Source organism: Pseudoalteromonas sp. SG43-4, from assembly GCF_014164325.1.
GTDB classification, from domain to species: Bacteria; Pseudomonadota; Gammaproteobacteria; order Enterobacterales; family Alteromonadaceae; genus Pseudoalteromonas; species Pseudoalteromonas distincta.
The window spans coordinates 166989-217253 of record NZ_JACJFB010000007.1 but is presented as its reverse complement, the minus strand read 5'-3'; the positions used below and the strand labels follow the sequence as shown (position 1 = coordinate 217253).

General features: G+C 39.7%; 44 protein-coding genes and 11 tRNA genes. 38 read left to right on the top strand and 17 right to left on the bottom strand.

Annotated features, from left to right (window positions below; translation table 11 throughout):
- Positions 1–338: 338 nt before the first annotated feature.
- Complete coding sequence (fldB, locus tag H5160_RS09505; protein WP_024605911.1) at positions 339–860, bottom strand: flavodoxin FldB; 522 nt, start codon at positions 858–860, stop codon at positions 339–341.
- Between the two features lie 94 nt (positions 861–954).
- Here fldB and xerD point away from each other — a divergent pair, with 94 nt between their 5' ends.
- The 15 genes from xerD (at position 955) to H5160_RS09430 (ending at position 15201) form a co-directional block, all read left to right on the top strand.
- A complete protein-coding gene (gene xerD, locus H5160_RS09500; RefSeq protein ID WP_002961416.1) occupies positions 955–1881 on the top strand; it encodes a site-specific tyrosine recombinase XerD in 927 nt (308 codons plus the stop codon).
- Between the two features lie 63 nt (positions 1882–1944).
- Complete coding sequence (dsbC, locus tag H5160_RS09495) at positions 1945–2673, top strand: bifunctional protein-disulfide isomerase/oxidoreductase DsbC (RefSeq protein ID WP_002961417.1); 729 nt, start codon at positions 1945–1947, stop codon at positions 2671–2673.
- Between the two features lie 78 nt (positions 2674–2751).
- Positions 2752–4473, top strand: a complete 1722-nt coding sequence (gene recJ, locus H5160_RS09490; RefSeq protein ID WP_182695430.1) for a single-stranded-DNA-specific exonuclease RecJ — start codon at positions 2752–2754, stop codon at positions 4471–4473.
- Between the two features lie 144 nt (positions 4474–4617).
- A protein-coding gene (gene prfB / locus H5160_RS09485) for a peptide chain release factor 2 (RefSeq protein ID WP_100218355.1) occupies positions 4618–5716 on the top strand; the annotation gives its coding sequence in 2 pieces (ribosomal slippage) (positions 4618–4692 and positions 4694–5716; 1098 coding nt in all).
- A gap of 26 nt (positions 5717–5742) precedes the next feature.
- Positions 5743–7278 (top strand): lysine--tRNA ligase, encoded by a 1536-nt coding sequence (lysS, locus tag H5160_RS09480; protein WP_002961420.1) that lies wholly within the window; start codon positions 5743–5745, stop codon positions 7276–7278.
- 321 nt (positions 7279–7599) lie between these two features.
- Positions 7600–7782 carry a hypothetical protein gene (locus H5160_RS09475; protein WP_010553261.1) on the top strand — a complete coding sequence of 61 codons (183 nt, stop codon included), beginning with the start codon at positions 7600–7602 and terminating at the stop codon, positions 7780–7782.
- Positions 7783–7910: 128 nt separating this feature from the next.
- Positions 7911–8003 (top strand) — tRNA-Ser (locus H5160_RS09470).
- Positions 8004–8041: 38 nt separating this feature from the next.
- Positions 8042–8118: transfer RNA gene (locus H5160_RS09465), tRNA-Arg, on the top strand.
- A gap of 45 nt (positions 8119–8163) precedes the next feature.
- Positions 8164–8240, top strand: a tRNA-Arg gene (locus H5160_RS09460).
- Between the two features lie 78 nt (positions 8241–8318).
- Positions 8319–8395 (top strand) — tRNA-Arg (locus H5160_RS09455).
- Between the two features lie 115 nt (positions 8396–8510).
- Positions 8511–8587 (top strand) — tRNA-Arg (locus tag H5160_RS09450).
- A 222-nt stretch (positions 8588–8809) separates the two neighbouring features.
- Positions 8810–9985 carry an exo-beta-N-acetylmuramidase NamZ domain-containing protein gene (locus tag H5160_RS09445; RefSeq protein WP_182737302.1) on the top strand — a complete coding sequence of 392 codons (1176 nt, stop codon included), beginning with the start codon at positions 8810–8812 and terminating at the stop codon, positions 9983–9985.
- 9 nt (positions 9986–9994) lie between these two features.
- The gene (gene pbp4b / locus H5160_RS09440) at positions 9995–11653 is read left to right on the top strand and encodes a penicillin binding protein PBP4B (protein ID WP_182737300.1); all 1659 of its coding nucleotides are present in this window, start codon (positions 9995–9997) and stop codon (positions 11651–11653) included.
- A gap of 191 nt (positions 11654–11844) precedes the next feature.
- Positions 11845–13221, top strand: coding sequence for a Na+/H+ antiporter NhaC family protein (locus H5160_RS09435; protein ID WP_182737298.1), 1377 nt, complete (start codon positions 11845–11847; stop codon positions 13219–13221).
- Positions 13222–13458: 237 nt separating this feature from the next.
- Positions 13459–15201 carry a potassium/proton antiporter gene (locus tag H5160_RS09430; RefSeq protein ID WP_138489632.1) on the top strand — a complete coding sequence of 581 codons (1743 nt, stop codon included), beginning with the start codon at positions 13459–13461 and terminating at the stop codon, positions 15199–15201.
- Between the two features lie 282 nt (positions 15202–15483).
- Here H5160_RS09430 and H5160_RS09425 read toward each other — a convergent pair whose 3' ends face one another.
- From H5160_RS09425 to H5160_RS09415, 3 genes are read right to left on the bottom strand one after another with little or no spacing between them, the layout of a single operon-like run.
- Positions 15484–16116, bottom strand: coding sequence for a hypothetical protein (locus H5160_RS09425; RefSeq protein WP_182732944.1), 633 nt, complete (start codon positions 16114–16116; stop codon positions 15484–15486).
- The gene (locus tag H5160_RS09420) at positions 16103–16681 is read right to left on the bottom strand and encodes a sigma-70 family RNA polymerase sigma factor (protein WP_259416977.1); all 579 of its coding nucleotides are present in this window, start codon (positions 16679–16681) and stop codon (positions 16103–16105) included. Before H5160_RS09420 ends, H5160_RS09425 begins: the two co-directional genes overlap by 14 nt.
- Positions 16682–16695: 14 nt before the next feature.
- The gene (locus H5160_RS09415) at positions 16696–17331 is read right to left on the bottom strand and encodes an energy transducer TonB (RefSeq protein WP_182732945.1); all 636 of its coding nucleotides are present in this window, start codon (positions 17329–17331) and stop codon (positions 16696–16698) included.
- A gap of 156 nt (positions 17332–17487) precedes the next feature.
- Between H5160_RS09415 and H5160_RS09410 the strand changes: the two genes are divergently transcribed.
- From H5160_RS09410 to csrA, 8 genes are all read left to right on the top strand, one after another.
- The gene (locus H5160_RS09410; RefSeq protein ID WP_002961927.1) at positions 17488–17994 is read left to right on the top strand and encodes a DUF3087 domain-containing protein; all 507 of its coding nucleotides are present in this window, start codon (positions 17488–17490) and stop codon (positions 17992–17994) included.
- A 34-nt stretch (positions 17995–18028) separates the two neighbouring features.
- Positions 18029–18478, top strand: a complete 450-nt coding sequence (locus H5160_RS09405; RefSeq protein WP_182715618.1) for a low molecular weight protein-tyrosine-phosphatase — start codon at positions 18029–18031, stop codon at positions 18476–18478.
- Positions 18479–18804: 326 nt separating this feature from the next.
- The gene (gene ribA / locus H5160_RS09400) at positions 18805–19428 is read left to right on the top strand and encodes a GTP cyclohydrolase II (RefSeq protein WP_182737297.1); all 624 of its coding nucleotides are present in this window, start codon (positions 18805–18807) and stop codon (positions 19426–19428) included.
- A gap of 81 nt (positions 19429–19509) precedes the next feature.
- Positions 19510–20298 carry a BPSS1780 family membrane protein gene (locus tag H5160_RS09395; RefSeq protein WP_024595741.1) on the top strand — a complete coding sequence of 263 codons (789 nt, stop codon included), beginning with the start codon at positions 19510–19512 and terminating at the stop codon, positions 20296–20298.
- Positions 20298–20750 (top strand): regulatory protein RecX, encoded by a 453-nt coding sequence (locus tag H5160_RS09390; RefSeq protein WP_002961933.1) that lies wholly within the window; start codon positions 20298–20300, stop codon positions 20748–20750. Before H5160_RS09395 ends, H5160_RS09390 begins: the two co-directional genes overlap by 1 nt.
- 19 nt (positions 20751–20769) lie before the next feature.
- A complete protein-coding gene (alaS, locus tag H5160_RS09385) occupies positions 20770–23370 on the top strand; it encodes an alanine--tRNA ligase (protein WP_182711828.1) in 2601 nt (866 codons plus the stop codon).
- A 6-nt stretch (positions 23371–23376) separates the two neighbouring features.
- Entirely contained in the window at positions 23377–24594 is a 1218-nt protein-coding gene (locus H5160_RS09380; protein ID WP_024597680.1) for an aspartate kinase, read from the top strand.
- A 91-nt stretch (positions 24595–24685) separates the two neighbouring features.
- Entirely contained in the window at positions 24686–24877 is a 192-nt protein-coding gene (gene csrA / locus H5160_RS09375) for a carbon storage regulator CsrA (protein ID WP_004587515.1), read from the top strand.
- 50 nt (positions 24878–24927) lie between these two features.
- On the opposite strand, the gene H5160_RS09370 is transcribed toward csrA, so the two are convergent.
- From H5160_RS09370 to H5160_RS09360, 3 genes are all read right to left on the bottom strand, one after another.
- Positions 24928–25395: a YcxB family protein gene (locus H5160_RS09370; protein ID WP_165744115.1), complete on the bottom strand. Its 468-nt coding sequence runs from the start codon at positions 25393–25395 to the stop codon at positions 24928–24930.
- Between the two features lie 133 nt (positions 25396–25528).
- On the bottom strand, positions 25529–25720 hold the full coding sequence (locus H5160_RS09365; protein ID WP_182737295.1) for a hypothetical protein: 192 nt from the start codon (positions 25718–25720) through the stop codon (positions 25529–25531).
- Positions 25721–25778: 58 nt separating this feature from the next.
- Positions 25779–25952, bottom strand: a complete 174-nt coding sequence (locus tag H5160_RS09360) for a DUF1328 domain-containing protein (protein ID WP_002961939.1) — start codon at positions 25950–25952, stop codon at positions 25779–25781.
- Between the two features lie 519 nt (positions 25953–26471).
- Here H5160_RS09360 and H5160_RS09355 point away from each other — a divergent pair.
- From H5160_RS09355 to H5160_RS09335, 5 genes are all read left to right on the top strand, one after another.
- Positions 26472–26717: an OadG family protein gene (locus tag H5160_RS09355; protein ID WP_002961940.1), complete on the top strand. Its 246-nt coding sequence runs from the start codon at positions 26472–26474 to the stop codon at positions 26715–26717.
- Positions 26718–26728: 11 nt separating this feature from the next.
- Positions 26729–28510 (top strand): sodium-extruding oxaloacetate decarboxylase subunit alpha, encoded by a 1782-nt coding sequence (oadA, locus tag H5160_RS09350; protein ID WP_138489620.1) that lies wholly within the window; start codon positions 26729–26731, stop codon positions 28508–28510.
- A gap of 13 nt (positions 28511–28523) precedes the next feature.
- On the top strand, positions 28524–29654 hold the full coding sequence (locus H5160_RS09345) for a sodium ion-translocating decarboxylase subunit beta (RefSeq protein WP_002961942.1): 1131 nt from the start codon (positions 28524–28526) through the stop codon (positions 29652–29654).
- Between the two features lie 143 nt (positions 29655–29797).
- A complete protein-coding gene (locus tag H5160_RS09340; RefSeq protein WP_182682380.1) occupies positions 29798–30769 on the top strand; it encodes an aldo/keto reductase family oxidoreductase in 972 nt (323 codons plus the stop codon).
- Positions 30770–30782: 13 nt separating this feature from the next.
- Positions 30783–30959 (top strand): hypothetical protein, encoded by a 177-nt coding sequence (locus H5160_RS09335; RefSeq protein WP_182737294.1) that lies wholly within the window; start codon positions 30783–30785, stop codon positions 30957–30959.
- 90 nt (positions 30960–31049) lie between these two features.
- On the opposite strand, the gene H5160_RS09330 is transcribed toward H5160_RS09335, so the two are convergent.
- On the bottom strand, positions 31050–32363 hold the full coding sequence (locus H5160_RS09330; protein ID WP_024597684.1) for a peptidoglycan DD-metalloendopeptidase family protein: 1314 nt from the start codon (positions 32361–32363) through the stop codon (positions 31050–31052).
- Positions 32364–32686: 323 nt separating this feature from the next.
- On the opposite strand from H5160_RS09330, the gene tyrS reads away from it, so the two are divergent.
- Entirely contained in the window at positions 32687–33886 is a 1200-nt protein-coding gene (tyrS, locus tag H5160_RS09325; protein WP_007585427.1) for a tyrosine--tRNA ligase, read from the top strand.
- 64 nt (positions 33887–33950) lie between these two features.
- Here the strand turns inward: tyrS and H5160_RS09320 are convergent, their stop codons facing one another.
- From H5160_RS09320 to folE2, 4 genes are all read right to left on the bottom strand, one after another.
- A complete protein-coding gene (locus H5160_RS09320; protein ID WP_182673998.1) occupies positions 33951–34895 on the bottom strand; it encodes a regulatory signaling modulator protein AmpE in 945 nt (314 codons plus the stop codon).
- The gene (gene mtnN, locus H5160_RS09315) at positions 34896–35603 is read right to left on the bottom strand and encodes a 5'-methylthioadenosine/S-adenosylhomocysteine nucleosidase (RefSeq protein WP_024597687.1); all 708 of its coding nucleotides are present in this window, start codon (positions 35601–35603) and stop codon (positions 34896–34898) included.
- A gap of 122 nt (positions 35604–35725) precedes the next feature.
- Positions 35726–36322, bottom strand: a complete 597-nt coding sequence (locus tag H5160_RS09310; RefSeq protein WP_002962552.1) for a DUF2726 domain-containing protein — start codon at positions 36320–36322, stop codon at positions 35726–35728.
- Between the two features lie 115 nt (positions 36323–36437).
- The gene (gene folE2 / locus H5160_RS09305) at positions 36438–37358 is read right to left on the bottom strand and encodes a GTP cyclohydrolase FolE2 (protein ID WP_024597688.1); all 921 of its coding nucleotides are present in this window, start codon (positions 37356–37358) and stop codon (positions 36438–36440) included.
- A 231-nt stretch (positions 37359–37589) separates the two neighbouring features.
- On the opposite strand from folE2, the gene arcB reads away from it, so the two are divergent.
- The gene (arcB, locus tag H5160_RS09300) at positions 37590–39908 is read left to right on the top strand and encodes an aerobic respiration two-component sensor histidine kinase ArcB (RefSeq protein ID WP_039486381.1); all 2319 of its coding nucleotides are present in this window, start codon (positions 37590–37592) and stop codon (positions 39906–39908) included.
- A 16-nt stretch (positions 39909–39924) separates the two neighbouring features.
- Here arcB and arcA read toward each other — a convergent pair whose 3' ends face one another.
- From arcA to trmB, 4 genes are all read right to left on the bottom strand, one after another.
- Positions 39925–40641, bottom strand: a complete 717-nt coding sequence (arcA, locus tag H5160_RS09295) for a two-component system response regulator ArcA (RefSeq protein WP_002962549.1) — start codon at positions 40639–40641, stop codon at positions 39925–39927.
- Between the two features lie 499 nt (positions 40642–41140).
- Positions 41141–42745: a sensor histidine kinase gene (locus H5160_RS09290; protein WP_182737292.1), complete on the bottom strand. Its 1605-nt coding sequence runs from the start codon at positions 42743–42745 to the stop codon at positions 41141–41143.
- A 151-nt stretch (positions 42746–42896) separates the two neighbouring features.
- Positions 42897–43922 (bottom strand): 16S rRNA (guanine(1207)-N(2))-methyltransferase RsmC, encoded by a 1026-nt coding sequence (rsmC, locus tag H5160_RS09285; protein ID WP_024605357.1) that lies wholly within the window; start codon positions 43920–43922, stop codon positions 42897–42899.
- A gap of 62 nt (positions 43923–43984) precedes the next feature.
- Positions 43985–44710, bottom strand: coding sequence for a tRNA (guanosine(46)-N7)-methyltransferase TrmB (gene trmB, locus H5160_RS09280; RefSeq protein WP_007582957.1), 726 nt, complete (start codon positions 44708–44710; stop codon positions 43985–43987).
- Positions 44711–44871: 161 nt separating this feature from the next.
- On the opposite strand from trmB, the gene mutY reads away from it, so the two are divergent.
- A complete protein-coding gene (gene mutY / locus H5160_RS09275; RefSeq protein WP_182711833.1) occupies positions 44872–45933 on the top strand; it encodes an A/G-specific adenine glycosylase in 1062 nt (353 codons plus the stop codon).
- Between the two features lie 35 nt (positions 45934–45968).
- Positions 45969–46241 carry an oxidative damage protection protein gene (locus tag H5160_RS09270; protein WP_002962543.1) on the top strand — a complete coding sequence of 91 codons (273 nt, stop codon included), beginning with the start codon at positions 45969–45971 and terminating at the stop codon, positions 46239–46241.
- A 46-nt stretch (positions 46242–46287) separates the two neighbouring features.
- On the opposite strand, the gene H5160_RS09265 is transcribed toward H5160_RS09270, so the two are convergent.
- Positions 46288–49065, bottom strand: a complete 2778-nt coding sequence (locus tag H5160_RS09265) for a hybrid sensor histidine kinase/response regulator (protein WP_182737290.1) — start codon at positions 49063–49065, stop codon at positions 46288–46290.
- 331 nt (positions 49066–49396) lie between these two features.
- On the opposite strand from H5160_RS09265, the gene H5160_RS09260 reads away from it, so the two are divergent.
- The 6 genes from H5160_RS09260 (at position 49397) to H5160_RS09235 (ending at position 50265) form a co-directional block, all read left to right on the top strand.
- Positions 49397–49472: transfer RNA gene (locus H5160_RS09260), tRNA-Phe, on the top strand.
- Between the two features lie 71 nt (positions 49473–49543).
- Positions 49544–49619 (top strand) — tRNA-Thr (locus H5160_RS09255).
- Between the two features lie 51 nt (positions 49620–49670).
- A tRNA-Phe gene (locus H5160_RS09250) sits at positions 49671–49746 on the top strand.
- Between the two features lie 57 nt (positions 49747–49803).
- Positions 49804–49879 (top strand) — tRNA-Thr (locus tag H5160_RS09245).
- A 132-nt stretch (positions 49880–50011) separates the two neighbouring features.
- Positions 50012–50087, top strand: a tRNA-Phe gene (locus H5160_RS09240).
- A gap of 102 nt (positions 50088–50189) precedes the next feature.
- Positions 50190–50265 (top strand) — tRNA-Thr (locus H5160_RS09235).

Here is a 50265-nt window from a genome sequence, read left to right as displayed (position 1 = left end):
GTTCAAACTAGGGGCTATTTAATCGCGGCGCGAGATTTGTAACCTAGTGGGCTAAGTAAAAACCGAGCAAAGCTTCCGCGTCCTGCTCACGCCCCTTACCTACATCCATGTAGGCAACAAAGAGTTGATCGCCCCTAGGAAGAACCCTTTGGGCAGCGCCTGTTTGGCATTAATGCTACGTTATCGCCCATTTATGGGGAATAACCACACTGCATAGGCTCTGCCTTGCCTAAATACCAAACAGACTGCTGCAAATTTAACCTTAAAAGATCAACAGACCCTAGTTAAAAAGCCCGCAACTAAACTAGTTGCGGGCTTTTTACTTATTAGCTAATTAATTAAAGCGTTTCGCTATATTCAGTCATTACCTGTTCAACCCATGTTGCAATACGCTCATCGCTTAGCTCGTATTGGCTGTCTTCGTCGAGCGCAAGACCAACAAACTGTTTACCATCAGGGGTTAATGCTTTTGAGGCTTCAAACTCGTAGCTACTGTCATTTGGCCAAAAACCAAGTTGAGTAAATGTTTGCGTATTTATTTCATCGTGTAGCATGCCTAGCGCATCTTGAAACCATTGCCCGTAACCTTGCTGATCGCCCATGCCAAATAAAGCAATGGTTTTACCGTTTAGGTTTACGTCGGCTATGTCGTCCCACTTTGACTCCCAGTCTTCTTGTATTTCACCAAAATCCCATGTTGAAATACCAAAGATGATAAAGTCGTACTGCTCTGCATTTTTTAGTGGCTCGTCTTTAATATTGTGCAGGGTAACTATATCGGCACCAATAATGTCGCGAATCTTTTCTGCTGCCATTTCGGTGTAGCACGTAGTAGAACCAAAAAATAAACCAATTTGCATCGTATTTATCACTGTGTAATTGCCTGATATGATAGGCTCAAGTTTACCGTAAGGTATTTTTAATTGATACCTTAGCAAAGCATGAGAGCATAATGTGACAACGCTATCTGACGATTCTTTTGAAAATAACAGCAGTATGAGCAGTAATAGCGACTACCTAGAAACCTTTTTAGATAGCCTGTACTTAGAACAAGGCGTAAGCGAAAATACATTAAGCGCTTATCGCAGTGATTTAGATAAGTTTTGCCTATTTTTAAAAGGCGAAAATTTAATGACGGTAACGGGGCTAGACATAGAAAGCTACTTAGCGCATCGAGTTGATTTAGGTTTAAAACCACGCAGTACAGCACGTAGCATTAGTGCGCTAAAGCGTTTTTATCAGTACTTTGTGCGCGAAAAAATAATTAGTGATTCGCCCATGCTAAACATAGCTCAACCAAAAGCCGGACAGTCGTTACCTAAAACACTCTCAGAAGCTGAAGTTGAGGCATTGTTAAATGCGCCCAACACAGAAGAAGCGATGGGGCTGCGCGACAAAGCCATGCTAGAACTACTTTATGCAACGGGTTTGCGTGTAAGCGAGCTTGTTGGGCTTCGTATGGAGCAAATTAATTTGCGCCAAGCAGTGGTGTTTGTAAAAGGTAAAGGTAATAAAGAGCGCTTAGTGCCACTGGGTGAAGAAGCCATGTATTGGCTGGAGCAGTTTTTAAAGGGTGGGCGTGCACAAATGATAAAACACGCCACCGATTTTGTGTTCCCATCTAAGCGCGGAGTAGGCATGACGCGACAAACCTTTTGGCATAGAATTAAACACTATGCTATTTTGGCATCAGTTGAGTCTCCATTATCGCCCCATACCATGCGCCATGCTTTTGCTACGCACTTATTAAATCATGGGGCAGATTTACGTGTGGTACAAATGATGTTGGGCCATAGCGATTTATCAACGACGCAAATTTATACCCATGTTGCCAATGAACGGTTAAAGTCGGTACACGCAGAGCATCATCCGCGAGCGTAAGTTTGAAAGTAAATATTATTAAGCCGGTCAATATATTAAGTATTTTTAGGATAGAGAGAAGTTATGAAAAAATTAATGTTAGCAGGTGCCATGTTGTGCACAAGTATTAGTGCATTTGCAAATGGCGTTGCTGTAACACCAGATGCTAATGATCCTATTATTACTAAATTTGCCGAGCTTGGTGTAACTGTAAAGCAAATTAACCCAAGCCCAGTAGCGGGCTTAAAAGAGTTGATCACTAATAAGGGCGTGCTTTACGCAAGTCCAGATGGTCAATTTTTAATGCAAGGTACGTTAATCGATTTAAATAATCGTAACAACTTAACAGAGCAAGCATTAAACGGCGTGCGTGTTGAGGGCATTAAAGAATACGAAGATTCGATGATTGTGTACAAAGCACCAAACGAAAAACACAGTATTACCGTATTTACCGACATTAGCTGTGGTTACTGTCGTAAATTACATCGCGAGTTAGACGATTTACTTGATGCGGGTATTACCGTTAAGTACCTTGCGTTTCCACGTGGTGGCTTACAAGGTTCAGGCTACGCAGATTTAATGAATGTATGGTGTGCACGCGATCAGCAAGAAGCACTAACAGAAGCTAAGTCGGGTACAAGCACTAAAGTAGTTGCAGGCTGTAGCGCACCGGTTGCAGAGCATTACCAGCTTGGTCAAAGCTTTGGTATTAGCGGCACACCTGCCATTATTTTAGAAGATGGTACGATGATCCCAGGTTACCAGCCAGCAGCAGCACTAAAAGCAGCATTAGATGCTAACAAAGCGTCGTAATACGTTTTATAGCTAATAAAAAGGCCTTAATGGCCTTTTTTTGTCTTTTTAATACGACCCAATAAGTTAAAACTCTGCATGAAAAAATTGATCATTGCGCGTGAAAACGTTGACGACTCGCATCTACCGAGTAATTTACACCCTGTAATTAAACAAATTTATGCTAACCGCAATGTATTTAATGCCGACGAGCTAAATAACAGCGTAGCTACGCTTCACGACTTTAAATTGTTTAAAGATATCGACAAAGCCAGCGATTTATTAATTGAAGCATTAAAAGCGCAAAGCCAAATATTAATAGTCGGCGATTTTGATGCTGATGGCGCAACAAGTACTGCAACATTAATGCAAGGCCTTGAGATGTTTGGCTTTAAGCATTTAGATTACTTAATTCCTGACCGGTTTAGCTTAGGTTATGGTTTAAGCCCCGCACTTGCAGAGCAAATAGTACAAATAAAGCCTGATTTAGTGATCACCGTAGATAACGGCATATCGTGTATTGCTGGTATTGATATTTTAAAAGCGGTTGGTATTAAAGTGCTGGTAACAGATCATCACTTACAAGGTGAGCAGCTGCCAAATGCCGATGCAATAGTAAATCCAAATAGGCACGAATGTAACTTCCCGTCTAAATCTATAGCAGGCGTTGGCGTTGCTTTTTACTTACTAATAGCACTGAGAAGCGTAATGCGAGACCTTGGTTATTTTGAGCAGCAACCGCCGCCTAATTTAGCTAACTTGCTCGACATTGTAGCGCTTGGTACGGTTGCTGACGTGGTCGCACTTGATGCAAATAACCGCACCTTAGTACATCAAGGTTTAGCACGTATTCGCAGTGGTAAAACACGCCCTGGCATCACCGCGCTTATTGAAGTGGCTAACCGCAATGCTGCGCGCTTAAGCGCAAGCGACTTTGGCTTTTCACTTGCCCCGCGTTTAAATGCAGCAGGGCGATTAGACGACATGAGTTTGGGTATAGCATGCTTACTTAGCACCGATATAAACCAAGCACGTAGTATTGCCAGCGAGCTCGATAGCTTAAACTTTGCAAGGCGCGAAATAGAACAAGGCATGCAAGCCGAGGCGCAAGCCGTGCTTGATAGACTCGCATTTAGCGACGATAACGTCCCTGATGCAATCTGCTTGTTTCAAGACGATTGGCACCAAGGTGTTATTGGTATTTTGGCTGGTCGCTTAAAAGAAAAGTACCACCGACCAACCGTTATATTTGCTGGTGGCGAAAATGGTGAAATAAAAGGTTCGTGCCGCTCTATAGAAGGGTTGCACATGCGCGACTTACTCGAAGGGCTTAATACTGCTGAGCCACACTTAATTAATAAATTTGGTGGCCACGCAATGGCCGCTGGTTTAAGTATTAATGAGCAACACTTTAACGACTTTAAAAAGGCATTTGATGCTGCAGTGAGTGCGCAACTGAGTGAAGAAAGTAAGCGCTGTATTGTATTTACCGACGGTGAGCTGCCAAACGACTGCTTTACGATGGAGTTTGCTCAGCTATTAAAGCAATCGGGCCCGTGGGGGCAGCAATTTCCTGAGCCGGTGTTTGAGCACACCTTTGAAGTAATACAGCAGCGCATAGTCGGCGAAAAGCATTTAAAGCTGGTGCTAAAGCATCAATCAGGGCGATTAGTTGACGCCATTGCCTTTGGTATTGATGTAAAAGAATGGCCCGACACAGAAGCGAAGTTTGTAAAAGTAGCCTATCAACTCGATATAAATGAGTTTAGAGGTAAATTTACGCTGCAATTAATAGTTAGAGAGCTTGAAAAAGTGCACTAAAAAATATGCACAAATCATGCATAAAAGGCTAATAAAGCGCGCGGTTTTTTGTTAAAATCGGGCGTTTTTATCATTTGACGATAATTTGTTGCGAAAATCCCATGTAAAGGGGCGCAATTACCTAGCCATTTTGGAGTGATGTACATGTTTGAAGTGAATCCTGTGATTAACCAAATCAAGGAAATTCGCGAACGTACTGAATTGCTTCGGGGGTACCTTTGACTACGCTCTTAAACAAGAACGCCTAGAAGAAGTTAACGCCGAACTTGAAGATTCAGCCGTATGGAATGAGCCTGAACGCGCACAAGCGCTTGGCCGTGAAAAATCAGCATTAGAGGCTGTTGTTGAAACAATCGACAACCTTGTAGCCGGTACTGACGACGTTGAAGGTCTACTTGAACTTGCTGTAGAAGCCGAAGATCAAGATACCTTTGATGAAGCACAAAGCGAACTTAGCGATCTAAACGAGCAGTTAGAAGGTTTAGAGTTTCGTCGTATGTTTTCAGGTCCTCATGACTCAAACGATGCGTACCTTGATTTACAATCGGGTTCTGGCGGCACTGAAGCACAAGACTGGTGTAACATTCTACTTCGTATGTATTTACGTTGGGGCGAGGCTAAAGGCTTTAAAGTTGAGCTAGTTGAAGCAACTGACGGTGATGTTGCCGGTATTAAAGGCGCAACAGTTCGCTTTGTTGGCGAATACGCTTACGGTTGGTTACGTACAGAAACAGGCGTTCACCGTTTAGTGCGTAAAAGCCCGTTTGACTCAAGTGGTCGTCGTCATACCTCATTTGCTTCTGCGTTTGTATACCCAGAGATTGACGATAATATTGAAATTGATATTAATCCGTCAGACCTACGTATAGACGTTTACCGTGCATCAGGCGCGGGTGGTCAGCACGTTAATACCACCGAATCGGCGGTTCGTATTACTCACGTACCAACCAATACCGTAGTGCAGTGTCAAAACGAGCGTTCACAGCATAAAAATAAAGCCCAAGCGATGAAGCAGTTAAAAGCTAAATTATTTGAGCTTGAGCTACAGCAGCAAAATGCTGAAAAACAAACGCAAGAAGACGCTAAATCTGATATAGGGTGGGGTAGCCAAATACGTTCATACGTACTTGATGACGCACGTATTAAAGATTTACGTACAGGCGTTGAAAACCGCAATACCCAATCGGTACTTGACGGTAACTTAGATAAATTTATTGAAGCCAGCCTTAAATCTGGCCTATAACCACCAAGCTAATAAAGAGCTAAAAAATGACTGATAAAATCCAAGACGAAAACAAGTTAATCGCTGAGCGTCGCGGCAAGTTAGACGCGATACGCGAAAATTGCCCAGCCAACGGTCATCCAAACCAATTCCGTCGTGAGCATTACACGGCTGATTTGCAAGCCCAGTTTGGTGATAAGAGCAAAGAAGAATTAGTTGAACTACAAGAAGTTGTGTCTATTGCTGGACGTATTTTAGCAAAGCGTGGACCGTTTTTTGTAATTCAAGACATGAAAGGTCGTGTACAAGCGTATGCATCTAAAGATGTTCAAAAAGACCTTAAAGAAAAATATGGTCAGCTAGACACTGGCGATATTATAGGTGTTAAAGGTGCGTTAAATAAATCGGGTAAAGGCGATTTATACGTAGAAATGACTGAGTATCAATTACTAACTAAGTCACTTCGTCCGTTACCTGAAAAATTCCATGGCTTATCAGATCAAGAAACAAAGTACCGCCAACGTTATGTTGACTTAATTACTAACGAAGCAACGCGCGAAACATTCCGCATTCGCTCACAAGTAGTTGAAGGCATTCGTCGCTTTTTAGCAGACCGTGACTTTATGGAAGTAGAAACACCTATGCTACAGGTTATACCTGGTGGTGCATCTGCGCGTCCGTTTGTAACTCACCATAACGCGCTTGATATCGACATGTACCTACGTATAGCGCCAGAGCTTTACTTAAAGCGCTTAGTGGTAGGTGGTTTTGATCGTGTATTTGAAATTAACCGTAACTTCCGTAACGAAGGGTTATCTACACGCCACAACCCAGAATTTACAATGATTGAATTTTACCAAGCATACGCTGATTACATCGACCTGATGAACATTACCGAAGACATGCTACGTACTGTTGCAGAAAACGTACTAGGTAGTGCAATTGTAGTTAATACAACTAAGGACGAAAACGGCGAAGTTATCGATTCAGTTGAATACGACTTTGGCCAACCGTTTACACGTTTAAGTATGGCGGATGCTATCTTAAAATATAACCCTGAGTTTGATGCTGCGGTATTTAACGACCCAGAAAACCATTTTGAAGAGTTAAAAGCGTACGCTAAACAAGTGCACGTTAAAATTCCTGAAAACTGTGTTTGGGGCCCAGGTAAGTTTCTTTGTGAAATATTTGAAGAAACAGCAGAGCACATGCTTATTCAACCTACGTTTATTACTGGTTACCCGTGGGAAGTATCACCACTTGCACGCCGTAACGACGAAAACCCATTTGTTACCGACCGTTTTGAGTTTTTTGTTGGCGGCCGTGAACTTGCAAATGGTTTCTCTGAGCTTAACGATGCACAGGACCAAGCTGAGCGCTTTACTCGTCAAGTTGAAGAGAAAGACGCAGGCGATGATGAAGCAATGCACTACGACGAAGACTACATACGCGCACTAGAGTACGGCTTACCGCCAACGGCTGGTGAAGGTATTGGTATTGACCGTTTAGTAATGTTGTTTACTGATTCATCAACAATTAAAGACGTTATTTTGTTCCCGCATATGCGTCCACAAGCTGACTAAGCTTTAGTAAAACAAAGTAAGTTAATAAACGCCGCTTAATAGCGGCGTTTTTTTACTTATAATTAGTGTTTTAATTAATAAGTACTACACTAAAAATTAAAGGTAATTATTAGTGCTGATTAATGTGCAATTCAGCTTCACTAACTTATTGTTATTGGAAGTTTTTAATATTAAAACTAACAGTGCTATAACTTTTTAGTATGATTGTTTTTTAAACATATGTTGTGTTTGTACAAAGGTTTTAGCTAGAATACGCACGAAATTTACACTGCTGGTATTTAGCAGTTAAATATAGATTCTTAAAGGACTTAGAATAATAGTATGAAAGACAAACGAGTAGATGATTTATCAGAAGAATGCACATCAGAGCAAGAACGAAACGCTTACTACCGTGCTTGTATCGCTGAATTTCAACAATTAGGTTATCAAGAACAGTATTTGGCTCAGTTAACTGATGACTTAGTTCCCGTGCTAGGTGTTAATCCTTCAAATAAAAATACGTAACCCGCTTAAATTTCAAACTAATTACACTTTTAAACCAAGCATATGTGCAATCTGTAACCATATAGTCGTTTTTGGTAGAAAAGTGTTTGACATATTTTCTGAAATCTTTATTATACGCCCCACAAGACGGAGAGGTGTCCGAGTGGCCGAAGGAGCTCCCCTGCTAAGGGAGTATAGAGTTTGTAGCTCTATCGAGGGTTCGAATCCCTCCCTCTCCACCATTTCTTTTAATGGCGTGTTTTGTAAAATTTTAAAGTATGGGTGCATAGCTCAGCTGGATAGAGTACTCGGCTACGAACCGAGCGGTCGGAGGTTCGAATCCTCCTGCGCCCACCATACTTTAATAACTCGCTTAGAGTCTAAATAAGCAAACTATAAAGTGGGTGCATAGCTCAGCTGGATAGAGTACTCGGCTACGAACCGAGCGGTCGGAGGTTCGAATCCTCCTGCGCCCACCACTTTATAAACTCTACTTAGAGTATAAATAAGTAAAACTCTCACTTAGAGTAAAAACAAGTAATAGTAAAAATGAAAGTGGGTGCATAGCTCAGCTGGATAGAGTACTCGGCTACGAACCGAGCGGTCGGAGGTTCGAATCCTCCTGCGCCCACCACTTTCATGTTTTCATACACTTTTAAGTGTAAGAAAAATAAACCGATGGAAATCGGTTTTTTTATGCCTGAATTAATACGCTCTGCTTAGAGTTTAAATAAGCAATCTATGAAAGTGGGTGCATAGCTCAGCTGGATAGAGTACTCGGCTACGAACCGAGCGGTCGGAGGTTCGAATCCTCCTGCGCCCACCACTTTCATAAATAAGCCGACATTAAGTCGGTTTTTTTGTGCCTAAAATAAAGTGAAGTGTAAACTACCACTCCTGTAGCCGCAGAGCTTGCTCGCGTGAGAAGCGCCAGCTTCTAATGGCTATATCTAATCACTATATCTAAGCCCACTTAACCCCTTTCTAAAGCTGCTCTTTATTATTACCTATGTTATTTTAAACGCCTTATTTAAAAGGATATTGCAGTATGTTTAAAACCCTATTTATTACGTTGTTTTTTATTTTTAGCGCCATTTTTATTGCAAGTGTGCAAGCCAACGAAGCTAATAACTCACTTGTAGTAGGTGCGCAGCAATATGCTAAATATTTACCGCAGTTAAAAAATAAACGTGTAGGGCTAGTCGTTAATCAAACATCAAGCGTAGGGGAAACTCACTTAGTAGATACTCTACTGACTAAAAACATAAACATAACTAAAATTTTTGCACCTGAGCATGGCTTTCGTGGCGATCACGATGCGGGCGCCCATGTGAAAAATGCTGTTGATGGTAAAACTGGTATTCCGCTTATTTCTATTTACGGTAAAAATAAAAAACCAAGCCAAGCTGCTTTAGCCGATGTTGATGTCATTATTTTTGACATTCAAGATGTGGGAGTGCGTTTTTATACCTACATAAGCTCTATGCACTACATGATGGAAGTCGCTGCAGAGCAGGGGATAGAATTTTTAGTACTCGATAGGCCCAATCCAAATATTGCCTACGTTGATGGGCCAATATTAGAGTCAGAATTTAAATCGTTTGTAGGCATGCACCCAATTCCTGTTTTACACGGCATGACCGTTGGCGAACTTGCCAAAATGATCAAGGGCGAGGGTTGGATCAATAAAGCGGCCGATTTAAAATTAACGGTGATCCCTGTTGAGCATTACACTCGCAAAAGTACTTACAGCTTGCCTGTAAAACCCAGCCCTAACTTACCTAACGATCAAGCCATTGCGCTTTACCCATCACTTTGCTTTTTTGAAGCAACGCCTATTAGCATTGGTAGAGGCACCGACTTTGCATTTCAAGTAATTGGCTATTCGCCAGTAGCATTAGGTGATTTTAATTTTACACCGCGCGCAATTAAAGGCGCTGCTTTAAACCCTAAATTTAAAAACCAAACCGTGCAAGGGCTCGATTTAAGACAAGCAAATATCACAGGTTTAAATTTAACTTACTTAATAAATGCGTACACGAAGCTTACTAAAAATAACATCTCGCTTTTTGAGCGCGCTGACTTTATGGATAAACTAGCGGGTACTAATAAATTGCGCTTAGCTATTGAAGCAGGGCAATCAGAAGCGCAAATAAAACAAAGCTGGCAGGCGGGGCTTGCGCAATTTAAAGCGCAAAGAGCGCCTTACTTGTTATATAAATAAGGGCTAAGCATGTTTATTGCTGTAAAAAATCAAAGGTGTGGTTATATCAAACAAGCATTTATAGCGGCATTGAGCTTTATTATTGTGGGTTGTAGTACACCACCGGAGCCTATTAGCTCGGTGCTACCACTTACAAAGAGCCAACTTGTAGAGCTGCCTAATGCACAAGTGGTTGTAACGTTTCCTGAGGTAAATCCAAGTAGCCGGTTTTATGTAAATAACCGAGGAACGTTTAAAGCTTACAAAGGGCGCGGGCAATTATTAATACAAAACCATAACGCACAAAGCGCCGATATTTACATTAATAATAAAAAGCTCGACGTTAACCAACTAAGCGCCAACACCTTATACAATTACAGTTTGGCAAAAAATACTCACAACGGTGTTAATACCTTTAAAGTTGAAAATATTCTCCCTGCTGGCGCAAGTTTAACGCTGCGTTTTGCATTTCCTACTTTAAGCGATGAACCAAAAAAGCATATAGATTTTAATGAAGTAGACGCATTAATTGAACGCGATGTAAAAGCAGGTTTTCCTGGTGCTGTATTGGCAGTTGTTAAAAATGGCGAGCTAATAAAATTAACCGCCTATGGCGATGCAAAGCAATACCAGCAAAGTGATTTAATGCTACTACGCCCAGAGCCCATGCAAACTAATACTTTGTTTGATCTTGCCTCAAACACCAAAATATTTGCCACAAACTTTGCACTTATGAAATTAGTAAGCGAAGGGTTATTAAATATTAATAAACCCGTACAAAGCTACCTAAGCGAATATAAAGGTGAAGGGCGAGCAAAGCGCACAGTAAAAGACTTACTCACACACAGCGCTGGATACCCGCCAGTATTTGACTTTCATCGTAAAGATGGCAGCTACGGCGACGCGTTTTATTCGCAAAACAGTAAAACCACCAAACAGCTATTACTTACCAGCGTGCCTTTTAGTAGTAAATCATCTGGGCAGCATGTTTACTCAGATATTGATTACATGATTTTAGGCGTACTCATTGAGCGCATAACTGGGCAGCCCCTTGACGAATACCTAGAGCAGCAAGTGTACGCGCCATTAAAATTAACTAACACGTTATTTAATCCACTTAAAAAAGGCTTTAAGCCGCAGCAATTTGCAGCCACTGAGCTTAGCGGCAACACACGAGACGGGCGCATTAAGTTTGATAATGTTCGTACCACTGTTTTACAAGGCCAAGTGCATGATGAGCGCGCTTACTACTCACTTGATGGCGTAGCAGGGCATGCAGGGTTGTTTAGTAACGCTCACGACTTAGCCGTGCTTTGCCAGCTATTACTAAATAATGGCGGCTACGGCGATGAACAATTATTTAGTGCAAGCGCTTTAGCGCAATTTTTAACGCCGCAATCAAGCGATGAAACCTACGGGCTTGGCTTTAGGCTTGCCGGTAATAACCAAGCAAGGCGTTGGCACTTTGGCCCTTATGCAAGCGCGCAGGCTTATGGCCACACCGGTTGGACAGGCACAGTAACCGTAATAGACCCCGCTTACGACTTGGCTATTGTTTTACTTACTAATGCTCGCCATAGCGCAATTAAAGGCTCGCTAAAACGTTACGAATTTACAGGTAAACAATTTGAAACCGCGCAGTACGGATCGGTAGTGTCGCTTATTTATGAAGGGCTACTAAATCAATAAGCTATCGTATAGGTTAAAACGTACTAACAGCATTACTCTAAGTGATTTATTTACAGGTGACTTGAGTAAGGCAATCCATTAAGCTAAGCGGTTTACAAATCTAAGCCAGTTTATGCTGCTAGGCTTAACAAATAAGCGATAAAACGCGTACAAAGCGAGAGTGGCTCGCTAATAATTAAGGTTAACTTTTTATGCATTGGTATTCTATTTTACCGCCGCTAATTGCGATTGCTATCGTGTTTTGGCGAAAAGAAGTGATTATGGCGCTACTTGTTGCTGTTGCTTCTTCTGAGTTTTTACTCGCCTTTCAGGGCGAAGGTAATAGCTTGTTTGACACTTTTTTAAATACCATTGAACGTATTATTTCGGTTGCCAGCTCGCCAGGTAATACACGCATATTAATATTTAGTATTTTAATTGGTGCCTTGCTTGCCTACATTCGCGAATCTGGCGGCGTTGCAGCAACGGTTAATATGCTAATGAACAAAGGTATTGCAAAAAGTAAGCGCCAAGTGGGATTTTTAACCATGTTTACCGGCATTGCGGTGTTTATAGAATCTAACTTGAGCGTACTCACCTCAGGGATTTTATCGCGTGGCTTATTCGACAAATTTAAAATGAGCCGAGCGCGCCTAGCGTACATTATTGATAGCACCAGTGCGCCAGTGTGTATTTTAATACTACTTAATGGCTGGGGTGCATTTGTACTTGGTTTATTAGGTAACTACGAGCTAGGTGAGTCGGCTGTATCGGTGTTGTGGGGCAGCGTTGGGTATAACTTTTACGCCATAATTACCCTTACCATTGTTTTTTATACCATCGCGTTTGATAAAGTGCATGGCCCAATGAAAGAAGCCGAAGAAAAACTAGAGCTTCAAACAACTGACTTAAAAGAAGAAGTAAAAGGCTCTAAAGCGCGTTACATGTTAATCCCGCTTATTACGCTTATTACCAGCATGGTTGGCTTTATGTATTACACCGGAAATGGTGTACTAGCCGAGGGCAGCGGCTCTAAATCAGTATTATATGCAACGGTTTTAGCCATTGTTGTCGCTTACTTTTTAATGATTGGCTCACGTAAATTTACGCATCATCAATTAGTTGATACCGGTTTTAAAGGTATGGGCGAATTAATGCCATTAGTCGCCATTGTACTGCTTTCGCTTACACTTGGCGCAAGTCTTAAAGAGCTTGGCACTGGTGTATTTGTAGCATCGCTTGTTGGCGACTACCTACCTATTTACTTAATAGTACCGGTGCTGTTTTTAACCGGCGCAGTTATGTCGTTTACTACGGGTACATCGTGGGGCACGTTTGCCATATTAATCCCAATTGGCGTGCCACTTATTCAAGCGCTAGGTTTACCGCCATCGCTTGTGGTAGGTGCTATTTTAGGTGGTGGTATATTTGGCGATCACTGCTCGCCTATATCCGACACCAGCGCGGTATCGGCTATTGCATCTGGATGTGACTTACTCACCCACGTTAAAACGCAGCTACCATATGCCTTATTTGGTGGCGGCCTTACGTTTATAGCGTACTTAATAACAAGCATTATTGTTTTATAAAATACGATTGCTTAAATAGTCAAAAGCCTGCTTATTGCAGGCTTTTTTGTTTTTAAATTAAGACCGAGGCTAGTAATACCAAGCTTAACGACGCTCTAGCTATTAAATAAACAATTTAAATATTGACTTAAGTACCCGTATTTATATTTTTTAGGTTATTGTATAGCATGAGCTTTAAGCTTTTTGGTAGCTATAAATTCTTACTTTTTAACTCATATAAGGCTGTAAACCCACACTATGTTTGTAATTGATAATATCATTCTCGTTAGTGCCATTTTAATTTTACTTGGAGTGATCTCGAGCAAGTTATCTGCACGCGTTGGCTTACCGGTGCTGGTGCTATTTTTACTTGTAGGTATGCTCGCAGGTGAAGATGGTATTGCAGGTATTTCATTCGACAACGCAGAGGCCGCACATGCTCTGGGTACTCTAGCGCTTGCTATTATTCTATTTGATGGTGGCTTACAAACGCCCACCAGTTCAATTAAACAAGTGTGGAAACCCGCGTCTGCTTTAGCAACCATCGGTGTGTTATTTACCGCTGTAATTACAGGCCTTGTGGCCACTTATATTTTAGACCTACCCATATTACAAGGTGTATTACTGGGCGCCATTGTTGGTTCTACAGATGCCGCAGCCGTGTTTGCACTTTTACGAAGTGCGGGTATTCACTTGAATAAAAAGCTTAAATCGACCCTTGAAATAGAAAGTGCCTCGAACGATCCAATGGCTATTTTTCTAACGGTTGGTTTGCTCGAAATGCTCGTTAATGACATGCCAGTAGGGCTGGGTTTACTACAGTTATTTGCTCAACAAATGGGTGTTGGCGCTATTTGTGGTCTTTTAATTGGTAAAATATCGGTTTGGTTTATTAATCGCATTAAACTAAATGCATCGGGTTTGTATTTAGTGATGGTAACCGCATTTGGACTGCTTTCATTTGGCCTTTCTGCAACGCTCGGCGGCAGTGGATTTTTAGCTGTATTTATAACGGGTGTTATTTTAGGGAACAGTAAATTTGTATATAAACGCGGTATTTTTCTGTTTCATGACGGCTTAGCATGGCTTGGGCAAATAACCATGTTTGTTGTATTAGGACTTCTTATTAACCCATCGTCGTTGGTTGATGTATGGCTAGAAGGATTGCTTATTGCATTGGCACTCATTTTTGTTGCTCGCCCATTAGCGGTAGCGCCTATTTTAAAACTGTTTGGCTTTAATAATCGCGAAACCTTATTTGTATCTTGGGTTGGCCTTAGAGGCTCAGTACCCATTATTTTAGCTATATTCCCATTATTATTTGGCCTTTCAGGGGCTGAACTTATTTTTAATGTTGTTTTTTTCGTGGTGTTAATTTCAGCCACGTTACAGGGCTCAACAATGCCGTGGATGGCTAAAAAACTAAATTTAGTAGAGCCGCCACCTGATTTGGCTGCTGCAACGCTCGAAATCACAGCACTAAACGATATTGATATAGAAATTGTAGAATACACTTTAAGTGACGTTTCTCGGGTTTCTGGGCGCAGCTTGTCACATGCTGCACTTCCTGAAAGTGTAGTTGTTGCTATGATCACACGAGGTCCGTCAATCATACCGCCACGGGGTTCAACTAAGTTAAAACCAAATGACCATTTATTTGTTGTTTTAAAACCAGATAACAGACCTTTTGTTGATTTAGTTTTTACAGCAACCGATAAAACAAACCACCAAGATAGCCACTTAGCGCACAACGAACTTAAAGTGAAAGGGGTAACGTTGGTAGGCGATATATTTTACTCTTACCACATGCACATAGACGCCCCAGAAGAGATAAGCTTGGAAGAAGTGATCAACCAAAAGCTTTCAGGAGAAGTCAGTAAAGGCGATATTGTTGTTATTGGTAATGTGCAAATACGCGTTATAACAATGGTACATACACGCATAGTTACCATTGGCTTAAAGTACTTAAACAATCCAGAAAAGCGACTTTTAAAGCAGTAATCATTAACAGAGATTTATTAAGCTGTACTAGCTCAGACTTGATCTGACAGTTACCCATTTTTCTAATGGTGACTGTTAGTTTAGATTTGAGCTAATACAATTTATATCAAAGATGAATACAACAAAATTACTAAAGAGCAATATCGTGATTTTATAGAGCTTTCCTCACCATTAGATTACATGGGCGATAGTCAACTATCTTTGTGCAGCGCGTAGCGCCTCTGTGTTCTCGGTGGTAATATTTATCTAAATTACCACCCACCTTAACTGAGCCAAACTAACCTAAGCCCCACATTGCCTAACCCCAGCTCCCGCATGTTTAAGCGCAATAATTTGCCCTCTGCCGTTATGCGCCATAGCCAGCATATCACCTTTGTTTATATTACTTTCTACCGCGTGTTTACCTTTTAAATCTCTCAATAATGACTGCTTAATTTGTACTAGTACCTCGTCATTACAGCTGGCTATGTACCAGTCGTTATCTACCTTTACGAGCGTGCCGTATTCTATGTGGCGTTGTTGGTGGCGGCGTAAATCGTTAGCTAATTGGCTATCGAGTGCGTGTTTTTGCTCTGTAAAGGTGCTTGCGTAGCTACCTGCTTGATTTATTTCGTGTGTTTTAATAATTGAATAGTCGTGAATGTCTATAGTGTTAAATACGCTATTAAGCACGGTTTTAGGCTCAGTATTTATTACGTTGTTATTATCAAACACAATAAAGGCGAACACACCGAGTGCGCAGGCAAGGCTGGTTAGCTGTAGCGTAAAACTAAACCTTGTGGGCTTTTTAGGCTTTGTGTGCGTGGCTGTATTAAGTAGCGCTTTTTGTTGATCGCTTGTAAGTGTTATGCGCTCTTTTCGCTCTTTGTAGTGTTGTGTGAGCTTTTGATCAAACGGCTCATCAGGCTTGTTCATTGTTTGCTCCTAATAAACGTTTAAGGTGTTGCTTGGCGTAGCGCAGCCTTGTTTTAATGGTCTCAAGGCTGCTTTGCGTTATAAGTTCTATGTCGGCAAGCGAAAAGCCTTCTTGTTGCAAGGTTACGGCTTCGCGCTGTACAAAGCTAAGTTGTTTTAGGGCGGCGTCGAACGCGTCGTAACTTATGTTTGAGCTGCCTATAGTTAAGCCACTTTCGCTTTTATCATTTTGTGCTGCTAAATGCGTGTTTTCGTCAAGCTCTACAAAGTGCTGTTGCCTGCGGTATTCGTCAATGAGTGTGTTGCGGGCAAGTTTAAATAACCACGCTTTGGGTGTGGTTTGTGCTTGGTAAAGGTGGCGTTTTTCGATTACTTTTAGCCATGTTTGTTGGCTTACGTCGTATGCTAAATGCGTATTAGATTGCGTAACAAGGTAGTGGTATAAGTCGTTACTGTAGAGGGCTATAAGCTGCTCTAAGTAACGATTGTCGCCACTTTTTGCGTAACTTGCCATGCAGTCCTTGCTTGGCGTTTCAAATAACCATGACTTAATACTTAGTTGCATAGGCGTTTAGTCCGTTAAATAGAGTTATCTAATTTAAAATCGAGCTGTACAGTTTGACCTGTTTGTAATTGTGCCACACCTTCAATTACTTTGGGGCGATATTTCCAGCGTTTAATGGCTCTTATTGCTTCGCGGTCAAAGGTACGTTTTGGCTCGGCGTTAATAACTACTGGGTCGATTACTTCACCGGTGGGCGAAATACTAAAGCTTAGTTGTACCCAACCTTCAATACCATCGCGCGCGGCTGTAGTTGGGTATTTAGGGTTTATGCGCACTATGGGTGTTGCATCCCCTGTAGGGCGATTAATGGTATTGTTAATGTCGCCACCAAAATCGTCAATTGTAACTGGCGTAAGGTCGCTAATTGCCAACACAGGATCGGCTGATGTATCAAGCGGTGGAGCTTTTTGCGGCACTTTAGGCATTGGCGGTGGCGGCTGTATTTTTTGTATATGCCTGACTTTTGAATCCTCAGGTGCCTGAAAAATCTCTACTATAATATCGCCCCCTGGTTTAACCGGTGCGCGTTGCTCGCCACTTATTAAATATTGCATAAACGCAAAAGCTGCAAAGGTCATTGCGGCGCCGCCAATAACGGCAGTCGATGTTTTAATAAATACTGGGTTGTTAGGTACTTCAAGTGTGTGCATAAGCCGCTCCAAATTTTATTGACCACTACAATTAGGGTGTTTTCAAAGCTATAACGGGTGGCAAATCAAAAAGGGGTGAAATAATTTTATAAAAAATGTGGGGTTTAGTTACAATAGCCATTCGCATTCTTTTACTTATTAACTTTTTAGGCTGTTATGCAACTCATTGAAATAAATAAAGCGCGTTACCGTAAACATTTAAACCGTGTTATTGCAGGATGCGGTATTGGTTTGGCTGTAGGCAGCTTGGCTATATCGCAAACGCTGATTGCTTTATTTCCTGATGAAAGTGGTAGCCACTTTCATTGGAACTTAATAGGCGTTGCTATTACAAGCGTTGGGCTTGCGTGGTTACTTAATAAATACCGTACACATACGTTTATGACAGAAGTTGTTTATGTGTGGGAGCTTAAAAAAGCACTTAATAAAATAACCCGTAAAATGGCTAAGTTAAAAGCCGCTGGCCGTGAAGGTAATGCCGATGCGTTATTAGCGATTCATTATAGCTACGCGGGCTCTCGGTTATTGTGGCAGCTAGACGATAATCTAATCACCATGGACGATTTAGCCATTAAACAAGCTGAGCTTGAATCTGTTGCAGCGCAACATAACGTAACGCTTAATGTTGAAGATTACGATGAAAGCATTTTAAAACAGTTTTAAAACTTAGGTTTTTAAATTAGTTGGAGGAGCCTTAATGAAAAAAGTACTCATAGTGTGTTTAGGTAATATTTGCCGCTCGCCAACCGCAGAGGCGGTATTAAAAGCCCGCGTTAAAAAGCTAGGCGTTAACGTTAACGTTGATTCGGCAGGCACTATTGGCTATCACGAAGGTAAAACGCCTGATAGTCGCTCAATGGCAGCAGGGGAGAAGCGCGGTTACAGCTTTAAAGGTATTTATTCACGTAAAGTACGTACAAGCGACTTTACTGAGTTTGATTTAATTTTAGCGGCCGATACGCAAAACTTAGCTGATTTAAAAGCCCAGTGCCCTGAGCATCTACAGTACAAATTAGCGCTGTTTTTAGAATATGGCGAGCAAGCCCAAAGCGCTATTCCCGATCCCTATTACGGCGGCGATGATGGCTTTGAAAATGTGCTCGATTTAATAGAAGCGGCTAGCGATAAAATACTCGCTAAAATTTAAGGCATAAGCTTTAACAAGCTTTTGGTAGCTATTAATTTTAAAGTGGAGCTGCACTTGAGTTATAACCATTTTGTCGGGTGTCGCTTCGCTCGCTCTACGTGATGGCGTTGAGTTGGAAGCTTAAATTAACTTTATAAAGCGCGAGGTAAACTCCCGCCTACATTAGACGTTAGAGGCTACAACAATTCTTTCACTTCTCTTGAAAATAACGCCTGTCGTCGCCATATATTTGCCATAAACAGTCTTGTACTACGGTGTATTTATCCTATTTTGTGATACTATCACTTTATTGTCGTGTCGTAGTTATTTAAATATTTGGATTTGTCGTGGCGCAAGTAAGAGCAAGAGTCCAGCTTAAAGTTGGCAGAAATAGTGATATCCCTGCAGAAATAATCTCATTTACTGATTTAAAAGATAGTAAAGAACATATTGCTATGGTGTTTAACAACGCCGATACAGAGCAAGATGTACCGCTAATTCGTATGCATTCAGAATGCTTAACGGGCGATGTATTTTACTCATCGCGTTGTGATTGCGGCGAGCAGCTAAATGAATGTATTGAAATGATGCACGAGCAAGGCGGTATTTTATTGTATTTACGCCAAGAAGGCCGTGGCATTGGTTTATACAACAAAATAGACGCTTACGTATTGCAATCGCAAGGTATGAACACCTACGAGGCTAATAATCATTTAGGCTTTGCTGATGATTTACGTGACTTTTCGGATGCAGTATTAATGCTCAATGCGCTTAATTTAAGTCACGTTAAATTAATGACTAATAATCCTAAAAAGCTTAATGCATTAAAAGATGCCGGTATTAATGTTGACTCGGTTGTGGGCACGCATGCGCACATTAAAGCGGGTGTTGCGGGTAATAAATCGTACCTAGAAACAAAAATTAAGCATGGCGCGCATATGTTAGATATTAAGAAAATTAAAAAACCTTAATCATTTAATTACGTTTCGTCTATTAATCCCCCCTCACGCCAAGTTATACTTGGCGTGTTTCGTTTTAAATTAAGAGCAAGTATGTCTACACAATTACGAATTTTTAAAGCCGATGCAGGGCTAAAGTGGTTAAAAGCCGGATGGCTTATTTTTAAAACCCAGCCAGCAACCTTTATTTTTATGCATTTATTTATTGGCATTGTAGGGCTGCTGTCTTTATTTTTACCGCTGCTGCAAGTAGTAGCAGCACTCGCTACGCCATTTTTAACCGCAGGGTTTTACCAAGCGGTGCTTAGTAAGCAACAGGGCGGAAAAATTATGCTAGCCGATATTCTCAAGCCATTTACGGCTAAGGGAAATCGTTTAGGGTTATTACGTTTAGCACTTTATCAAATGGGTGCGGGTATTTTAATGGCGTTACTTGCTAATGGCTTATTTGCCGATGCAGTGGCTGTTATGAGCCAACCAGGACTTGATCCAAACGTAGCACTTGAGCAAATGCTTGAGAGTATTTCGGGCGCGAATGTAATTTTATTTTTTATGGCAATGCTAATTTATTTAACGGCATTTGCGTACGCTGTGCCACTTGTTTATTTTAGTAAAGAAACACGCATTTTAACGGCGCTTAAAAAGTCGTTAATGGTGTTTTATCATAATATTTTGCCACTTGGCGTTTTTGGCCTTATTTGCGCATTATTTATGGCGCTTTCGATGTTCTTATCGTTCTTACCACTGTTGATTTTAATGCCGATTTGCTACATTAGCTTTTTTGTATCTTATCAAGCCATTTTTATGCCTGTTGTACCATTAAGTGACGACATTAATGTTAAGCCACTTAGCAGTGAAACAAGCGGACGTTTTGACGCTTAATGGATGATAAATTAAAGCAAAAACTAAAAAACTATGTACTTTGGTTACTAGGGCGCCAAGAATATTCGCGTCGTGAGTTAACGCTCAAATTACAGCAAAAAGAAGCGACAGAAGAGTTTATTGAAACGCTGCTTGATTGGTGCGAAAAGCACAATTTTATTAACGAGCAGCGATACTGTGAAGGCTTTGTAAGAAAACACATATTTAAATGCCACGGGCTTAAGCGAATACAAAGCGAAGCTATGGGCAAAGGGATTGATCGTTCGCTACTTGAAATGGTAGTTGAAGAGCTTGAAATAGATTGGTTTGAGCTTGCGCAGGATGCGTACAATAAAAAATATTCGAATACACCGCCAGATCTCGATTACAAAGATAAAGCTAAGCGCGTGCGCTACTTAATGTATCGGGGTTTTAGCTACGATGAAATTAATTTTGCAATGCAAGCACAGTAAATACAGGTGAGACTTTCAAATGCAGCACATGACTACCGCACAAATTAGGCAACAGTTTTTAGACTTTTTTGCCAGCAAGCAACATCAAATAGTACCTTCTAGCTCGCTTATACCGGGTAACGATGCCACGTTGTTATTTAATAATGCCGGCATGGTGCAATTTAAAGATGTATTTTTAGGCGCAGAAAGCCGCCCTTATACACGTGCGACAAGTTCGCAGCGCTGTGTACGTGCTGGCGGTAAGCATAACGATTTAGAAAACGTAGGCTACACTGCTCGCCACCATACATTTTTTGAAATGTTAGGTAACTTCAGCTTTGGCGATTACTTTAAGCAAGACGCGATTAAGTTTGCGTGGGAGTTTTTAACTGAGGTTGTTAAATTACCTCAAGAAAAACTGCTTGTTACTATTTATCACGATGATGAAGAAGCGTTTGAGTATTGGTCAAAAGATATTGGCTTAAGTGAAGATCGTATTATTCGTATTGCGACCTCTGATAACTTTTGGTCTATGGGCGATACTGGTCCATGTGGTCCGTGTTCTGAAATATTTTATGACCACGGCGAGCATATTTGGGGCGGACCTCCGGGCACTCCAGAGGAAGACGGCGACCGTTTCATCGAAATTTGGAACCTTGTATTTATGCAATACAACCGTCAAAGCGACGGTACTATGTTGCCTCTACCTAAGCAATCTGTTGATACAGGAATGGGCCTTGAGCGTATTTCTGCTATTTTGCAGGGTGTGCATTCAAACTACGAAATCGATTTATTCCAAGGCTTAATTGCAGCAGCTGCAAGTGTAACTAACGCGCAAGATATGGACGATAAGTCACTACGCGTAGTGGCGGATCATATTCGTTCGTGTGCGTTTTTAATCTCTGACGGTGTTATGCCATCTAACGAAGGTCGTGGTTATGTACTACGTCGTATTATTCGTCGTGCTGTGCGCCACGGTAATAAGTTAGGTGCGCAAGGTTCGTTTTTCTATAAGTTAGTTGCTGCGCTAATTGAGCAAATGGGTCAAGCGTACCCAGAGCTTGCTAAGCAACAAGAAATTATCGAAAAAGTATTACGCATTGAAGAAGAACAGTTTGGTAAAACACTTGAGCGTGGCTTAGCTATTTTAGAAGAAAGCTTAAGTGACCTTAAAGGCGATATTATACCGGGCGACTTAGTATTTAAACTTTACGATACGTATGGCTTTCCAGCTGATTTAACGGCCGATGTTGCGCGTGAGCGCCAGATGACGATTGATCATCAAGGTTTTGAAGAGTGCATGGCTGTACAACGTAAAACAGCGCAACAAGCGGGTAAGTTTGGTGCTGATTACAACGAGCAATTAAAATCAGAAAAGCTTACTGAGTTTAAAGGCTACGACAGCACACACCATAGCGCGACAGTGGTAGAAATTTTTGCTGGTGGCGAAGCTGTTCAGTTATTAGAAGATGGTCAACAAGGTATTGTAGTATTAGACCGCACACCGTTTTACGCTGAATCAGGCGGCCAAACGGGCGACACGGGTACTATTGCAGTTGCTGGTGGCGAATTTAATGTTACTAATACCACTAAACTTGGTAATGCTTTTGCTCACCACGGTACTGTGCAAGGCCGCATTGGTGTTAACGATAAAGTGGATGCGACTATTGATGATGCACGCCGCGATAGCATTAAGAAAAACCACACAGCTACACATATTTTACACGAAGCACTACGTCAATTATTAGGCGACCATGTAGGCCAAAAAGGCTCACTTGTTCAGCCTGATCGTTTACGTTTTGACTTTTCGCACTTCGAAGCGGTTACTAAAGATGAGCTACGTGAAATTGAGCGTGTAGTTAATGACGAAATTCGTCGTAACTTTGCACTCAATACTGAGCTTATGGCTATTGATGATGCTAAAGCGAAAGGTGCTATGGCGTTGTTTGGCGAAAAGTACGATGACGAAGTACGCGTAGTTACTATTGGCGACTACTCTATTGAGCTTTGTGGTGGTACTCACGTTGAGCGCGCAGGCGATATTGGTTTATTCAAAATAGTATCTGAAAGCGGTATTGCAGCAGGCGTTCGCCGTATTGAAGCGGTAACTGGTGCTGATGCAGTTGCTTATGTTAGCGAGCAAGAGCAACAATTACATGATGTAGCTGCTTTAGTTAAAGGCGATAGCGCATCGGTACTTGAAAAAGTAACCGCGTTACTTGAAAAGTCTAAAGGTCTTGAAAAGCAAATTGCGCAACTTAACGATAAGTTAGCAAGTGCAGCGGGTGCATCTTTACTTGATTCGATTGTTGAAATTAACGGCATTAAGCTACTTGTAGCAAATGTTGAAGGTACTGAATCTAAAGCGCTTCGCGGTATGGTTGATGACCTTAAAAACAAAATTGGCTCAGGTGTTATTGCACTGGGTGTTGCCAGTGGCGACAAAGTAAGCCTAATTGCTGGTGTAACTAAAGACTTAACAGGCAAAGTAAAAGCCGGTGAGTTAGTTAACCACATGGCAGGCCAAGTAGGTGGTAAAGGTGGCGGTCGTCCAGATATGGCACAAGCTGGTGGTAGTGAGCCACAAAACCTTGCTGCTGCACTAGATAGCGTTACAGCTTGGTTAACTGAGCGTACTTAAGCCTTAGTGGCGCTTATTGTTCAAAAATTCGGTGGCACTTCGGTCGGCTCGATAGAGAGAATTGAAGCGGTCGCCGACCTTGTTGTAAAAACCAGACAACAAGGACACCAAGTGGTTGTGGTGCTCTCGGCTATGTCGGGAGAAACCAACCGCTTAATTAATCTCGCCAAACAAATCGATACTCGCCCGAGTAGCCGTGAACTAGATGTACTTATTAGCACCGGAGAGCAGGTTTCTGTATCACTACTTGCTATGGCTATTATAAAACGTGGCCACTCTGCTGTGAGCCTATTAGCCGATCAAGTCAATATTTTAACCGATAACATGTTTGGTAAAGCTCGTATTGCAGAGGTTGCTGCTACGCGTTTAAAGCATGAGCTTGAGCATAATCGTATTGCTATTATTGCTGGGTTTCAGGGGCGTGATGTTGAGGGCAACATTACAACGCTTGGGCGCGGCGGCACCGATACATCGGCTGTGGAAATAGCTGCGGCTATAAAAGCTGACGAATGCCAGATCTATACAGACGTTGACGGCGTATATACTACAGATCCTCGTGTTGAACCTAACGCGCGCAGAATGAGCCAAGTTACCTTTGCCGAAATGCTAGAACTGGCAAGTTTAGGGGCGAAAGTTTTGCATATTCGCTCAGTAGAAGCCGCAGGAAAACATAATGTGCCACTTAGGGTGCTTTCGAGCTTTAATCCCGATGAAGGTACATTAATAAGTTTTGAGGAGAACGATATGCCAAGCAAGGTTGTATCGGGGATTGCGTTTAATCGTGACGAATGTTTAATTAAGGTACAAGGTGTGCCAACGGGCACGCAATATCTTTCAAAAATATTGAAACTTTTTGCCGAAAATGGCATCGAAATAGATATGATTAATCAAGTTAATCATAACTTTGAAAAAATAGACTATGCTTTTACTGTGCACTCGAATGATTATCTGCAAGCACTTGAATTATTGAGTGAAGATCAAGCTCAGCTCAGTGCTCAAAATATAAGCGGATTGCAAGCAGTAGCTAAAGTTTCTGCTGTTGGCATGGGTATGAAATCACATTCTGGTGTCGCTAGTTTATTTTTTGATGCATTAGCGCAGGAAAATATTAATGTGGTTTTAGTCTCGACTTCAGAGATTAAAATTTCAGTTTTAATAGATGAAAAGTACTTAGAGTTGGCTGTTCGTGCATTACACAAGGCATTTTTAACAGAAAATGGATAGATTGCGAGTTTTTACTTACTTTTCAGTCTAATTTTCATTAGTATGTTTAAGCGGAATCTTATAATTTTTATTGGAACATGGGAGCAAGAGAATGCTAATACTAACTCGTAGAGTAGGTGAAACCCTAATGATTGGTGACGAAGTAACAGTTACTGTTCTAGGTGTTAAAGGAAATCAAGTTCGAATCGGTGTTAATGCACCAAAAGACGTATCAGTGCATCGTGAAGAGATTTACATGCGCATACAAGCTGAAAAGTCGAACCCTAATCCGGGCAATGCTTAATCAACACGTATACGTAGTTGAGTAATTAACTCAACTAGACTAAAAGCCACTCACTGAGTGGCTTTTTTGTTTATAAAAGCGAGTGTTTCAGGACTAAGTATTTGTTTTGATATGTACTGCATGCCGCTTTTGTTTTTAATAATAATACCTTGTTGGGTGTCTATTACTTCGCTTATATTTTGCCATTCTAATTGATAGCTTTTGTAATGATTAGCAGATTTAATACCTTCTTCATCAAAGGTAAGTGTTACCTCAGAGCCTGATGCTCTGCTGAGCATTTGTCTGGTTACCCACCATGGTCTGCGATAGTAAAAAGCGACGCACTCGAGTACCGCTAACATGATCATAAACGATCCTAAGTAATGATCGTCTAAAACATAAATGCCAAATAGACCAAGCGCAACTAACAACACAAGTAAAAAGTATTTAGGTTTTGCACGCTTACTATAAGGGAGTGACTCATCAAAACACTCGTAAAAGTAGGGTTTATCTAATGTGTAGGTGGTTGTGAATGCCATTTTGCCTTGCTTTAAATATCGTTTTTTTTATTTTAACAAGCTAACTGCTAAATGAGCAGCTTTATAGTCAGTGATTTTATTACTGGCACAAAAAAACGGCTCGAAAGCCGTTTTTTTAGCGGTACAAGAAGAATTAACAGTTAGTTTCTTCAGCGTTCACGCCTTCTTTAACATTTTCACATGCATCTTCAACAGAGTTTTGCACATCAGTTACTGCTTCGTCGATACGTTCGCCAGCATCTTCTGCATGGTTGTCTTCACAACCCATCATGAAAAAACCTGCAAATACTGCGATTAGTGCTGCTTTTAAAGTTGTAGATTTCATAGTGTAATTCCTTGTAAGTATTAATTAAATTTTAGTGTTTGTTAGTTGAATGCTTTATCTACCTGGGTGATTTACCACGTAGTGCACCTGAAACTAATGAAATCACTAAAAGTACTAAAAAGATAAAAAATATAATTTTTGCTATACCAGCTGCGGCACCTGCGATGCCACCAAAACCTAACACTGCAGCGATTAAAGCAATAACTAAAAATGTAATTGTCCAGCGTAACATTGTTTTCTCCTTGGTTATCAAATTTGCTCATAATAACTAATGCCAGTTATATGCCAAAGTTTATTTGGTATAAATATCAATTGGTTATGGTTTTTCGCTGTTGTTCTAGTTATTAGTTGGTTAGTAACTTTTACGCTTTGTTATGTAAGTTATTCACACTGTTGCAAATAACTGCTAAATGTTCACTAAATAAACTTATTTTGGTAAGACCAATTAGCAATTGGTGTGTGGCTTTGCATTTTATATTAAGAATTAGTGTTTATTTTTACTTAGCTTGATAGTTAATTAACAACTTCCATATAACTATTAGCTATAGTCGTTATTTCTTGTATGTATTGTAGAGCGCGTGATTGCTGAGTTATAGCATGTAAATTAATTGAGTGTTATGTTGTTTATTGTTTAATTGGTTTTACCAATTTACAAGATGTAGACAAAGCGATTAGTTTTGTTATTATCCAGTGAATAAATATTTAATTAAATCGATTTTTTATTTTCGATATGGGTTTCAAGGGGAGAAAAATGGATATAGGTGCTCTACTCACAACGGCTGGTAACTTAATGCTTACTGGCATGGTTGGGGTGTTTGTATTTCTGTCGATATTAATTGGTGCAGTAACGCTTATGTCTAATTTGGTGACGCGCTTTAGCGAACCTGACGTGGCGACACCAGTTAAATCACCATCTTTTAAATCTCAAGGTGTGCCTAATGAGCACATCGCTGCTATTAGTGCTGCCATTGCTCAGTACAAATCAAATAATAAATAAGGGGCACACACATGGCTAAATTAAAATTAACAGAATTGGTATTACGCGATGCTCACCAATCATTATTAGCAACGCGTATGCGCCTAGACGATATGCTACCGATTGCTAGCAAATTAGACGATGCGGGTTATTGGTCTATTGAATCGTGGGGCGGTGCTACATTTGACTCGTGTATTCGTTATTTAGGCGAAGATCCTTGGGAGCGTATTCGTGCACTAAAAAAAGCGATGCCTAATACTAAACAGCAAATGCTATTACGCGGTCAAAACTTATTAGGTTACCGCCATTACGCTGATGACGTAGTTGAAAAATTTGTAGAACGTGCACATAAAAATGGCGTTGACGTATTTCGTATATTTGATGCAATGAACGATGTTCGCAATCTAGAAACAGCTATTAAAGCGGCTGTAAAAGTAGGCGCTCACGCTCAAGGTACTATTTCGTACACAGTTAGCCCAGTTCATACACTTGATATGTGGCTAACTCTTGCAAAGCAGCTTGAAGATATGGGTTGTCACTCAATTTGTATTAAAGATATGGCGGGTTTATTAAAGCCGTACGATGCTGAAAAACTAATTAAAGCACTTAAAGAAACTGTATCTATTCCAATTGCTATGCAGTGCCACGCTACAACAGGTTTAAGTACTGCTACTTACCAAAAAGCAATTGATGCTGGTATTGATATGCTCGATACCGCTATTTCATCAATGAGTATGACTTATGGACATTCTGCAACTGAAACTATTGTATCGATAGTTGAAGGGACTGAGCGTGATACTGGGCTTGATTTAAACCACCTAGAAGAAATTGCTGCTTACTTTAGAGATGTACGTAAAAAATATGCGGCATTTGAAGGTAGCTTAAAAGGGGTTGATGGGCGCATTTTATTAGCTCAAGTACCTGGTGGCATGCTTACAAACATGGAAAACCAACTTAAAGAGCAAGGCGCAGCCGATAAGCTTAATGAGGTTTTACTTGAGATCCCACGTGTACGTGAAGATCTTGGCTTTTTACCTTTAGTAACACCAACGTCGCAAATTGTTGGCACTCAAGCGGTACTTAATGTGCTAACGGGTGAGCGTTATAAAACAATTACTAAAGAAACTGCTGGCGTATTAAAAGGTGAATATGGCTTAACACCAGCACCAATGAATAAAGAGCTACAAGAGCGCGTGCTTGATGGCGCGGAAGTTATTACTTGTCGCCCTGCTGATAACATTGCACCTGAGCTTGCAACGCTTGAAGCTGAGTTATTAAAAGAAGCACAAGAGCAAGGTTTAACACTTGCTGATGATCAAATTGATGACGTATTAACTTATGCATTATTCCCACAAGTTGGTTTGAAGTTTATTAAAAACCGCAACAACCCAGATGCATTTGAGCCAGTACCTTCTGTTGAAGATAAAAGCAGTAAAGCACCTTCTAAATCAGTTTCAAATAATAACAAAGTGAAGGCTGAGCAATACAGCGTAAAAGTAGATGGTAAAGTTTATGACGTAGTCGTAGCGCAAGGTGGTGAACTTAAGGAAGTAACATTAAAAGACTCTGAGCACATTCCTCAATCTGCTTCGGTTGCATCAGGTGAAACACTTAACGCGCCTCTAGCCGGTAATATTTTTAAGATTAAGGTAAAAGCTGGGCAAGTTGTTAACGAAGGCGATGTAGTGATTATTATGGAAGCCATGAAAATGGAAACTGAAATACGCGCTACGCATACCGGAACAATTGCTGAAGTGTTAGTTAGTGAAGGCGATGCTGTAACTACCGGCGACGCTATGATTGCATTAGCTTAGGAGTAAATAGAGGATGGAAGGTATTTTAAACCTCTGGAATGCGACAGGCATTGCTAACTTTACAATCCCATCGTTAATAATGATTGCGGTAGGGTGTTTATTACTGTTTTTAGCGATAGCTAAAGGCTTTGAACCACTATTATTACTACCTATTGGTTTTGGTGCAATTTTAACAAATGTACCAGTGGCAGGTTTGTCAGACCCAGGTGGGCTTTTGTACTACGTTTATTATGTGGGTATTGATACGGGGATTTTTCCGCTGTTGATATTTATGGGAGTAGGGGCGCTGACCGACTTTAGCGCACTTATTGCAAACCCACGTATGTTGTTATTAGGTGCGGCTGCACAGTTTGGTATTTTTGCTACATTGTTTGGCGCTATATTACTTAACTATGTGCCAGGTTTTGAATTTACTCTACAGGACGCATCGGCTATTGCCATTATAGGTGGTGCCGATGGGCCAACAGCAATATTTTTAGCATCAAAACTGGCACCTGATTTACTAGGCGCAATAGCAGTAGCTGCGTATTCATATATGGCACTTGTGCCAATTATTCAGCCGCCAATTATGCGTGCATTAACAACCCCAGAAGAACGTAAAATAAAAATGCCAGAGCTTCGCAAAGTATCTAAAAAGGAAAAGATTATTTTTCCTCTTATGGTGCTTAGTTTAACGGCTATGTTTTTACCGGCTGCTATACCGCTGGTAGGTATGTTTTGTTTAGGTAACTTAATGCGAGAGTCGGGTGTTGTTGATAGATTAAGTAACAGTGCTCAAAACGAAATCATTAATGTTACAACTATATTTTTAGGCTTAGCTGTTGGTTCAAAGCTTGCTGCAGATAAGTTTTTAACTGTTGAGACGATTGGTATTTTAGTGCTTGGCGCACTGGCTTTTGCAATTGGTACGGCATCTGGCGTATTTATGGCAAAAGGACTTAACCGTATATCTAAAACGCCTATAAATCCATTAATTGGGGCGGCAGGTGTATCGGCTGTGCCAATGGCGGCACGTGTAGTTAATAAAGTTGGCCTTGAAAGTAACCCACATAACTTTTTACTTATGCATGCAATGGGACCCAACGTAGCGGGTGTACTTGGTAGTGCAGTTGCTGCGGGTATTTTATTAGCACTTGTTGGCTAAAAATGTAATTTAAAATAGATTAACCATTAAGCGCAGTTTACTGCGCTTTTTTTTTGTTCTTAATTTCTTCACCGCTAAATGGTTTCTTGTTCAGCACTTTTTGTTTACAGTAACAGCTCTTCAACATTTTAAGGATAGTTATCATGCTTCACACGCCTTTAGCAAAGCACTTGCCTCACGTTAGTAAACTTGTATTTGGATGTATGGGTCTGGGAGGCGGTTGGAATAAAGACGCAATCACTGATGCACATGTTAAGCAAGCTCATGAATGTATAGATAACGCCATTGAAGGTGGTATTAATTTTTTTGACCATGCTGATATTTATACTTTTGGTAAAGCAGAGCAGGTTTTTGGTAAAGCATTAAGTGAGCGGCCAGAGCTTAGAGAGCACATGTATATTCAATCTAAGTGTGGGATTCGATTTGAAGATGACTTAGGGCCAAAGCGTTATGATTTTTCCCAAAAGTGGATTGAGCAGTCAGTTGAAGCATCATTAAAACGATTAAATACAGATTATTTAGACGTACTTATGCTGCATCGCCCTGATCCACTCATGGAAGTTAACGAAATTGCTCGCATATTTAGTTGCTTAAAAGAAAGCGGTAAAGTGCGCAATTTTGCAGTATCGAATATGCAGCAGCACCAAATGAACTTTTTACAGCACGCACTTGATATGCCGATTGTGGCTAACCAAATTGAGGCTAGTTTACAAAAACATCAGTTTGTTGATGAAGGTGTATATGCCGGTAACAGTGACGGTAAAGATCTTAATTTTACACCAGGTAGTATTGAGTACTGTCGACATTTTGAAATCCAAATTCAAAGCTGGGGTAGTTTATGCCAAGGCTTGTACAGCGGTAGTGATTTATCAAACGCATCTCAGGCAGATATAAACACCAGTCTTTTAGTTAATAAGCTGGCTGCACTTTATGAAACCTCTGCTGAGGCAATTGTACTTGCATGGTTGCTTCGCCATCCCGCATCTATTCAGCCAATTATTGGAACAACTAATGCTAAACGGATTAAAGCCTCTTGTGATGCTGTAAACGTAGAGCTAACTCGTGAGCATTGGTATGCACTTTATGTAAGCGCTAAAGGCCACGAATTACCATAAGTAGGGCGTTAATATGAACATATTCGTTATTTTAATTGGTTTGTTTGTTGCGCTGGCGATACTTATACCCTTGCTTGAAAAGTATCAAAGTAAAATAGGGCTCAACAGCGCAACCAAATACAGTAAATATATTTGGCCATTAGTGATGGTGTCTTTGGTTATTCAGCTAATTTATGTATTAATGTATTAATGTACTGATGTACTAATGGTTTATAGCGTATACAAAAAAGCCTTTGCAGGTTAAACCTGCAAAGGCTTTTTTAATGTTTATTGATAAACTTTATTTAAGTGCTAACTGTAGCTCGCGATTGCGCTCAAGCTGGGCAATAAAGTTATCAGCAATAGGTTTAAACTTGGCAAGTTCTGAGCGAGGTAATGGCTCTGACTTAGGAAGTTTTACAGTTTTAGGATTACGGTGAACGCCATTTACTAAAAATTCATAGTGCAAATGTGCACCAGTAACACGACCTGTAGAACCTACAGTACCAATTTGTTGGCCCTGTTTAACTTTTTGGCCCGTTTTAACTAGCTTCTTATTTAGGTGTAAGTACTTAGTTACATATTGCGTGCCATGGCTAATAAATACGTAGTTACCGTTGTACTTGCTGTAACCGGCTTTAATTACTTTACCGTTACCAGATGCAACAACTGGTGTGCCAGTGCGTGCAGCAAAGTCGATACCACGGTGCGCTCTAACTTGCCCAGTAACAGGGTGTAAGCGGCGAGGATTAAAGCTCGAACTAATATACTTAAAGCTTACAGGTGCACGTAAAAATGCTTTTTTCATGCTACGCCCTTCAGGCGTATAAAAATTGCCATCGGTATGGCGAATAGCTGCAAAGCGCTGACCTTGGTTTACAAATTCAGCTGCAATAATTTTACCAGTACCAATAAACTCGCCATCAACATAGTGAGACTCGTAAATTAAGCCAAATACATCGCCTTTACGAATGTCGTTTGCAAAATCAACATCCCAACCAAATATGTCAGCAAAGTTCATTATTTGGCGTTCGCTTAAACCTGCTGCAATTGCTGAAGTCCAAAAGTTATTAGATATTTCGCCGCCAGCGGTTTTGGTTAGCGTTTCAATTTCTTTGCTATCAATAGCTGTATCGTAGTTACCTTCTTCGTTTAAGGTAACAAATAAAGTATCGGTTTTTGAAATCACATAGCGCAGTTGAGCTAAGGAGCCATCTTCAGCTGTCGCAAAACTAAGTATTTCACCTGGGTGAATTTTAGTCAGCTTGCGAGTCTCAGCATTAGTGTTAATTAGTTTATGAAGCGTTTGAGCCGAAAAACCAGCACGCTTAAAGATAATTGCTAAATTGTCGCCATTTTTAACTTTATGATCGACAAAGTCGTATTCTGGTAACTTTTCTGCTGCTTGCTCTGAATTTAACTCAGTTAATTTTTCGTTGTTATCAACTTTAACTTGTAACTCATAGCGCTTACCAATTTCTAGTGCATTTGCACTATTGTCTTTGGATGCAGTGGCTTTTTCAGAAGGAAGAAAGGCTAAGCCAACAATAGCAGAAACCAAACCTAGAATAAGCAATTTGTGTTTTTTGGGGAGCGTGTGAACCACGTGAACCATAACGTGCCTTTTTCTGCTGTCAAGATAATAAATACATAATATTGCAGGATATACTTAATAATGTACGAATACTAGTGTTTTGTAGATTTAAACTGACCTTAAACTACGCTAAAATCGGGCTTAGAAAGCCTTTTTTAACGCTCTACCTAGCTAAGACTCAATTGATTTAGTTTAGTTGCATGAATCACTTAAAAAGTTGTTTTAATTAGGTAGAAATTTGTTATGTTAGCTACATCTATTTATTCGGTTTAAACCTTTATTAAACCGTGACTACGCAAGTAACTAGTCGCCCCTTCGTCGGCAGAATTTTGGAGTAATACACAGTGGATTTACAAACCGCTCTAGCAGAGATAAAACGCGGTGCAGAAGAAATATTAATTGAAGACGAACTAGTTGAAAAACTAAAGTCGGGCAAGAAGCTAAAAATAAAAGCAGGCTTTGATCCTACAGCGCCTGATTTACACTTAGGACACACTGTACTAATTAATAAAATGAAAACCTTTCAGGATTTAGGTCATGAGGTTATTTTCTTAATTGGTGACTTTACTGGCATGATTGGTGACCCAACGGGGAAAAACGTAACGCGTAAACCACTTACTCGTGAAGACGTACTAGCCAATGCCGAAACATATAAAGAACAAGTATTCAAAATTCTAGATCCTGCTAAAACCACTGTTGCATTTAACTCTACTTGGATGGAAAAGTTAGGCGCTGCAGGCATGATTAAACTTGCTGCAAACCAAACCGTAGCACGTATGCTTGAACGTGATGACTTTAAAAAGCGTTATGGAAGCGGCCAACCAATTGCAATTCATGAGTTTTTATATCCACTGGTACAAGGTTGGGATTCGGTTGCACTAGAGTCAGATGTTGAACTAGGTGGTACTGATCAGCGCTTTAACTTGTTAATGGGCCGTGAGCTACAAAAAGTAGAAGGTCAAAAGCCGCAAACAGTATTAATGATGCCATTACTTGAAGGTACTGACGGCGTTCAAAAAATGTCTAAGTCGCTTGGTAACTACATTGGTATTACTGATGCACCTAACGATATGTTTGGTAAAATAATGTCAATTAGTGATGTGCTAATGTGGCGTTACTACGACTTATTAAGTGCGCTTTCTATTGAAGAAATTGCAGCTCAAAAAGAACGTGTTGAGCAAGGTACGAATCCGCGCGATATTAAAATTGAACTAGCTAAAGAGCTAATTGCTCGTTTTCATAGTGAAGCTGATGCACAAGGTGCACATGATGATTTTATTCAGCGTTTTCAGAAAAAAGCGTTACCAGATGAAATCCCAGAGCTAACAATCACTATTGCAGAAGATACTATTTTAATTGCTAACTTGCTTAAAGAAGCAAATTTAGTAGTAAGTACATCAGAAGCAATGCGTATGATTAAGCAAGGTGCAGTTAAACTTAACGGTGAAGATAAAATCACTGATACCAAACTTGAAATAGCAAAAGGCACAACGGCTATTTACCAAGTAGGTAAACGTAAGTTTGCAAATATTACTGTAGCTTAAGCACATTTTAAAAACTAAAAAACCAGCCTCGGCTGGTTTTTTTTGTGCTCGTATTTTGAGCCCTTTAAATCAATTTTAATATTTCAATGCTGGCTATTACTAACAACCAAAATACACGGGCCTGATTTAACCTATTAATTATTACAGGTACATCCTCGGGTGTAGGTAGTCTATCAGTGCCAATACGCATTTTATTAAAGCGAGTACCTAAATAAACTGCAGGCCCGCCCAGCTGCACGCCAAGTGATGCAGAACATGTGCTTAAGAGCCAGCCTGTATTTGTTTGATAAAAATGCCTGCCATAATGCTTTATATAATGCATGCTTTGTTTGCTTGCTCGACTTGCTGCAATAGTTAAAGCGAGTAAGCGCATGGGAATGTATTCAATAATAAACAAGAGTGTTTTAAGCGGTTTTAAAAAGTAACTATTTGGGGGGATATCACTACGCCATGCTTGTTGTATTAAGGTAAGTAACCGATAGGCAAGGGCAGCAATAGGACCAAATGCTAAAAATATAAATATGACTACGAAATAGTATCGAGCGGTGCGCAGTATTAAGCTCTCAATTAATGCTTTGATAATACCAGCAGATGAAAGTCTATTAACTTCACGGGCAAGCAGTGGTTTTAGTAATTCGCGTGCTGTGGATTTTTGATTTTGTTTAGTTAGCTTTGCAATGCGAAGTGCTTTTTTATCAATGCTCTTACTTTCTAGGCATAAATATAAAATAAGGCCAGCGAGTAATTCAGGATAAAAAGCAAACTCGAGTAGTAACACTACAATAATGAGAATAACACTTAAAATAAGTGAGCTTGCGAGGATAGCTGCCAAATATTGATAGCTTTTAGGTTCTTTGCTTTTGTATATACGTTTGCCAATAGCACTAAAAACAGCATTTAACGCCGTATTAGGATGATACCAGCTAATAAGGGGAATAAAGCGCTCAGCAAGGAGCGCTAGTATAAAGGCAATAAAGTCCAAGTGATTTTGAACAATATTGCTAAGCATTTACAGAGATACTGCTGTAAGCTTTTCTAAAAGTGCAACAACCATTTTAGATGAGTTGATTGATGCTGTTTCTAGGTATTCTTCAAATGATTGTGGTGACTCTTTACCAGCAATATCAGACATTGAGCGAATTACCACAAATGGTGTGTTTAGCGTAAAACACGTTTGTGCAATTGAAGCGCCTTCCATTTCAACAGCAAGCATTGTAGGAAAATCACTACGTGCTTTATCAATGCGTATAGGGTCACACATAAATGTGTCACCAGTACAAATTAAGCCAACGAGTGTTTTAACATCACTGATTTGTTCGATAGTTTGCTGTGCTGCTTCAACTAATTTAGGGTGTGCTGCAAAGCCTGCCGGCATTTGTGGTACTTGGCCAATTTCGTAGCCAAAAGCAGTTACGTCTACATCGTGGTGACGTACTTCTGACGAAATTACTACATCGCCAACACTAAGAGAAGGATCGAATCCACCGGCTGAGCCTGTGTTAATTATGCAATCAGGTTTGAAGTTATCGATCAGTAAGGTAGTTGCAATAGTTGATGCGACTTTACCAATACCAGATTGAACAAGTGTCACCGTGTTACCAGCCAACTCGCCAGTATAAAAAGTGAAACCTGCTTTAGTTAAAATTTGTGGGTTTTGCATAGCTTCACGTAAAATTTTAACTTCTGGCTCCATTGCGCCAATAATACCAACATTCATAAAGTTTAATTCCTGAGTTTGAATCACTTGATTATACGTGAAGTTAGCAATAAAAAACAAAAAAGCGAGCTTGTTTATGAGCTCGCTTTAAATACTTTTTAGGAGAGTATTTAATTCGTTTTTTAAATTTCAGCTAACGCGGTGGTTTGCGCTTTAGCTTGAGAAGGTGAAAGTACCGCTGGCTTATGTGAGCGATTACGAACAGGGCGCTGAGTTTGTGTTGCTGCAGGCTTACCAAGTTTAAACATAATTGCATCGCGTACTTCAGAAGGGCGGTAGCCCGATTTAACTTTCATACGAATATGTGGAATGCCCGCAGACTCTAGTGCACCGTTTACAAACCAGTCGCGTTGAGCTTTGTGGCCATCTTTGTTGGCATTGTTAACTAGGTCAACAGCAGCAATGATTGTTAGTTTTTCTTTATCGATTAAAACAAAGTCGAGTTGCTTATTTTTAGCTTTAGCTAAAGCAGCACGTTTAGACTTTACTGAAAGGCCTTGCTTACAGTCAATAACGTCGATTAACTTAACGCGACTAACAATTTTATATTGATCGCCAACAGCACGCTCTAGAAGATTTAAAAAAGCGCCTTCAACCTGCGTAAAAACAGTTTGCTTGCGAGTAAAAGGATACGGGTTTCCGCCATCGTCATTAAATTTTGACGCAACAACAGAGGCCCCGACAACTAATACTAGGATTAATAATAAAGCGAATTCCATACGGTAACTCCATAACAACAAATTGACACTGCTCAAACAAAGCAATTTACGTGCCTAAAAAGTATGGGTTATAAAATAATTACCGGCTGGTTTACAAGCAATAGCTACACAGCGATTAAGCTTTGTAGCCTCCTTTAATACCTTTTACTGCAATAGCTACAGCATCGTGTGCATGCAGTGACTCATAGTGGTTTATTTGCAGCCAATAATCACTGTAATGGTTTGCCTCTAGCAATGCTTTAATTTTACGCGCTGCATCTTCACAAAACATAAGGTTTTGACCATTCAAACGGGCAAATTCTTGCTCATCTTCACGTTTTACTGCTGCTTGTACTGGTGTTTTAAGCTCAGCTTCAAGAGTGTTAATTAGCGTAACTACGTCAAATTCTTGAATGTTGCTATCAAGCTTTACTTTTACGTTGGCAATAGAGCGCTGCGAGTGGGGAGTCGCTACAATACCTTGTGTAGTGCCTAGCCATTCGTGCACATCTTTTTGGCTCAACGTTTCTTGGTTAAACTTTTCGTTAAACGCGTTTTGTATAAGCTGGCGCGCAAGTGCAGCAGAGCATGGGCACGTTGAAGAATAAGTAACATCTACGGTTAGCTCGTAGCTAATAACGTTATTTTCAATTGTACTGGTAAGTACAACTGGGTAGCTTTTCCAGCCCGCTTTGCCACTTAATAGTGACTTACGGCGTAGCGGTAATTCAAATTTAAATTCAATTTGTGCTTTATTGCTCAGCCCTTCGTGGCTAGTTATAAAGGTATCGAGTGCCTGCGCTATTGTTTGCGGATTGACTTGCTGCTCGGTTGAAAGCAGATCAAGTGCCAAAAATAGACGTGACATATGAATGCCTTTGGCATCTTCTTTATGTAAATTTACAAATGCACGAGCTTTGGCGTTTACTGTAACTGGAGATAAGTCTCGGGATTCAAAAATAAATGGCAGTTCTATTTCGCCCATGCCAACCCAGTCTAATTTACCTGTTTGTAAAGCGGGTGCAGTGTCTGCTATATCTGGCATATTGGTTTGCATGTGCGCTACTCGTATTTTGGGGATAATAAAGCGGGGCATTTTACACTAAATAATTTATTGCTGAAATGATGAGTTTAATAGATGAGCTAAATCAAACATGAAAAATTCTGTTTTTATCGCACAACGTGAGTAGTGGTAGGAGAAAAATGCTAAAATCTGGGAAAATGGTATGTTTATACATACGCATTGCCTTCTTTATATTAAGTACACAGCTAAGAGATAAAATTACGTATGACCGATTATTCTTTGAGCCCTTGGGCTCGGGTACTTTCCAGCTCAATAACGCGATTTGGTGAATTTAAAACCGCTGCTATTTGTTACACTTTATTTTTAACTGTATCTCTTATTTTATCGAGCATGTTTTATTATGTGGCGATAGGCGAATTACACCTGGTTGATATTTTAGCCGTGGTATTTTTTACGGCTGTAGTTTCTCCTTTAATTATAAGTGTGTTGCTTAATTCAATTCGACAACTAGATGCCTCATATGCTTATTTAGATAGCGCCACCAAACAAGAAAAGCTTTTAAATCAAACCCTAAAAGATAACATTAACCGTCTAAACATCGAAATTGATGAGCGTAAAATGGCATTTCATGCCAAGCATCGCGCTATCGAAGAACTACGACGAGAAATTGCTGAGCGTAAAAAAACACAACAAGAACTTGCTCAACAAAGCATGCTGCAGCGCTCAATAGTTGATTCATCTCCTGATTTATTTTATTACCGCGATAACAATGGCGTGTTTGCTGGTTGTAATAAAATGTTTGAAGAAGTAATGGGCAAATCAAGTAGCGAACTAATTGGCAAAACGGTTGAGCAGATATTTCCTAGCCACTTTTTATCTGAAGTTTTGAAAACCGATAAAGAAGTAGAGCAAAGCCATAAAGCACTAACCATTGATGTGGGTTATGAGGTAAATGGCGAAACGCGTTGGTTTGAGCTGCGTAAATTACCTTTTATAAATGATGAAGGTGATTACATTGGTCTACTGGGCTTTGGTCGTGATATCACAAGTCGTAAGGAGGCCGCTCAAGCGCTCGAAACGGCCTATAAAGACAAAGGTAAGTTTATTGCCACATTAAGCCATGAACTACGTACACCGCTCAATGGTATTGTTGGTTTAACACGAATGCTGCTTGATACTGACTTAAACAAACAGCAGCGTAGTTGGGGTAATACTATATTTTCGAGTGCTGAAACGCTCGGCAATATTTTTAACGATATTATTGATTTAGACAAAATAGATAGAGATCAGCTCGATATAGTGACCAACTCTATTAATGTATCAGACTTTATAAATGACGTTGTTAACTTTGCGGGCTTAATCGCGGAGCAAAAAGAGCTAGAGTTTGATATTAAGCGCAATGGGGTGCTGGATATTTACGCACAGCTCGACCCAACTCGCTTACGCCAAGTTGTTTGGAACTTAATTAATAATGCCGTTAAGTTTACACAGCAAGGAAAGGTAACACTTGAATGTAGCCGAGAAAACAGAGTTGAAGGCCCATGGTTAGTTATGAAAGTATCGGATACCGGCCAAGGTATTCCGCCAGAGCAGCTTGCTCATATATTTGATATGTATTACAAAGCGCCAGATTTAAAAGGGACTAACGCAATAGGTTCCGGTATTGGTTTGGCTGTAACTAAGGCACTTGTAAGTGCGATGAAAGGGATAATTACAGTAAATAGTACTGAGGGCGAAGGAAGTTGCTTTACAGTTCAAATACCGCTTAGTCTATGTGTAGCACCAACAGAGCAAAGTTATGTTGGTCGTGGTTTGTATATTTTACTAGTAGAAGATGTACCTCTTAACGCCGAAATTGCTACAAACTTATTAGAGCAACGCGGGCATGAGGTGTTGTGGGCTGAAACCGGTGAAGATGCACTCTCGTTTGTCGAAACCGAAGATGACTTAGATTTAGTATTACTTGATATGCAATTGCCAGATATAAATGGTGACGTAGTTGCCAAGCAAATACGCTCAGATAGTCATTTTGATAAACTACCTATTGTGGCACTTACGGCCAATGTTCGTAGTGCTGAAGAAGAGCTTGAAGGTATATCAATACAAGGGGCGCTTGCTAAACCAATTAACACAGTGAAGCTTGATAAAATGCTGGCTGATTTATTTGGAATTAAGCAAAGTGAATGCACAGAGCCACTGTTAAAAGTAAGTGAAGAAGCCCTTAAAGGCATTGATGCACACTTATTAGATATAGAAACAATAGAAGACTTTGTCAATTCAATGGGCTTAGTTGTGTTTAGACGCAGTAGTCAGCTATTCGAAAAACTAAGTCCACAATATCAGCAAGAGTTACTTACTTCATTAAATACTGGTGATAGAGAAGAATATGAATCAGTAGCGCATAAACTCAAAGGGGCGGCTGGCTCAGTAGGTCTTAATGATGTGCAGCTTCATGCCAAAATAATGGAACATGGTGCTATTGATGAATCTGATGAGGTGTTAAAGCAGTGGTTAGATATTCTGGCAGATAAAATAAATGAAGGACAGAAAGCCCTTCATTTATTTTTACAGCAATTAGAGTGAAACTAATTAGCTCTAATTAAGCGTCAATTTTACCAATGAAACGGTAACCTTCACCATGGATGGTGCTGATTAACTCAGACGTTGAGTTATCACTTTCAAAATGCTTACGAATGCGACGAATAGTAACGTCAACAGTACGGTCATTTGCGCGAAGCTCACGGCCTGTCATATGCTTAATTAATTGCTCACGGCTAAAAATGCGACCTGGAGAATCAAGCATTAAACGAAGTGCTCTGTACTCACCTTTAGGTAAACGTTTAGCGTCGCCATTTGGAGAAGTAAGACAACGGCTGTTTTCATCAAGTTCCCAACCATTAAACGTAATAACACCATTTGTTTCTAGTGCTGACTCTTCACCACCTAAGGCAGTACGAGTAATAAGGTTGCGAGCTCTGATCGTTAATTCACGCGGGTTGAATGGTTTAGTAACGTAGTCATCTGCGCCAATTTCAAGACCTAAAATACGGTCAACATCGTTGTCACGACCTGTTAGGAATATAAGACCTACTTTACGCTTTTGGCGTAATTCACGGGCTAAAATAAGACCGTTTTTACCAGGAAGGTTGATATCCATAACTACAAGATTAACGTCATCGTTATTTGTAAGCTTGTCATGCATATCATCGCCATCAATGGCTTCAATAACTTTGTACCCTTCAGCTTCAAATAAACTAACTAGGTTCAGTCGAGTTACGTCTTCATCTTCTACGATTAGAATGACTGGCGTTTGCATTATTAATTAACCTTTTGGAATATATTATTTATAAAAAATCGGTGACTAATTTATAACCGATTACTAGAGATTATAGGATTATACCCATTTGTTAACAAGGAAAAAACAAATTGGATAAAAATAAAACAGTAGGGTGTCCAAAGTCTACTAAAAAAGGGCAGTGCAAAAACTACTGTTTAATTGATATATACATGGATGTAGCTATTTGAATCATAAAGTCGAAGCCATTTTCCTTTGATAATTGACATATCATTCAATTAAACAAGGTACTTAAAATAATCAGACTAATTCAAAGCAAAACTATATCACTTTTTAACCTTTTAACCTTTCATCAATGTATGTGATACAGCAAAGATAAAAAAGTTCATAAATCGCTTGGTAATATTTATTTAAAGCAATTAAATAATGTTACGCACTTATCACATGCCTCATTAATGAGGTCATTAAATGCTAATTCAAGGATAAATTTTAAATATATGCACTTTTTAATGATCTTTATTTAAGGAATAGTAATTATAAAGCGAGCACCGCGTTTTTCTTCAAGATCAAACATCACTCTTCCGCCAAGTGCTTGTGTTACTAGGTTATAAACTAAGTGCATGCCTAAGCCACTTGCGCCTTGCCCGCGCTTTGAAGTTACGAATGGGTCAAAAATTCTATTTTTAATGTTTTTGTCAACGCCCTGACCATTGTCAGAATAAACGATTGTTAATTTTTTCCCGACGAGTTCTACGTCAAAGCGAATTTCATTGTTTTCTTTACCTATAAATCCATGAATTACAGAGTTCATAAGTAACTGCTGAAAAACTTGTTGTAGAGGTTCAGACTTACTATGAATAGCCAAGTCGGTCGGACAGTTGATAGTTACAACAGGCTTTTTGGGCAATAATTCAGATTGAATCGATGTTAAAACATCACTTATTAATTTGTGCACATTAATATAGGTATTTACACCGTCATCTTGAATAACCGCTACTTTTTTAAAGTTAGATATAAGGTCAGCTGCACGATTTAAGTTGCGGTAAATTAAATCTAAGTTTTCAATACCTTCATCTATAAAGCGTTTTAGATGGCTTGAGGTAAGTTTTTTGTCATCAAAGCTTTGCTGTATGTCTGCTAGTTTATCTCTAAGTAACGTAGAACCGGTAATACCTAGCCCTATTGGTGTGTTAACTTCATGGGCAACACCTGCAACCATTTGCCCTAAAGATGCCATTTTTTCGTTTTCAACAATTTGTGTTTGGTATTGATGCATCCGCTCAAGAGTTGATAAAAGCTCTTGATTTGCCTCTCTAAGGGCGATTGTTCGTTGGTTTACTTTTTCTTCAAGGCTTAGGTTTAGTTGTTTGATTTCTTGCTTATCTTTTTCGTGGCGTTCAAGTTGTTTTTTTGTACGCGTAAGCATGATATTTAAACTATTTGAAAGAGCACTTATTTCTTTTACATCAGTTACTGGTGCGCGTGCATTGTAGTTATGATTTTTAGACACATCCTGCAATAACATGCTTAATTGCTCTATTGGCTTAGCTATACGTCGTTGAACTTTAATAGCAATAAAGTAAACAACCGCCAGAATTAATAATGTTAATAACACGTCTATTAATATTTTTCTCTCAATATAGACCTCTAAACTCTCGAGGCTTCCTCGCATATACACATAACCTACTACTTGTTCGTTATCGTAAATAGGGCGGGTTAGCTCAATATGGTCACTCGTAATTCGTGGTGTTTTTAGCTCTTCTACACTGTCTATTCTCAGTGGCACAGGAGGTGTTTTTTTAGCATTAAAGCTAATAAAGAAAACAGGCTTTTGGGATGCTTTTTCTATTGAGTAAATATGTATGTTTTTTACAAGAGGGATCTTTTCAAATGACTTGAGGCGTTTTTCTTCTGTTTTACGATCATCTTCAATTACCGATTGCCCAGCATCAAAAGCTACAATTTCAGAAAGAATAACAAGCTTATTAACTATTAATTGCTTTTGTTCTTTCACGCTTAAATACGTAGAGATAGAAATAGATAACGATAAGCAAATAGCTGTAATAAGCATGATCAAATTAATGAGTGCTTTTCGAATGCTACTTTGATGAACTTTTTTAGGCATTATTTCATTATCGCCTGAGTTAATTTTAATTATTTAGAGTTTTAGTTTAGCAAAGACGTGGAAAAATGAAGGAAAAAAACTAAATTAATTCTTATATTTATTCGAAAGTTAGCTTGAGCACGTTTGTGCTCAATCATTTTACAAATTTAAATTAGCTGCTATATACAGCAAATTTATTGTTCTTAAATACAGTTTGATAGCTTTCAAACTGAGTTTCTAAAATAGGCGGGTACTTTAAAAAGCTGTTAGCAACAATATTTAGTTTCCCTAATTTAGTTAAATGCTGTTTTGCATTAGCTAAAAATGTTTCTGCTACTGTGTAGTCGGTTGCAATACCAGTATGAAAAGGTGGATTGCTAATAATTAAATCAAACTTGCCATTAATGCTTTTAAGGCCGTCACTTAATATAGCCTCACCATTGATGTTGTTAAGCTTTAGGGTTTGCTGTGTTGCATAAGTTGCCAGCGCACTTACATCACTACACACAAACTCAAGTGCTGGATTATGAAGCCCTAAAAAAGTTGCTATTAAACCAGCGCCACAACCAAAGTCGAGAACTTTGCCTTGCTTAATTGTCGGTGCGTTTTCCAGTAGAACTTTCGTTCCTATATCTAAACTACCGTGATTAAACACTCCAGGAACACTAATAGCTGTAAATTCAGTGTCGGCAACATTAACAACAAACTTTTTATGGTAAGTCGTAATATCAAAGTGAGGGTGCTTAGAAATTTCAGCAAATGAGTAAAGAACGCAGTGCTTAGCTGAATCAATCTTGTTACTAAACTCAGCCTTACCAGCTAATTGCTTTTCAATTGACTTAACACCACTTTTGTTTTCACCTACTACTAATAGTTCGGCATCATCAGTAATAGCAGATCGAATATTATCAAGTGCCATTAATAACTCTGGTTTTGATTTAGGGTAGTAAAGAATAACTAAATCGTAGTCGTTACCAGGTATTGTGTGGCTTACATGAACATCAACATCTTTGGTGTTTTTAGCAAACTCTCCGTTAGCATGGTTGTAGCTAAACGCAGTTACTTTGCTTTGCGGATTAAGTCTTTTAAGCTCTGTTAAAAAGCCATCTTGAACAAAGTTGACCACCAAGATAGATTTTCCCGTTAGTGCCTCGCTATTACGAAGTAACAGTAAACTTGGGTTGGTTAGTACGCTCATAAATGGCTTTGCCTTACAGTATATTTAGTTTTATAAAAGTAAAAGTGAGTAATTAAATTTAATTATTCTGTGCGCTCAAACATTAAATCCCACACGCCATGACCTAGGCGATGTCCGCGCTGCTCAAACTTAGTAAGCGGGCGTAAATCTGGACGTGGAACATAATCATTTGTTTCTGATTGGTTTTTGAAACCAGGAGCTACGTTCATTACTTCGAGCATGTGCTCTGCATAGTTTTCCCAGTCTGTTGCCATATGAAAAACGCCACCCATTTTAAGTTGGGCTCTTAGCTTTTCAACAAACTCAGTTTGTACAATACGGCGTTTGTGGTGACGCTTTTTATGCCAAGGGTCAGGGAAAAATAGTTGTAGTGTTGTTAAGCTTTCATTAGGTATGCAATCTGCAAGTACTTCAACTGCATCGTGTTCAAAAATACGTAAGTTGGTAATGCCTGCTTCATCGGCATCCATTAAACAAGCACCAACGCCTGGGCGGTGTACTTCAATACCGATAAAGTTTAGGTGAGGGGCATTTGTTGCCATTTCGACAAGCGACTTACCCATACCAAAACCAATTTCTACTACTACATCGTTGTTGTTGCCAAAAACTTCGCTTAAATCAAGCATACCGTTTTTATGCTCTAGGCCCATTGTTGGCCAGCATTTTTCGATTGCAGCGGCTTGGCCTTTGGTTAATCGACCTTCGCGTTTTACAAAACTGCGAATGGTGCGGATGTATTTACCTTCTTGCTTAGCTTGCTCAAGGTTAGTGTTGCTTGATTCACTCATATTATTGGCCTGACAAAAACAATGTGTTTAAAAATGGTTGCATATTATCCCTGACCGAGGCCGCAATCACAAGTATTAGCTGGTTTTACACCCCGTATAGCTTGATCTTTTTGTTAACTGCAATAGACTGAGCCGCCATTGGGCATCAGTAAAAGTTAAAAATGTTGGATTTAAATAAAGAACAGTCACACTGGTTTTCTAATCAAGTTGTTGATTGGTATCACCTTCATGGGCGTAAAACACTCCCGTGGCAGCTAGGTAAAACACCTTATAAAGTGTGGGTGTCTGAAGTGATGCTGCAGCAAACCCAAGTTATTACTGTTATTCCATACTTTGAAAAGTTTATGCAAAGCTTTCCAGATATTATCGCTTTAGCTGATGCGGATGAAGACTTAGTTTTGCATCACTGGACTGGCTTAGGGTATTACGCTCGTGCGCGTAACTTACACAAAACAGCTAAAATAGTGCGTGACAAATACCAAGGTGAGTTTCCGAAAACACTCGATGAAGTAATGGATTTACCTGGAATAGGGCGCTCTACTGCAGGGGCTGTTTTATCATTGTCGCTTGGGCAGCATCACCCTATTTTAGATGGGAACGTGAAGCGAGTTTTAGCGCGCTATTTTATGATTGAGGGCTGGTACGGCGTTAAAAAGGTCGAAAACCAGCTTTGGCATTTATCAGAGCAGTTAACGCCTAAAGATAATGTTACTGAGTTTAATCAAGCTATGATGGATTTAGGGTCGAGCGTTTGCTCACGCAGCCGGTTTGATTGTGAGGCTTGCCCATTAAACTCAGGCTGTGGTGCTTTTAATGCAGGTAAAGTAAAAGAGTTTCCACATTCAAAACCTAAAAAAGCAGTTCCTAAAAAGAGTTGTCATCAGTTAATTATTCAGTGTGGTGATAAAGTGCTTATGGAAAAACGTCCTAACAGCGGTATTTGGGGCGGATTGTTTGGCTTTTTTGAATTTAATGAGTACGAAGAGCTTCAAATATTTTTAGCTCAGCAAGGCCTAGAGGCTAGTTTAGTAGAGCTTGAAGCGTTTATTCATGTGTTTTCACATTTTGAATTGAGGATTAACTCACATGTGCTTAATGTTAAGAAAACTCCTGATGTGGTAAACGATAAGCAATTAATCTGGTATCCGCTTGATCAATCAATAGAGGTTGGCCTAGCAGCACCAACTAAAAAGTTGGTTAAACAAATTACAGCAATAGTATAGAATAGCCCCATATTTAGCGTTAGAGAGAATCAATCATGGCACGTACAGTATTTTGTCAAAAGTTACAAAAAGAAGCCGAAGGGCTTGGCTTTCAGTTATACCCTGGTGAAATTGGTGAAAAGATTTTTAATAACATCTCTAAAGAAGCGTGGGCTCAGTGGCAACATAAACAAACAATGCTTATTAACGAAAAGCATTTAAATATGATGGACCCAGAACACCGCACATTTTTAGAAGAGCAAATGGTTGGTTTTTTGTTTGAAAATAAAGATGTAGAAATTGAAGGTTATCGACCGCCTGAAAAGTAATGTTTTAAATAAAAAAAGGGCTATTAAGCCCTTTTTTTATGTTTATTTATTCATTTAACTCATCTTCTTGCTCAGATATTTTAATTTGTTCCTTTAAAAATTGAGCAGCTTTAGAGTATTCAATTTCCAGCTTATCTCTTAACTCTATTAATTCATCGGTTGTGAGTTCACCTTCTTTACATTTATCTTCAAATGCACTTGAAAGTTCTGCCACCGTTTGGGCACCAATTGTCTTGGAGATCGATTTTAATTGATGACACCCTTCAATAATCTCATTTAAATCGTTAACCATAACGCCGGAATTAATACTCTTAATTAAGCCTTGGCTTTGTTCTAAATACATTTTGAAAAAACGAATTTGCTTAGCGTCATCACCGTTTACATATTTAGCAACAGCTTCCATATCAATAGGTAGTGCCATAGTTTGATGAATAACTACATTTGGGTTTTGGCTTTGTTTATCGCTCCAACGTTTTAGAGTTTCTTCTAACGCGTTTAGCTCTATAGGTTTGGTAATGAAGTCGTTAATACCTACCGCTAAACAGCGCTCTTTTTCGCCTTTAAGTGCGTTTGCTGTTACTGCAATAATGTAAGGCTGTGCATCAATCGATTCTAATAGCTCTGCTTCATTACGGATTTTTTCGACCATATCGTAACCCGACATTTTAGGCATGTGTAAGTCGGTTAAAATAAGTGAGTAATCACCTTTTCTCCACATATCTAGGCCTTCTTCACCGTTGTTCGCTATTTCAACGCCAAAGCCCAGTATATGTAGTTGATCGGTGAGGACTTGTTGGTTTAGAAGGTTATCTTCAACAAGCAAAACCAATTTGTTTGAATTACGTGCCTGCTCAACATTTAAATAGTTATTAAGTGTTTTGGTTTTTTTAATTTGCTTAGGTGTATGTAACCCTGCAGCCACCAATATAGAAAGCATAAAGTTAGATTTACATAGAGGAGAAGCATTAATATAAAAAATGTTTTTATGATTTATAGCTGCTTCATCAAGCTTACTTAGTACAACAACTTGTTGGTTATAGTCCTCTAATGAATAAAATAAACGTCTTAGCAGCGCATTAGTTTTATCCATATTGTCTATGCCATCAGCCACCCAAATAATATCTTGTGAATGCTGGTGCTCTTCAATTTCTTCTTCTGTGTGTGCATAAATTATTTTAGCGCCCATGAACGATAAATAACGGTACATTGTTTTTTCACGTTCTAGGTGATTACTAACTACAACAATTTGCTTACCATTTAATGCACCTTTATGTGCGTACTTAATTTTACCCGATGTGCTAAACGGCAGCTCTACTGTAAATTCACTGCCAATTCCGGTATGACTAGTTACATGAATAGTACCTAGCATAAGCTCAGTTAAGCTTTTACAAATAGAAAGACCTAAACCGGTGCCACCATATTCTCGGGTAATTGAGTTTTCGGCTTGAATAAATGGATTAAATATTTCGCGTAATTGCGCCTGCGACATGCCTTTACCGTTATCAGTTACGCAAAAGCGTAAGGTAAAGTGATCAGTGGTATTATGAACCACCTCTACTGATATTTTTACATGGCCTTGGGTTTTTTCATCAGTGCTAGTGAATTTAATTGCGTTGCTACATAGGTTATAAAGCACCTGACGTACACGCACACTATCACCGGTAAGGTTGACTGGAATATCTGGTGCTATTGCTAGTTCTAAATCAAGCTCACGTTTTTTAGCAACTGATGAGAGCACTCGAGCAACTTCTTCAATGGTATCGGTTACCGAAAATGGGATCGGGTCAATATTTAGCTTTCCAGCCTCAATTTTAGAAAAATCTAAGATATCATCTAAAATGCTCAATAAAGAAAATGCTGATTCACGAATAATTGTACTTAAACGATGTTGAGCGCCATCAAGTTCGGTCTGGCGCAGTAAATCAATAGTGCCTATAACACCATTCATCGGTGTTCTTATTTCGTGGCTCATTGTGGCTAAAAAGGTCGTTTTGGTTTCGCTTGCTCGCTCTGCTTTTAATGTGGCTTGCTCAAGCGCTATAGTACGATTTTGCACTTCGGCTTCTAGGCCATTTTGTAATTTATAAAGCTCTTTTTGTGCGGCGTCATTCTCACTCATCGCAGTCTGTACTTTTTGTAGCAGTAAGTTAATGTTTTTTGCCACTACACCTAAACCAATATCAAGCTGCTCATCAACACTACTATTGTAATTAGCATTTTCGGTGATTGCCTGCAGCTCTTGTGTAAGAGTGTCAGTACTTTTTCGTAAGCGACTATTAATGTACATATTAAACATTAAAGTAAATATAAATAATGCAGCTACGCTTGCTATCGCAATAATGTAGGCAATAACTTGAGAGTTTTGAGCGCTTAAAGGAGCGGTTGGTAGGTTTTGCTTAATAATAAGCTCGCCAATAGGTTGATCGTTTAACAGCAGTAAGTGATGTAGGATGCCTTCTTCTACTAGATGCTTTTCAGTTTTAATTGAAGCGATAGCAGGTTTACTGCTGCTATATACCAACTGAGTATCTGATGTAGCATTGAAGCGATATAGAGTATATTCAAAGTCATCATCTAATAACGACGTTAAATCAAGTAACTGCCTTACTTTACCTTGACCATACATAGTTAATGCATCAACCATAGGTAAGTCTAATCTATCGGCAAGCGTTACAATATTAACAGATGATGCAGGTTGGACTGTCTTAACTTCAGTTTGTGAATAAAATGAGTGGGCAATAATAGCAAGCGCTGTTACTGCAATATTTATGATTAAAAAAAGAGGTAATAAGCCTTTGACTGGCGATGAAAATTTACTCTGCATTGATAGTGTCCAATTGATGTGATTTTACTACGATAAGTCCCTATCGTACGTATCTAAGCTAATCGTAACATTTACAAAAAATAATTCACTACGGTTTTAGTCTGATTTATTTATATTTATAGTTCGATTTGTGGTAAAAATGAACGTTATTAATAAAAAATACACTGAGTTGTCTGAAAACCGTTCAAACAGTTATAAAGAATAAAAAAAAAGTTGACTTGTAAGGGCAAAACTCGTTTAATACGCCGCACGCCCAGATAGCTCAGTCGGTAGAGATGAGTGGGAATTGCATTAAAAATACTTTAAGATTTTTAATTAGCACTGTTTAAGTGCCTCGATAGCTCAGTTGGTAGAGCAGAGGATTGAAAATCCTCGTGTCCCTGGTTCGATTCCGGGTCGAGGCACCATTTATTAAAGTAGTGGTGTTTAATCAACAGTTTAAACATTATTACGCGTGCCTTAGCACACAGTTTTGTGTGCCGACTTAGCTCAGCTGGTAGAGCAACTGACTTGTAATCAGTAGGTCAACCGTTCGACTCGGTTAGTCGGCACCATTTATATAAAGTTAATTGTAAAGTATAACAATTAATTAGCACAGTTTATGTGCCTCGATAGCTCAGTCGGTAGAGCAGAGGATTGAAAATCCTCGTGTCCGTGGTTCGATTCCGCGTCGAGGCACCATTTACTTTAAGTTCTCAATCTTTAAAATTGAACGTGCCTTAGCACACAGTTTTGTGTGCCGACTTAGCTCAGCTGGTAGAGCAACTGACTTGTAATCAGTAGGTCAACCGTTCGACTCGGTTAGTCGGCACCATTTATTTAAAGTAGTTTGAAAAGAAAAACTGTAATCAGTAGTCTGTTCAAATTACCCGTCGACTCGGTTAGTCGGCACCATTTATTAAGTTAAAGGTTAATTTCGTTAATCTGTAACTAGCACAGTTTATGTGCCTCGATAGCTCAGTCGGTAGAGCAGAGGATTGAAAATCCTCGTGTCCGTGGTTCGATTCCGCGTCGAGGCACCATTTATTGAAAAGCCTTGCTTATGCAAGGTTTTTTTATTTTAAGTGCTTTATAAAAGTTCTCAATCTTTAAAATTGAACGTGCCTTAGCACACAGTTTTGTGTGCCGACTTAGCTCAGCTGGTAGAGCAACTGACTTGTAATCAGTAGGTCAACCGTTCGACTCGGTTAGTCGGCACCA

What these genes read in the sequence shown, in the direction of transcription:
- H5160_RS09420 (WP_259416977.1), bottom strand. Translation starts at nt 16,681, where the DNA reads ATGCAACTAAGTATTAAGTCATGGTTATTTGAAACGCCAAGCAAGGAC.
- recJ (WP_182695430.1), top strand. Translation starts at nt 2,752, where the DNA reads ATGAAAAAATTGATCATTGCGCGTGAAAACGTTGACGACTCGCATCTA.
- fldB (WP_024605911.1), bottom strand. Translation starts at nt 860, where the DNA reads ATGCAAATTGGTTTATTTTTTGGTTCTACTACGTGCTACACCGAAATG.
- H5160_RS09430 (WP_138489632.1), top strand. Translation starts at nt 13,459, where the DNA reads ATGTTTGTAATTGATAATATCATTCTCGTTAGTGCCATTTTAATTTTA.
- H5160_RS09390 (WP_002961933.1), top strand. Translation starts at nt 20,298, where the DNA reads ATGGATGATAAATTAAAGCAAAAACTAAAAAACTATGTACTTTGGTTA.
- H5160_RS09330 (WP_024597684.1), bottom strand. Translation starts at nt 32,363, where the DNA reads ATGGTTCACGTGGTTCACACGCTCCCCAAAAAACACAAATTGCTTATT.
- H5160_RS09425 (WP_182732944.1), bottom strand. Translation starts at nt 16,116, where the DNA reads ATGAACAAGCCTGATGAGCCGTTTGATCAAAAGCTCACACAACACTAC.
- H5160_RS09335 (WP_182737294.1), top strand. Translation starts at nt 30,783, where the DNA reads ATGAACATATTCGTTATTTTAATTGGTTTGTTTGTTGCGCTGGCGATA.
- csrA (WP_004587515.1), top strand. Translation starts at nt 24,686, where the DNA reads ATGCTAATACTAACTCGTAGAGTAGGTGAAACCCTAATGATTGGTGAC.
- folE2 (WP_024597688.1), bottom strand. Translation starts at nt 37,358, where the DNA reads ATGCAAACCAATATGCCAGATATAGCAGACACTGCACCCGCTTTACAA.
- arcA (WP_002962549.1), bottom strand. Translation starts at nt 40,641, where the DNA reads ATGCAAACGCCAGTCATTCTAATCGTAGAAGATGAAGACGTAACTCGA.
- H5160_RS09435 (WP_182737298.1), top strand. Translation starts at nt 11,845, where the DNA reads ATGCATTGGTATTCTATTTTACCGCCGCTAATTGCGATTGCTATCGTG.
- H5160_RS09395 (WP_024595741.1), top strand. Translation starts at nt 19,510, where the DNA reads ATGTCTACACAATTACGAATTTTTAAAGCCGATGCAGGGCTAAAGTGG.
- H5160_RS09265 (WP_182737290.1), bottom strand. Translation starts at nt 49,065, where the DNA reads ATGCAGAGTAAATTTTCATCGCCAGTCAAAGGCTTATTACCTCTTTTT.
- pbp4b (WP_182737300.1), top strand. Translation starts at nt 9,995, where the DNA reads ATGTTTATTGCTGTAAAAAATCAAAGGTGTGGTTATATCAAACAAGCA.
- H5160_RS09445 (WP_182737302.1), top strand. Translation starts at nt 8,810, where the DNA reads ATGTTTAAAACCCTATTTATTACGTTGTTTTTTATTTTTAGCGCCATT.
- mtnN (WP_024597687.1), bottom strand. Translation starts at nt 35,603, where the DNA reads ATGAATGTTGGTATTATTGGCGCAATGGAGCCAGAAGTTAAAATTTTA.
- trmB (WP_007582957.1), bottom strand. Translation starts at nt 44,710, where the DNA reads ATGAGTGAATCAAGCAACACTAACCTTGAGCAAGCTAAGCAAGAAGGT.
- H5160_RS09410 (WP_002961927.1), top strand. Translation starts at nt 17,488, where the DNA reads ATGCAACTCATTGAAATAAATAAAGCGCGTTACCGTAAACATTTAAAC.
- H5160_RS09270 (WP_002962543.1), top strand. Translation starts at nt 45,969, where the DNA reads ATGGCACGTACAGTATTTTGTCAAAAGTTACAAAAAGAAGCCGAAGGG.
- mutY (WP_182711833.1), top strand. Translation starts at nt 44,872, where the DNA reads ATGTTGGATTTAAATAAAGAACAGTCACACTGGTTTTCTAATCAAGTT.
- oadA (WP_138489620.1), top strand. Translation starts at nt 26,729, where the DNA reads ATGGCTAAATTAAAATTAACAGAATTGGTATTACGCGATGCTCACCAA.
- H5160_RS09370 (WP_165744115.1), bottom strand. Translation starts at nt 25,395, where the DNA reads ATGGCATTCACAACCACCTACACATTAGATAAACCCTACTTTTACGAG.
- H5160_RS09355 (WP_002961940.1), top strand. Translation starts at nt 26,472, where the DNA reads ATGGATATAGGTGCTCTACTCACAACGGCTGGTAACTTAATGCTTACT.
- alaS (WP_182711828.1), top strand. Translation starts at nt 20,770, where the DNA reads ATGCAGCACATGACTACCGCACAAATTAGGCAACAGTTTTTAGACTTT.
- H5160_RS09360 (WP_002961939.1), bottom strand. Translation starts at nt 25,952, where the DNA reads ATGTTACGCTGGACAATTACATTTTTAGTTATTGCTTTAATCGCTGCA.
- H5160_RS09415 (WP_182732945.1), bottom strand. Translation starts at nt 17,331, where the DNA reads ATGCACACACTTGAAGTACCTAACAACCCAGTATTTATTAAAACATCG.
- H5160_RS09310 (WP_002962552.1), bottom strand. Translation starts at nt 36,322, where the DNA reads ATGGAATTCGCTTTATTATTAATCCTAGTATTAGTTGTCGGGGCCTCT.
- H5160_RS09340 (WP_182682380.1), top strand. Translation starts at nt 29,798, where the DNA reads ATGCTTCACACGCCTTTAGCAAAGCACTTGCCTCACGTTAGTAAACTT.
- H5160_RS09475 (WP_010553261.1), top strand. Translation starts at nt 7,600, where the DNA reads ATGAAAGACAAACGAGTAGATGATTTATCAGAAGAATGCACATCAGAG.
- dsbC (WP_002961417.1), top strand. Translation starts at nt 1,945, where the DNA reads ATGAAAAAATTAATGTTAGCAGGTGCCATGTTGTGCACAAGTATTAGT.
- H5160_RS09345 (WP_002961942.1), top strand. Translation starts at nt 28,524, where the DNA reads ATGGAAGGTATTTTAAACCTCTGGAATGCGACAGGCATTGCTAACTTT.
- H5160_RS09405 (WP_182715618.1), top strand. Translation starts at nt 18,029, where the DNA reads ATGAAAAAAGTACTCATAGTGTGTTTAGGTAATATTTGCCGCTCGCCA.
- H5160_RS09290 (WP_182737292.1), bottom strand. Translation starts at nt 42,745, where the DNA reads ATGCCTAAAAAAGTTCATCAAAGTAGCATTCGAAAAGCACTCATTAAT.
- rsmC (WP_024605357.1), bottom strand. Translation starts at nt 43,922, where the DNA reads ATGAGCGTACTAACCAACCCAAGTTTACTGTTACTTCGTAATAGCGAG.
- lysS (WP_002961420.1), top strand. Translation starts at nt 5,743, where the DNA reads ATGACTGATAAAATCCAAGACGAAAACAAGTTAATCGCTGAGCGTCGC.
- H5160_RS09365 (WP_182737295.1), bottom strand. Translation starts at nt 25,720, where the DNA reads ATGAAATCTACAACTTTAAAAGCAGCACTAATCGCAGTATTTGCAGGT.
- arcB (WP_039486381.1), top strand. Translation starts at nt 37,590, where the DNA reads ATGACCGATTATTCTTTGAGCCCTTGGGCTCGGGTACTTTCCAGCTCA.
- H5160_RS09320 (WP_182673998.1), bottom strand. Translation starts at nt 34,895, where the DNA reads ATGCTTAGCAATATTGTTCAAAATCACTTGGACTTTATTGCCTTTATA.